This is a genomic window from Streptomyces sp. Edi2 (genome assembly GCF_040253635.1).
Classification (GTDB): domain Bacteria; phylum Actinomycetota; class Actinomycetes; order Streptomycetales; family Streptomycetaceae; genus Streptomyces.
Window position 1 is genome coordinate 4,692,797 of sequence record NZ_JBEJGX010000003.1, and the last position, 54,684, is coordinate 4,747,480.

Below are 54,684 nucleotides of genomic sequence, written 5' to 3' on the forward strand. Positions count from 1 at the left end.
ACCGTGCGGCGGTTCGTGATGGTGGTCGCAGCTGCGCGCTTTCCGTTGAGCCGCGTACTCAACGCTTTCAGCGCGACGCGGATCGTCTCCGAGTCCTCCTCCAGTGCAGGCATGGGGAGGGCTTTGGACGCGATCCACGTGAGAGCCGCGGCCAGAGGTTCGGGCGGCGGCGCACGGTGCTCCGAGAAGTTGAATGCATAGCCGGTCAATGCCCGCCGCAGGACTGCCGGGGCTGGCGCCCCCTTAGTGTCCTTGACCAGAGCGGCGGTGACGGACGCAAGACCGTCTGCGCGCGTGGCCCGGCCCTTCGCTGACGCTGCCTCGTCCCACTTCATCTTGGCGTAGTCCTTGGCGTGGTCGAACCACGTCAACTGGGGCGTGAGAGCGACAAGCTCAGACCTGGGAAGGCCGGTCTCGACATCGAACTGTTCGCCCCTGTGGGCGGCAGTCATGAGTTGGGCCCGGCGACCGTCGGCCAGGGTCTTGGTAGGGAAGCTCTGGGCATGCGGCTTGATCCCGACCTTCCAGCGGACCTGATAGGGCTTCGGATACTGCGGGCGCACACGGATCGCGTACATCTTGAATTCGAAGGTCAGCAAGGTTGGCTCCAGAAATACGAAGCGGGCCCGGCAGGTCGCCGGGCCCGCTGATGAGCGGACAGATCAGGCGGCAAGCTGTTCTTCCTGCTCGGTCAGCCAGTTGTCGAGGTCAGCGCGGCGGATGCGGATCTGGTGATTCGGGAGCTTCACGATCCGGGGCCCCTGGCCCCGGGCGCGCATGCGGTAGAAGGCGGCGCGAGACATGTCGAGTTCGGCGAGGACTTCGGGGAGCTTGAGCATCTTGGGGCGGGCCAGGGTGCGACTCCTTCGAGGCACGGCTCACGGGGCCAAGGGCCCCCTTCTGGGGAATCCGCAACATCCGCCACGCCGCAACATTGCTGGTCAGCGGCTTGAATCTGTGGCGGATGCCGTTTCTGTTGCGGATAGGTGCCGCCGCGCGCAGGGGCCCGGCGGCACCTATCGAGTGGGCGGCGTCAGCCGACGCTGCGGAGGGTGAGTGTGTCGGTTTCCGCGAACATGTGGCGGGTCTCAGAAGGGCCTTCCGCCACAGATTCACCCCCGTTGACCTGCGGTGTTGCGGACGTTGCGGATGTTGCGGATTCCCCGGGGGCAGGGGGGCAGTACCGGGCCCAGGCGTCGCTGAGATCCTCCGCGTAGTAGCCCTTCGGCGTGGTGCTGCCAACGCGGATTCCGCGGGGCTTGATCGGGGTGTTGTCGGGGCGCACGTACTGGCTCAGGAGCTTGGACAGGGCGCGTGCGGTGAGCGGCTTGCTGCTCTGCCCGTCCTCGCTCAGGTCGGACCAGGGAGCGTCGTCGATCCCGAGGAGGACTTCGAGGATGGCGGCGGTGGGCATCCGGTCCACGCCGCAGAACACGCGGTCCCGCAGGTCGGTGAGCAGCTTGACGCCGAGGGAGGCTTGGTCGCCTTCGGATGCGGCCTTGATGAGCGCGACGCAGGCGGCGCGCGCTCGCTCGGGCCAGTGCCCGCCGGCCGCATCTGCGACCGCGAGCAGAGGCTCCCATACGTCGGCCGGCCGGTCGGTGACACCTTCGGGCATCTCCGGCCACGCCTCGGCGATCTGCTCACTGATGGTGGCGGTCCACTCAGCGAGGCGGTCCCGCAGGACATTGCCCTGCTTCTCGTGGACACGGCGCCGGTAGGGCTCGCACGTCTCGTTGGGAGCCTTCTTGCGCATGCGGATGATGACCGACCTGGTCAGGATCGTGTCGGGCAGCGAGCCCAGGCCGGCCATGGCGACCGCGCAGAACGAGTCGAACCAGCCGGCCTTCTGCTCGGAGCCTTCTCCGACGCAGCGCAGGGATTTGGCGCCGCGCCGGTAGCCGGAGTTGAGAAACCCGCGGACCTCTTCGTTTCCGCCGGCCTTGGGCCCGAAGACGGTGTCGATCTCGTCGAACAGCAGCGTCGGCGTTCCCGCGTCGGCCGCCACCAGCCGGAACAGGGCGTTGGCGGAAGCGTTGACGGTGGTCGCGGAGCGTGGGGTCAGGGTCTCGATGATCTCCAGCGCGCGGGACTTCCCTGAGCCCGGCTCAGGGCTCAGGAAGGCGATGCGAGCGGTGCCGTCCAGTGCGTCGATCAGGTGGGCATGCGCGTCCCACAGCGCGACGGCGACGTAGGCGTGTTCGGTGGGGAAGACGTTGAAGCGGCGGTGGAAGTGCTCGACTTCGTCCAGCAGGGCGGCGCCGTCGATTGTCTCGGTCATGCGGCTTTCCTCTTTTCGGCGTCGCCGGAGCGGCGGAAGGGGCAGGTGGTGCGGTGGGTGTGGTGGTCGTCGATCAGGGCGAGGACTTTGCGGTGGCCGACGGCGCTGCGGTCGTGTCCGCACAGGCACTTCGAGGTGGCGGTGGGGATGGCGCCGCCGCCGGGTGCGGTGACGTGCAGCCAGGCGATTGGGTAGCGGCCGTCGCCCTGCTGCGAGTCAGGGCGAAGAGCTGAAAGGACGCCTTCGGCGACGACCTTCGGCGCGCCACTGCCGGACGGGGTGCGGGCAGGTTCGGCGGAGCTGGAGCGGTCTGTGGTGGCGGTGAGGCTCTTAATGAGGGGAGGTTCGGGGCGGGTCATGCGGTCCGCCGCCCGGTGTTGTGGGCGATGGACCAGTTCAGGGCGCTGGTGAGGGCCGAGGTGCACTCGCGTTCTCGCAGGCCGGCCGAGATCCCCGCCCAATTAAGAGCCTCCTCAACCCGTGTGCGGTCGAGGTCGCCGGACGCGATCAGCCGCCCCAGAGCCCGCGCGGCCCGCACGAGAGCCGCGTTCCGGCCCCCTTCCGGTGCTCGTTCGACGTTCGCGGTCTCGTTGCGCAATGCGGCTTCCGCGTACGCCGACCCGTGCCCCGGCTGCGGGGCGGAGGCCGGACGCTGCGGCTTGGGCGAGGTGGTCAGAGCCTGTGTCAGCCACCGGGGCAGGGGAAGGGCGGGCGCGAAGTTGCCCTGGTAGATGCTGCCGGTAATGACGCTGCCTTCGGCGACGACGTAACCGCCCCAGGCACGGGTGTCGATGAGCGGTCCGAGCTTGCCCGCCGTGTTGCCCAGCCGCACACCGGCCGGGGCGGTGAAGTACAGGTGCCATCCGCCGCTCGCGGTCCGGATGGTGTAGGTGGACGGGACGGGCTGCCCGGCGCGCTCGCAGAGCGCCTGGAAGGTCGCCATGCCGTCAGGCATGTCGCTCTTGCTGTGGTCCTTGGGCATGTCGAGGTCGACGACGACGAGCCCGGAGGGGCCGGTGGCGATCCCGATGTTGTACTCGGAGCCGTGCTCCCAGGCCCGTTCGAGCTGCAAGGGGTTGTCGGTGGCGCGCTGCTCCCACTTGGCGTGGCCGTCGGAGCAGTCGCCGGTGCGGGGGCAGTGCTGCTCGCCGTGGAGGGCTGGCTGCTTGGCGCCGGGCCGCAGCGGGAAGACGCTCCAGCCGCGGTTGGCGGCGGCGAGGGCCGAACTGTAGAAGGGATTGCCCATACCTTCGACGTAATGCGTCATGCTGGAGACCTCCAAGGGTCTGTAAAGGGACTGGAGAGCAGGGGCGGCCCGTTCATTGGCGTGAGAGGGGCCGCCCCTGGCGTGTCTAGAAGGGCGGTTCGTCGATGGGACCGGGGGTGCCGCGGCGGTAGCGGGTGGTGTCGGCCCACTTGGGGAGCCACACCGTAAGGACGGGCCGGAACGGCGCGCAGGGGCAGTCGACGAAGTCCGGCTCTTCCGAGTGCGATTCGCTGCCGGTCATGACGCAGCCCTCGCCCCCGCAGATGTGGCAGTTCGGGTCAGGGGTGCGGTGCAGGCCGAGCATCGGCCGAGGTCCGATCGACCGGCCGTCGGGGCGATGGGAGTACCAACCGGGGTGGTAGATCAGGGCGAGGCGGGGGCGTCGCATGCGGGGCTCCTTTGTGCTGGGTCAGGCGCTGAGCGGGAACGGGTCGTGCGCGGGCCGATCGCGTTTCGCTTGTGCGGTGGGGGCCTTGGTCGGCTGGTTGGGGGTGTCGTCGTGGAATCGGTGGGTGCCCACGTCCCGGAGGTGTTCGCCGACTTTGATGAGGTAGCGGGGTGCGTCGGCCTGCTCGTTCCAGGTTTCGGCGCACACCTTGTGGACGGGTTCGCGGTCGTGGGAGCGCATCGGGGTGGGCCCGCCGCACAGCACGCACGGCAGGTCTTGGTGGGGGTCGAAGTGCTTGCCGTCGCGCCAGTCGAGCAGTGGCATGCCGGTCTCCGATCAGCCGCAATTCCAGGCCGGAGAGTGGGCGCGGGGAGTCCGTGGCCCCGCGCTGCTGGATGTCTCCTCAGCGGTGGTTGATGGTTCCGTTGGCACGGCCGAGGAAGCCGGTCGCGGTGATGTTCTGAGTGATCTGAGTGGGGATGGGGCGGCGGCAGCGCCGGATCAGGGCTGCTGCCGCGGCGCCGCCGGTCGCGATGAAAGCGACGGCGGCCCACAGGGCTTGGCTCATGGCGATCAGTCCCGGTGCGGCGTAGGAGAGGCCGACTCCGGCGGCGCCGATGCCGAAGCCTGTGGTGGGCACGAGCAGTGCGGTGGTCTTGGCCCAGGCCGGGACCGGCTGGGCGGCCGGAGCTGCGGACATGGGTGGCGGGGTGGGCTGGGTGTAGGCGAGGGTGCGAATGCCGCTGGGGAGGGTGACCAGCTCGACGCCGGGCGGGATCTCGTGGAGCGGCATCGGTGGTGTGGGTCGGTGCTGGAGGTAGGCGGGTGCCTGGTGGGTTTCGGCGGTGGTGATCGTGTACGTGGGTCGGGGGTCCACAAGTCCTCCTCCTGCCGGGGCGGGGGTTAGGCGGTGAGGTGAGTGAGGGCGTCGGCTACGGCCTGGCACAGGTTGTGGATGGGCTCGTAGGCGCCAGTGCCGGCGACGAAGAAGCCGAAGAGGAACAGCACCAGCGCGTTGCTGAAGCTGACGTGTCTGCCGCGCAGCAGAACGACGGCGAGGATGCCGAAGAGGACGGTGGCGGAGAGCGTCAGGGCCACAGGTGTTCTCCTGTCGGTACGACGGTGGGCGGCCCTTCGAGAGGAAGAGCCGCCCACGCGGTCATTACGGTGTGTAGCTGTAGTGGGTAGTGAGTACTGGGTAGTGGGTAGTGGGGCGTCTACTGGGGAGCCCCTGTTGAGAACCCCCAGGTGGGCGGTTGGCGGGGTTAGTGGGTAGTGGGGTGTTGCGCCCCACTACCCACTACCCGGTAACCGATCGTGAGGGTCAGGTGTGGTCGGGGTGGACGTAGACCGAGTGCGGTCCGCGGTCGCGGTAGACCAACTCGCCGCGTTCGGCGGCGGCCTTGAGGGCTTCGCGGACGGTCTTGCGATCCCGGCCCACAAGGTCGGCGATGGCGGCCGGCTTCATGCCCATCGCCCCGGCAGACTCGATCGCGTCGATCGCCGTGGGCAGCCACTCCGGCCCCGCCGGTGCCGCCGGGACGGCCTCTTCGTTCGCAGCGATTTCGGCGGCCTGTTCGGTGATGTGCTCGAACTCCGCCAGGGCCCGCGCGATCGCCGCGGCCACCTGCGGGTCATCCTCACCACCGCCCGATCCTCCGCCGGTGTCGGGCTTAGCGGCGCGTGCCGTCGGCTCCTGCGGCGGCTCGGCCGAGGGGTTCTTGGCCTTGTCGATGTAGTAGTCGAGGGGCTTCATCGGGGTGAGCGTCCCGATGCCCCCCGCCTGCCCCGGTGCGGCGCTGCCGCCCGCGGCGCTGGCCCCGCCCGCCGCGGTGTGGGCGCTGGCGCCGGCCGGGGTGGGCAGGCCCAGGGCGTCCAGCAGCCAGGCGATCCGCTCGGGGTCGGACCAGCGCTCGTGGTAGCCGAACGGCGCGGCGTCCTCCTGAGCGGCCTGGTCGAGGTCGGGGCGAATGTCCCAGCGGGCCGCGGCCAGTTCTTCGATGTCGTGGCGCGGGGTGCCGTCAGCGTGTTCGTCTTCGTCGTTGGCGAAGTAGACCTTGCCGCGCTCCGGGCCGATGCCGCCTTCCTGGGCGCGGGCCTGGTCGAGGATGTAGAGGGCGCCCTTGCCGGGCAGCTTGGCCAGGTCGACTTGCTGGTAGTGGCCGGGGAAGACGAACTGTCCTTCCTGCTTCTTGGCGAAGCGCATGCCGATGGTGATGTCGTACTGCGAATCGACTTCTCCGCCGCCGGTGTTGGGGCCGGTGCCGCGCTGGACGGCGTCGACCACGTCCACGGCGGCCTTCCGGCCCTTCTTCAGCAGCCGGATCTTCGCTTTGAGCGCTTCCGGTGTCCAGGCCATCAGGTCGGAGTTCTCGTCCGAGAGGACGATGACGGCGGGTTCGGTGTCCTTGGGCTGGATCTTGCCGCCCTTCATCCGGCGGGCGCGGCCGTCGGTGATGGCCAGCGCGGCGTTCAGCAGCCGCACCGCCTCGGCCGGGTCGGTGGCCACCCAGTCCAGGATCGGGCGGTCGATCAGGCGGCCGTCGGTGTCCTTCCACTGCTGGGCCCAGGGGCGCAGCCAGCGCTTGGCGGTGTTGCCCTGTGCCATGTCGATCATCCAGATCACCGCGTCGGTGCAGCGGGTCAGCAGGGAGATGATGACGTGGAGGAGCACGCTCTTCCCGGACCCCTTCATGCCCGCGATCATGATGCTGACCTGACGGAACAGGATCTCGATCGGCTCCCCCGACTCCAGCAGGCCCAGGGTGAGCGGTTCGCGGATGGTCAGCGGGTGGTAGTCGTCGGGCAGGTCGATGGTCTCGGCCAGCACGTTGCGGGTGGTGACGTGCAGCATCGCTTCGGAGGCCAGGCCGGATTCGCTGCGGACCAGGCGGAGGGAGCCGGGGCGGATGTCGCCCTTGCGGGTCTCCAGCGCCGGCAGCATGGTGAGCAGCTGCTCGTAGGAGGTGCTGGTCAGTCGGAGTGGCATGGCGTAGCCGCCGCGGGTGCGCTGGCTCTTGCCGACCTCCACGCCCCGCGCCCCGACCTCTTCGAACAGGCGCGCCCATTCGGCACGGTCCCCGTAGCCGGTGCCTGCTTCGGCGGCCCACTGGGCGGCGATCTCCTCCGTTCGTAGCCCCCGGTCGATCGCATAGAACGGGGTGAGGGCAGCGGTAGCGGCGCCGATGACGGTGGCGGAGGCGAGGGTCCAGGGGGTGCCGTGGGCGGTCCAGTTGATCCAGGCGTAGGCGGCGCTGGTCCAGGTGGCGGTGAAGCCGGTGTGGAACCAGCGGCGGAACTTCGACTGGCCGGAGGTGCGGATGAAGCGGGAGGTGGCCGCGGCGGCGATGCCGGTGAGGGAGCCGACGCCGATCCAGCCCAGCGGCAGCGCGTTGCCGGCGTCCGCGGCCAGCCCGAGGCCGAGGCCGCCGGCGTAGACGGTGGCGGCGGTGAACAGCGGGGTGGACACCACACCGTGCCGCCAGGGGATCGGCTCGTGGTTGCTGGGACGGCTCAGCATGTCGGGAGTTCTCCGTTCGGTCGGTCGAGGTGAGCCGGACGCTCGCAGGCCAGGCACCGACGGTCGGTGCCTGGCCTGCGGTGATGACGGGGCAGCGGGTTACTGCCAGTTGGCGGACTGGTCCCACTTGGCGCCCTGGATGGTGGGGTTCTCGATGTTGTCGATCTGCTCGGCGTGGATGATCCGGAACAGTGTCGGGATCGAGTCCAGTCGCCCGGCCAGGGCGTGGGCGTAGACGGCGGTGTCGTCGTACGCCTCGGGGATGGCCGCGTTGACCTTGAAGTTCTCCCGGCTGGAGTGCGCGGCCATGGAGATCACGTCGCCGATGGCGCGCTGGATCTCCGCCAGGCTGTTGATGGTGGCCTCGTAGCCGACCATGTTGCCGGCCGGGTTGAGGACCATCATGGCGCCGGCGGTGCGGACGGCGTCGGCGGCGTACTGCAGCGGCAGAGCCGGTTCGATGGAGGACACAGGAACTCCGTTCGTCGCGGGGGTGGTGATGCGGGTCGGGCTGTGCACCGGCCGGTGCGCTCCGGCCGTCCGGCCGCCGGTCGGCGCCGTGCGGCGGGTCTTGGGCGGGGTGGGGGTGGTGCCGGCGCCGGTGTGCCGGTACATCCAGCGGTTCAACCAGCCCCAGGTCCCGGCCCAGGCAAGGGCGCGGGCGGCGGGGGTGGTCAGGGTGTGGAAGACGCGGGCCAGCGGGCGCAGCCAGTTCGGGCCGACGGTGGAGAAGCGGACCGAGCCCAGGGCCAGATGCCCGTTGAGCAGGGCGCGTGAGCCGTAGCGCCAGGCATGGGCCAGCAGCGGCGTCCCGTGCCGGGCGATGGCGTGGGCGGTGGCGCGGACGGGGGCGGCGGCCTTGCGCAGCCGCTGCCGGGTCAGGGCGCTGGTGTGCTGGCGCAGCTTGCGCCCTACCCAGTACCGGCCTCGCCGCCAGGTGCCCATCGCCGCACTGAATGACCGCTGAGCGCCCTTGGCCCCGGATCCCTGGCCCATGTCACTGCTGCCTTGAGCCTTGTGCGGCTTCTTCGCCTTGGGCTGGGCCTTGAGCTTGCCGGGGTTGGGCTGCTTGCCGGACTGTCCCCGGTTGCGCAGGGCAGCCTGGGTGAGGGCTTTCGCGGCCTTCCGGGCCCGCCCGCCGGCCGATGTGGCGCTCTGCTGCGGGGCGGGCTTGTAACCACCCTTGCTGTTGCCCGGCTGCTGCCGGCCGCTGCTCTTCGGCTGCTTGGCACCACCCGTTCGACGGGCCCCGCCCTGCGGAGTGTTGGCGCCGGCCGCGGTGGTGGGGGACTTGCGGCCGAGCGTCCGGGCCAGCCTTCCCGCGGCGCCGGAGAGCGCCGGGGCGGTGCCGCCCGGCTGCTTGCGGAGCGACGCGCCGCCGGTCGGCTTGGGTGCCGTACGCGGTGCTGCGCCGCCCGGGGTGGTGCGGCGGCCCGGCCCGCCCAGCGCCGCCGCGTTCCGTCCCAGCGAGCCCGGCTGCTGACCGGAAGGATTCGGCGTGGCCGCGCCCAGCGGCTTCGGCTTCGCGGCCAGACCACCCGGCTTCCGCGAGGTGCCACCGGCGCGGCCGACTGCCGACGGCGTGCCGCTGGTCGGCTTGCGCAGCGACGGTCCGGCCCCGGACCGGGCGGCAGGAACCCTCCCACCGCCGCTCGAACCACGTCCCGCCGGGCCGGAGGCAGCCCCGCTGCGGTGGCCGGTGCCCGGTGCGCGCAGCGAGGCACGCCCCAGACGGCCCGAGCCTGCCCGCCGAATGCGCCGCCCGGCCCGCACGGCCAGCGTGGCCGCACAGACCGCGGAGCAGGCGACGACGGCCAGGAGGACGGCGGGCAGGCCGAACTGATGGGAGAGCCAGCAGAACCCGATCAGGCCGGTCAACGCTCCGCCGGGGATCAGGACGCCACCCAGCGTCTGCCCCGGTGCGGAGGCCGGCTCCCTGGTCTGTGCGGCCGGCTTCGGCTGCTGCTTGATGGGTTCGGGGGTGGTGGGGGTGGGTGGTTTGGTCTCGGTTGTGGTTGAGGGCATGGGGGGCCTCCTTCATGCGGCCAGCGCGGGAGCGTCTGCGCAGGGCACACACACGCCGAGTGAGGTGGGGAGGGTGTAGCCCGCGTCCCGCCCGCAGGCGGGACAGGTGCGGCGGGCGGCGTTCGCCTTGGCCAGGGCCGCCCATTTCGCCGGGGTCATGGGCCGGACGGGCTTGGCCTGGTCGATGCGGTAGAGGAAGGCGACCAGCGGCCTGCGACGGCGCCGGGGCCGCTCGATCTGAGCGACCACCGGCTGACCGCCCGGCCGCAGCCCCATCGCGCGGAGCTGTCGGAGTGTGGCCAGACCGTCCGGGGCCAGGCGCCACGGGTAGACGGGGAGCGTGGTCACGGGGTGCTCTCCTCCTGGGCCATCAGCACACCCCAGGCGGCGCGGACACGGTTCTCCGCCCCGACGTAACCGGCGTCTCGGAACGCGGCGGCGGCCTGCCGGTAGGACAGCGGCGGATCGGCCGAGTACCGCAGATACCGCAGCGCCACGACCAGTTGGCCATCGGCGAGCGGTTCGGCGGGCTCGGGAGTCGTCACGCCCGCGACGGCGGCGATGTCCTCCAGCGTGACGGCCACCTCGCCACCGCCGCGCCCCTCCTCCGGCGCACACTCGGCCGGAGGCGTTGCCTCGTCCGGCGTCACGGGTGTGACGGGCTCAGGGGTCACGGCTGTCACGACCGGTGTGACGGGGGCTGTCTCACCGGGGCTGACCTGCGTGTCGTCCTCGTCACGCGAGGACGCTGCGCGCTCCAGCTCCGGCAGCGCCACGGGGCCGACGGCCGTGGCCGCGTCGGGCGTCACGGCGGGCGTGACGGGGCGCGTCACGGTGAACATGTCGGCCAGGGCCGCGTCGGCGCCGTCCGTGACGCGGTCGCGCTGGACGCCCAGCAGCCGCGTCCCCAGCGCCGCATCCCCGACACCGACCCTGCGGGCCAGGCGCCAGGACCGGCGCTCCGAACGCTTCCGCACCGATTTGTCAGGGTGGTTTGCGGAACGTGCCCGGTGATACGCCAGCGCCTGCACGATGGACGCCGCCTTGCGCTCGGCTTCAGCGTCCCGGCCGTCGGTGTGGACCACGATCCGACGGGCCAGGAAAGCCATGCCCTCCGCCGACACACACATGCCCATGGGAGTCACGGCGTAGATGACGGTGCGGCCCGGATCGTCCCCGGCCATGGCCGCCATCACCGACGCGGCAGTCGGCAGAGCCCACAGCCCGGCCCGGATCACCAGCGGCGACGACTGCCCCAGCAGCGTCAGGCCCAGCAGGACCAGCGCCAGAACTGCGGTAGCGCCCTCACCGGCCGCGACCGCGCCCAGCGCGGTGCCCTTGCCGTAAGCGCGACTGATGTTGGTGAACGTCCCCACCCCACCAGCCACGCCCGTGGCGAGCATCGGCACGAACGCCGCACGCAGGACCCTCTTCTGCACCGGGGTCAAGGACTGCCGAACGGCGGTCACGAGGCACCACCCCACGCGATCACCGCAGCGACCACCAGCAGCCCACCGGCAACGCAGGTGAGGTCGATCGCGCGCTGAAGGCGGGCGAACTTGGCGACGGCGATGCGGGACAGGGTGGCGATGTGCGCGGGCCGGTCGTCCTCGCTCAGCGCGTCACGGATCTCGTCGGGGGTGAGCGTGGCCCACTTCGGGAAGCCCTGGGGGCGAGTCCCGCCGAGGTTCGGGCGGACCGTCCGCAGCAGATACGTGGCCGCGCCCAGCAGCATGGCCACCCCGGCGGCCCCGAACGCCATGGCGGCCGGGGGCAGGTGGACGCTGGTGGCGACCGTCCAGGCGCCGGCCAGCATGGCGCCGGTGAACGCCAGCAGTAGACCGGCCTTGGTGTCGGTGCGGGCCAGCTCGGCCTTGACCTCCGCGTGCGCCGCGGTCAGTGCAGTGTCCTGGTAGCTCATGCCTCGGTCTCCTCGGGCTCGTAGACCATGCCCAGGTGCCACAGGTGACCGCTGGCCTCCTGGAGGTAGCCGAGCAGGGCGGCCAGGGCGACGCCTGCATCCAGCAGCGCCAGATCCGCGCCATAGCCGTGTTCCTCGGGCGGAGTCCCGTCATCAGGGGCGAGCCTTCCGGCCGCCAGGTCTTGGCGCACACGGTCTCCCATGTGGTCGATCGCCTGCTGCGCCCGCGCGAACATCTCCACCATGGCGACGGCAGAGCGGCTGACCTCAGGCGTGCTGCCGTACCCGCTGGCCATGGCGGCGTGGTTGTGCTGGCGCACCGCTTCGGATGCGGCCTGGATGTGCGTGGCGGGGGTCAAGGACTTGCTCATGCCCCCACCTCCGGCACGAACGCCGCGGCGGACAGGTTGGCCAGGTCCCGGCGGGCCGCCAGCACCCGGCGGCGAGCCCGGCGGATGCGCTGCTCGTCGACCTCGGACGGCGTGCGGTCGAGGATCATGATCTGCGCGTCCAGCAGCTCAACCTCCGCCGAGATGACCGGCATCTCCGCCTCGATCGCCTCCAGCTCAGCGGCAGTGGGGCCGCCGACGGGCGGATTGGCGGTAACGAGCGCCTGAAGTGCAGCGATGTTCTTCATTGGGTCGTGTTCTCCTTCGACGGTGGACGGCCCGAAGGCACCCCTCGGAGCGGCTACTCCGGGGGGTGCAGGCCGTTGTGGGGTGGTGGGTCAGGGACGGGACATGGCGCGTGTCGCTGCGCCGGTCAGGGCGTCGGCCGCGTCTACGGCGGACTCACGCCGGGACGTCAGGGCGACAGCGTTCACGGCGCCGCGCATGTCGTACGCGGCGCGGACAGCGGCGTCCACATCGGCACGGACCTGCGGAAGCAGCGCCGTCAGGGCGACCTGCGGGGCGGTGACGGCGGACCGGGTGACGTGGCTGGCTTCGCAGGCGGCAGCAACATCAGCAGGCGCCGCGCCGGACAGCCGCAGGTCTTCGCGCACCCACATCGCGCGGCGATGATCGGCCAGCGCGGTGCTCAGCTCGGTCAGGGCCTTCAAGGCCTGGTCCCGCAGAGCCTCACGGCGCTGCGACCGAGCCGCGTAATACTGCTGGACACCGACGACACCAGCACCCAGCACGGTGCCGATGACCGCGACAACGGCGGCAGCGATCTCCATCAAATCCCCCTCTCGGGGCCGGACTTTCCGGCTCCCCTCAGCCCCGCCCGTACAGCGCAAAACTCGCTGGACGGGCGGAGGAGGCAACCGGCCGCCACGCTCAAGGCGTTGCGGCGACGGAGTAGGGCCGCGCCTAGACGCTGGATCCCGCGACGAGGGCGGGGCGCGGCGGCGCGGTGCAGTGATCTACAGGCCCACGTCGTGGGCAGTGCGAGCTTGCGAGGGACATACCAGGGGCTCAGCCGGGCCCATGCGGAAATCCCGGCTTCGATCACTGCTGCAACTGTTCAGTTCTCAAACAACGAGCGCTTCCTTCCACCCCCTGTCACCGGGGTGTCCGGGCGCCTCACCAAAGGAGCGGCACAGGAGGCCCGCCCCTTTGTGCACCGTGAATCGGAGGCGACTCCATCATCTGGTGCGCACCAGAAGGTTGGCATCTGGTGCGCACCAGAGTCAAGGCTCTTCGCCCATTCGAGCGACGGTTGTCCTCCTCGGCGCATCTCTAGAAGACCCGTCGGGGCAGGGGTGTCGGTAGCCAACAGGGCTTAACTCGGGGACTGTTAACCCCTGTTGACCTGCGGCGTTGTAAGGCATGCTGAGAACGTCAGCGAGTGGACCTATCGCCGGGCGGTGGCCTGTGAGTTCAGGACTTCGGAGTGCGCGAACGGCGCATGGCTGGTCTCAGGAACGACTGGTTCGCGAGATTGAGCAGTACGCCCGACGGCACGTCACCGACGTCGCCTCGACCGCGAGTTTGCGCGTGTACGTGTCTGAGTGGGAGAACGGCAAGCGCACCATCTCGGACCGTTACGCGGCGATCCTGCGGCAGCTTCTCGGCGTCACGGACGCGGAGTTGAGGGGTGCGCAACTCACCGTGGCGCCACCGGTGGCCGATGGGTACGACGAACTCCTGAGCAGGATCGACTCAGCCAGCAGCGTCAGTGAATCCCTGGTGAAGGCGTTCAACGACCAGACCGAATTGCTACGCACCATGGACCGCCAGATGGGCGCGGCCGGTCTCGTGGACCAGATGACTGGGCACATCTCTGCGCTTGAAGATGCACTGAACTTCGCGGTGCTCCCTAGCGCACGCCGACCGGTGGCGCTCGCACTGGCGGGAGCCTCGACCCTTGCCGCGTGGCAAGCGATCGATTCAGGGGCAGTCGAGCGGGCTTGGCGGCATTATGAGCTTGCTAAGCGGGCCGCGCGCGACGCGGAAGCCCCGATGTACCTAGCCCATGCGATGGGCGAACAGGCATACGTACTCTGCGAGGCTGGCCGACCGTCTCTCGGCCTTGACCTGGTCCGCGATGCTCAGCGTGTCCTCGGCAAAGCCGGATCGCCCCGCCTGCGGGCATGGCTATACGCGACTGAAGCGGAGTTGTGCGCCCACACGGGAATGCCTGATGACTGCCGGCGGGCGCTCGATGCGGCAGCGGCGAGCATCCCGCCGGGCCCCGAGGATCGAGACCCTGACATGCTGAGCATCTTCCTGAATGGCGGGCACTTCGCCCGGTGGCGCGGCAACGTCCTTGGCCTGCTGGGCGACGGCGACGCGGTAACCAGCCTGTACGGGGCCCTGGAGATGGTGGACCCAACGTTTGTCCGTGCTCAGGCCGGACTCCACACCGATCTCGCGCAAGCTCATCTCGCGCGCGCCGAGTACGACGACGCAAACACCCACTTGAGGCAGGCGCGGCTCTTGGCGAGCCGCACCGGTTCCGTACGTCAGCGGCGCCGTGTTGACCTTCTCAGCGCGCGGTTGTGACCCCCTGCTTGCCGCGGTTCGCCAGGATGTGCAGCAACCCGACGAGAGTGCCAGACCCCATAAGCTCACCGCGTGCCATGAGCCCTGGAATGTCGGCCAACGGCACCCACTCGATATGCCCTGCTTCTTCGAGGTCCGTTGGTGCACCGACTTGTTCGGCCCCGTCCGCCACGAAGATCTCGTGAGGCGAATCGACCATGCCGACCATGGGCTGATAGGTGACCACGTGTTCCACTGACGTAGGCCGCCACCCGGTCTCTTCCACGACTTCCCGCAGTGCCGTCTCTGAGGGGTCCTCGCCCTCGTCAACGATGCCGCCAGGAAGTTCCCACCCCCACTGCTGTGGGACGAAGCGGTATCGCCACATCATCAGGACGCGATCCTGATCGTCCAGAACTGCGGTGACGGCGACGTGGTGAAGCTTCACGACGTGATGCTCGAAGCGCTCTACCCCCGGTGGCTCCACGTCCCAGAGCTGGAGTTTGACCCATCGGCTGTCGTAGAGGTCCCGCTCGCCGTGGATGCGCCAGGGCTCCAGCCCTTCGGGCGTCTTGACGCTCACAGCCCCGGGCACCCGGTACGAACTCCGGCCTCGCACCTCCAGGGCGCCTTCGGCTACGAGCCGGGCCAGTACTTGCCGCAGTGCGGTGCGGCCAATGCCGAGTTCCTCTACGAGTGTCCGTTCTGAGGGGAATTTGGCGCCGGGAGCGTACTCGCCAGCAGCGAGCCGATCACGAATCGTCTCGTAGACCTTCGTCGTCTTCGGTCCCATCCGTGGAGCACTCTCCGTTCTGAGGTGGTGCATACCAGCGTAATAGGCAAGGGACATGCTGCCTCCAGTCTGGGGGAAGGACCACGCCCGAGCGGTCGCGGGCGTGGGTGGGTAGCCCATCGTCTTCGGGTCCTGTGGACGAGGCGTGGACGAGCCAGCGCCAAAACCCACCGTTCGCGCCTCGCGAAGCAGGTCAGGGGCCATGACGCGGCATCCACGGGCCTTGTCTTGAAAACTGTCGTGGCGGCAACGTCACCGTGGGTTCAAATCCCACAGCCTCCGCAGCGGTAGAAGAACATGCAGGTCGGAGCGGGTTCCGGAGTCATCCGGGCTCGCTCCGACTGCGTTAGGTGTCTCACCTCATGCGCCCGGATCTCAGTCGTGACCAGGGCGTGTGGCCAGGCTGTGGCAAGGGTTCGGCCGTCTGCGCGTCCTCGACGCTGAACATCGGCGGGAGCCGCAGCGGGGCGCCCAGGGTGCTCAAGGTCGGTGTGCCCATGCGGCACCACCCGGCAGCGCCGCCGTGGCGCGGTGGGTCAGGTCGCTGCGGGCGGCCAGGACCCGGTTGCGGGCCCGGCGGATGGGCCGCTCGTCCAACTGCCCCGGCCGCCTCAGCCGGCTCCTCAGTTCGGCGGCAGGCCGGCCGCGGTGCAGTGCAGTCTTGACGCTGACGCAGCGGCAACTTGGACGATGACGGCGTACGGCAAACACCGTCATTCCACCGGAGGCATTCGTCATGTTGCGCGGCAAGGGCGTCCATTACGACACCGGCACCTTTCCCAACGGCGACACGTCGCGCCCCGTCTTCGACGTCCGGGACGTCGAACGGGACATGCGTGTCCTCGCGGAGGACCTGCACTGCACCGCTGTCCGTATCACCGGGGGCGGTCCGGACCGTATCGAAACCACGGCGCGGTACGCGGCGGAGGCGGGCCTGGAGATCTGGTTCTCGCCGTTCCCCTGCGAGCTGTCGAACGCCGAGATGCTGCCGCTGTTCACCGACTGCGCCGAGCGGGCGGAGCGACTGCGGCGTGACGGCGCCGAGGTCGTCCTCGTCACCGGCTGCGAACTCAGCGTGTTCGCCCGCGGATACCTGCCGGGGGACATACTGAACGAGCGCATTCCGGTCCTGGCGGGCCCCGGCCGCGACGCCGCGCTCCAGGGCATCCCCGACAAGGTCAACGCCTACCTGGGGGAGGTCGTCGACGCCGTGCGGCCCCTCTTCGGCGGTCGCGTGAGCTACGCCTCCTGCCCTCTGGACGGCGTGGACTGGGCCCCGTTCGACATCGTCGGCCTGGACGCCTTCCGTAGCCTGCGCAATGCGGCCACCTACCGCACCGACCTGCGCAAGGAATGCGGTCAAGGCAAGCCCGTCGCCATCATGGAGGCCGGCTGCTGCACCTACCGGGGAGCGGGAGAGCACGGCGGCGCCGGCTGGTACATGGCGAGGGAGGCCGACGGCGTCACCCTCAAATCCGGCCTGGTGCGCGACGAGGGCGAGCAGGTCCGCTACCTCGACGATCTCATGACCGTCTTCGAGGGGGAGGGCGTCGATTCCGTCTTCTGGTTCAGCTTCGCCGGTTTCAGCACACCCCACCGGACATCCGGACCGGACGAGGACCTCGCCTCCTACGGCATCGTCAAAGTCCTGGACGAGCACAGCGGCTATCCCGCCGACGAGCGCGCCTACCCCGACATGCCCTGGGAACCGAAGCAAGCGTTCCACGCACTCGCCACCCGCTACAGGGCCCGCTGATCTTCTTCGGAGTGCTCACCGATCGGGCGCGTGACACGGGTCCGTGACGAGCGAGGACTCCGGCCGGGTTGAGCGAGATACCTGAAGTCTCAGATCGCCTCGCTGAAAGCGACGAAGGGGCCGCGTACGCCGGACAGTAGGCGCGCGGCCCCTTCGGGCTCTGGAAGGGGGAGGCTTCAGGCAGGCGGCTGCGGCCTGATGTCTGATCAGTCGTCGTGGCCGTCGTGGCCGTCGTGGCCGTTGTTGTCGTCCTGGTCGACGTGCTGGTCCAGGACCTTGCCGCCGGCCGCGTCGATGGTGACGTCGTGGCTTTTGTGGTCCTTGCCGAGGACATCGACCTCCCAGACGGTGGAACCGTTGCGGTCGTTGTCGTCGAGGCTGTAGGAGACGACGGTGCCGGGGACGGCCTTCAGGGCCTTGTCGGTGGCCTTTTCGTGGCCGATCTTGTCGGACTTGACCAGGGCCTGGGTTTCGGCGGCGTCCTGGGCGGCGTCGTCGTCGCGGTCGGTGTGCTTGTTGAGGACCTTGCCGTTGCCGGCGTCGATGGTGACGTCGTGGTTCTTGTGGTCCTTGCCGAGGACGTCGACCTCCCAGATGAGGGAGCCGTTGCGGTCTGCGTTGTCGAGTTCGGCGGAGGTCGCGGTGCCGGGGACGGCCTGGAGAGCCTTGGCGGTGGCCTCGGACTGGCTGATCTTGTCGGCCTTGACCTGCGCGCGGTCCTTGGCGGTGTCGTCCAGGTGGCGCTCGTTCTGGGCGAGCTGGACGGAGGACTGCGGGGCCGGGCCCTCGTTGTCCGCGAAGGCGGTCGCGGCACCCGTGCTGCCGATCAGTGCGACGGCGGCGGCCGTGGCGAGGACGACGGCGCGGGGGGTGAGCGTGCGCTTGGCGGTGGCCTTCATGGGGACGTTCCTCCGGATGGTGTCGCGTCTGTTCCGTCGGCGGGCCCTGTTGCGCCCTTCCGACATTCATCACGGTGCCGAACCGAACCTGAACGCAGCCTGAAGTCCTGAAGCGCCCTGCAGGTTCCGGTCCCGGAACGGGCGAGGGGGCCATGGGGAGCTGTCTGCTGCCGCGATGTGGCCGAGCCCGTCATGGGCGCTCCGCTCACTGACCCAACGTCGCGGCCCCAACCCAGGCAGGGCGCCGGCCAATGCCCCGCAATCGAGAATCGACCTTACGCGGCCGCCCTTACGCTGAGGCCATGGTCAGGGAAGAACCGCACGTCGTTTGGTCGTTGGACGGTTTCAGCAAGCAGGACGAGTTCTTGCGTATGCAGCGCGCCATCAGCCGGGAGCAGACCATCAAGCTTCGCGAGGTGATCAGCCCGGATGCCGACGACCCCTGGATGACCTACTGCTACGACGTACCTCTCGATGCCTGGACCGCAGTGGAAGAGATCCTGCAATGCGGCCCGCTTGATCCATGCCTTGATTACCAGATCTCTGCCGGCGCCGGCGATTGATCGACGGATTTCAGTGGTCACCGTGCCCTGCCGTGCACGAACTACCGGGAAACGACGGGGAGTACCGCACGATCACGGTGCACGGAGCGTGCACCGGTGCCGATGGACTCCGTAGGGTTTCGACCATGGTGACTGCGACTGTTCGCGAGTGGCGTGACGAGGAAGGCTGGGGCGTGCTCGACTCCTCTGAGACACCCGGCGGCTGCTTTGGGCACTTCTCCGACATCCAGATGGCCGGCTTCCGCACGCTGACGCCCGGACAACAAGTCGACCTCACTTGGGAAGCCCCCGGCTTCAAGCAGGATGGGTACGACTACCGCGCGCTGGCCATCGTGCCTCGGCTGGCCTGACATCTGCACCTGATCTCTGCACCTGATCTCTGCACCTGACGCCAACGGCGGGGCATGTCCACGCTCCTCCGCAGCCCGCTGGGACCTCGCGTCCTGCACCGTCGAATGCAGCGGCGCTTAGTTGATCGAACTTCTCAAGTGGTGCGCACCGCACCAGCTGGGGCTCACTCAGGCTGGGCGGGTTGTCAGGTAGGCGTCGTTCAGGACGTGTGCGATGGGTCAGGCCCTGAAGCCTGCAACCCGGTTGCTCGGCGGATCGCCGTATGGTGAAGATCGTTTGCGTGACGACGACTCCGCACAGCAGGCGGCCCGGAAGAGGCGCCTCTTCCTCATGAAGGAGCTTCGATGAGCGATAGGAACACCCCCTCACCTGTGGGCCCCAGGACTCCGGAGGAGGCCGTGGAGATGGCTCGCCCCCACTACGGCTGGCGTCGGCCCGACGGCAGTGCCGGGCAGCTGATCGCCCGGGAATTCAGCCACGGGTACATCATCCTGCCGGACCAGTTCCCGCCTGCCGCCTCGCCGTCGCAGCCGCCGCCCGCGGTGGGATGCGCTGTCATCGACAAGGAGGACGGGAGGATCACACACCTCCCGTACATGGGAGTGGAGGGAACCGCCCAGTTCTACCTGCAGCAGCGCGGACCACGGGGCTGACGAACCGGGTGGAGCGAGCTCGCCACCCAGGAAAGAAGATTGATGAAGAAGCCTCTGAGGCCGGCCGTGCTCGTGGGTGACGATGTCGCCCTGGCATTCGCTTCCGTCGCAGTCTCCGCACCGATGGCCTCAGCTGTCGGCTCGTCGGCCTGTACAAGTGAAGAAGCAGGGGAAAGCCGCCCCATGGTTTCAGCCAGCGGACAAGACGATCTGACGTCTAGCGCTATGGGGGCTTGTCGGTGAGGCGTCCGATCCAACATGCGGTCGTCGGGGCTGCTCTGGTGCTTGCGTGCGTTGCGTGTGCATCGGGGGAGGGCGAAGGCAAGCGTTCCGACCTTCCCTCGTCCGCCTCGGTCGAACCTTCGCGGCTATTGCGGCTTCCGGTGGTTGATCTGCCGGACGATCCGCTATCCGAGCAGGACGGATTGAACGGACCGGAGAAGCGGAGGGTGATCGGGGAAGTCCGCAATGGGGCCGACCGGATCATCGTTTACGTCACGGGGCAGAAATGCGGTCTGGCGACGACTCGTGAGGGCGACCAGGAGAATCTTTCCCTTCACGTGCTTGGCGCTTGGCCGGAAGATGGTACTCAAGGTGCTGTCGCCCTTCCCTACGGTCCCTACTCGCATACGTCGGCTAATGGGTCGGGCGGCACCTGGGCATCTCTTTCCTGTGGGAAGGATGCAATGGTGGTGAAGTTCTCCTCCCCGAACGTATCCAAGACTTTGAAACATCGGGGTTCGCTTGATGTCGTCAAGTCGGCGAGCGCGGAGCGTTCTGTGTCCATTGTCGTAGGGACGGGAGCGATCAGGGAGAGGGTCAGGGCTGCTCTGCAGGACCATTCCTGAGTCGGCGGATACTCGGTGGACGCCGCCTGCTTCCCCTGGCCGGCTCATGCGCGCGACTTCGGTCGTAGGATCGAGGGGAGCACCGTCTTTCCCGGGAACCTTTCGATGTCTGATCCGCTGCCTCGCTCGCTTGATCAACGGCTGGACGCCCTTGCGCGGCATCCGTTTCGTGCGAAGTTTCATCTGCGCGGTCGCGAGCGGGCCACTGCCGAGTTGAGCGGACCGTCCACGATGCGGTGGCACGCCTACGACCTCATTGCCAAGCGGCTGGCGCCGGCCGAGCCGTACAAGGACGGCAAGCAGACCCCTTACCGCGGCCACCCGGTATTCGTCGCTCAACATGCGACTGCGACGTGTTGTCGTAGTTGCCTCCAGCGCTGGCACCAGATTCCCAAGGGACGGGAGCTGAGTCGCTCGGAGCGTGCGTATGTGGTGGGCGTGATCTGTCGCTGGATCGAGCGCGAGGTGGCGGGCGAGGGCTCCTCGGGGGCGGCGATTCCTGACGGTCATTCCTGACGCACTGCTGGTGCATTCCCGGTGCATTCCCGGTGCATTCCTGAATTCCTTCTGATGCTGATGGTCTCCTCTCGGAAGTGGGGGAATGGCGAAAATTTGGCGGTAGGGGTTTTCTCGTGCCGTAGAGTGGTGGCGGGGAATTGGATTTGACTGTCGTTGAGATGTGGGAAGTGGGCAGAGTCGCCGTGGGTGCGCGTAGGGCGGGGGCGGTAGGTGGGGTGGGGCCGGGGCACGTGGTGATCCGGCGGGCCGAGGAGCGGGATGCGGGGCGGCTCACGCGGCTGGTGCGGAGATCTCGGGCCTATGAGGGGCGCTATTCCGCGATGGTCGAGGGGTATCGCGTGGGGCCCGATTACCTCGTGGCGCATCGGGTCTTTGTTGCCGTGGAGGAGTTGGCCGGTGAGGAGGGCGGCGGTGAGCGGGTGCTGGGGTTCTATTCGCTGATGGTGGAGCCGGCCGAGCTGGACTTGATGTTTGTGTCGGACCAGGCGCAGGGGTACGGAATCGGGCGCCGGCTGGTGGAGCACATGCGGGGGGAGGCGCGGAGCGCAGGGCTCGGCAAGGTGCGGGTGGTTTCGCATCCGCCTGCCGAGGGCTTTTATCGCAGTGTGGGTGCCAGGTTGGTCGGAACGGTGCCCGCGAATCCGCCGGCGGTGAGGTGGGATCGGCCGGAGTTCGAATTCGTGGTGGTCGATTAGGAGGAGAAGGCGGGGAGGGGAAGGGGGAGGGGGAGGGGGCGAGGAAGCGGGCGTCGGGCCGGGGGAGTAAATCGGTGGCCAGGCGGTTTCCTTGCAGCGAGTGTGGAGGGATGACGCGATCTTTTGAGGAGCTGGTGGCCGAAGCCGATGCCGTATCGGTTGAGGGGTGGGATTTCTCGTGGCTGGCGGGGCGGGCCACGGAGGAGCGGCCCTCGTGGGGCTATCAGCGGGCGATGAGCGAGCGGTTGGCGCGGGCGTCGGCGGCGCTGGACATCCAGACGGGCGGCGGGGAAGTGCTCGCCGGGGCGGCGAAGCTACCGCCGGTGATGGTGGCGACGGAGTCCTGGCCACCGAATGTCGCCAAGGCCACGGAGCTGTTGCATCCGCTCGGCGGGGTCGTGGTGGCCGACGCGGATGAGCCGCCGCTGCCGTTCGCTGATGCGGCCTTCGACCTGGTGACGAGTCGCCATCCGGTGACCGTGTGGTGGGAGGAGGTCGCCCGCGTGCTGCGGCCCGGGGGTACGTACTTCTCCCAACAGGTCGGACCGGCGAGCGTGTTCGAGCTGGTCGAGTACTTTCTGGGGCCACAGCCGGAGCACGTCCGGCGGGCCCGGCACCCCGAGGATGCGCGCCGGGCGGCGGAGTCGGCCGGCCTGGAAGTGGTCGATCTGCGTGCGGAGTCGCTGCGGACCGAGTTCTTCGACATCGGGGCGGTCATCTACTTCTTGCGCAAGGTGGTGTGGATGGTCCCCGGGTTCACTGTGGCGCAATACCGGGAGCGCTTGCGGGAGTTGGATCAGGTGATCCGTGCGGAGGGGGCGTTCGTGGCGCATACGACCCGGTTTTTGATTGAGGCGCGTCTGGGCTGATTGTGCGTTTTTCCCTCCCTCTGCCTCTGCCCCCTCCCCATCCCCCTTCCTCTTCCCTTCCTCTATCGCCCCTCCGCCGTTTTTCCCTAAGGGCTCCCGTGCTTGCTTCCCCTACGGGTTCCTGCGGCCGGCTTCCCCTACGGGTGCTGGGCCCCGCTTCTTCCCCTACGGGATCCCGCGCTCGGCTCTCCCCTGGCGCTCGCCGCCCACCTGCCGGTGGCGGGCCGCCGAGGCGATTGTGGCGCGTGCCTCCTGTGCTGACAGGCCGGTGTGGCGGGCGGCTTCCATCAGTCGGGCGCTGAGTTCCTGGCCGAGGCCGGACTCGTCGGCGCGGCAGGCGGCCCAGAAGAGGCGGGCATTGCGCTGGCCGGCGGGGGAGGCGCGGACGAAGCGTACGAGCGCCGCGGCGTGCTGGGGCGGGACGCCGGGCGGGGGCTCGCGGCGGGCGGACGGGGGCGGAGCCGTGAGGAGTGCGAGCAGGGCGTCCGGTACGGGGGCGGGTCGCTGCGGTGCGTCCGGCGCCAGGGCGTAGTGCCCGTGGACGGTGAGCGAGCCGGGGCCCACGAGATAGCCGCCCGCGCCGCGAATATCGATGCCGGGCGCGAGCCGGCCGGCCGAATTCGCGATGACGGGGGATGGCGGGCCGGTGAGCCAGAGGTGGCGGCCGCCGCTGGGGGTGAGCACCGTGACCGTGGGCGGGATCGGGAAGCCGTGCTGTTCGGCGAGGAAGCGGAGGGCGGTCAGGCCGTCGGCGCCGTGTTTGGTGTCGAGGTCGATGCCGATGAGGTGGTGCGGGGGCCGTCCGCAGGCGAGGCCGTAACCGGTGGCCCAAGGGGCGGCGGCGAACATACGGCGGACGGTGAGCGGGTCGGTGCTCGCGTCGTGCACACCGTGCCCGAGCCGGCCGCACTCGCCGCGGCAGGGCGGGACCTCGGGATGCCCGCGGTGTGGTGACCGGAGGGCCGGAAGTTTGTTGCGGGTCAGTGGGAAGACCGGGTAGCCGCGTTCGGCGGCAAGGAGGGCGTGGTCGAGCGCCGCGGCGCGCGGATCCGTGGGGTCAGTGGCTGGGGTGGGTCTGGTGGCTCCGGTGGGTCGGGTGGATTCGGTGGGGCGGAGGGCGAGGTGCGGCGGCTCGGGTCGGTCCTCTGGTGACGCCTCGGGGTGGTTCCCCGGCGGCACCTCGGGTCGGTCCTCCGTCGGCCGGCCGGGGCGGCCCTCCACCGGCGGGCCGGTCGGCCTCTCGGTATTCGGTGTGCCGACCGGTGTGTCGGCGTTCGGTGGCTCGGTCGGAGTGCCGGTGTTTGGCGTGCGGTCCGGTGTCCCGGCGTACGGCGGCCCGGCGGGTGTCCCGGCGGGTGTCCCGGCGGGTGTGCAGGCCGGTGTTCCGGGGGCTGGTGAGGCGGCCGGTCTGCCGGTCGGGGTTCCGGTGGGGCGTCCATGGCGGCGGTGCAAGGCCATGGATCTATTTTCGTACGAATGTTCGATGAAGGGAAGGGGGGCGCGTGTGAACCGGCCCGTGCGCCGGTTGTGGCGGCCGGGCGTGCGGGGCGCGCGGACGCGTGGAGGGCGGGTCGTGGTGGGGTGCGGTGCCGCCGAGAGGCTGCCGACGGGGAGGTCGTGTGGTGGCCGGGGTTTACCCGGGGTTCCTCATGCTTGCGAGGGAATCGGGTCTTCGTGGCGGGTCCGCCGGGGATTGATGGGCAAGCCTGAGTGCGCGACGTCGAAGTAAGCATCGTGGCGGTCGGCCAACTGCCCGGTGAACAAGCCGGAGTTCGAGTTCCACCGATCCAAGCAGGCGAGAAGCGCGAACGATCCAAGCAGCACAAGGGATCCAAGCGGCACAAGGGATCCAAACAGTACATAGGAATCCAGCAGCCCAAGCGATCCACAAGCAGCCCGAACGATCCAAGTGATCCAAACGACCGAGCGATCCGAGTGGTCCGCACGATCCAGGCAACCCGACCGATCCAAGCGATCAAAGCGACCCAAGTGATCCAGCAGTCGTGTTCCGTAGGAGGAAGAGACATGGCAAGTACCCGTACCGCCCGCGTCATCGCCGTTGCTGCCGCACTGCCTTTCGCGGCCGCACTCTTCACGGGCGTGGCGCAGGCCGACAACGGCGGCTTTGCGACGGGTGGGTCGAGCTCGGCGGCGACGAGCCAGACGGGAACCGGTGTCGGGGGCAGTAACTTCGGTAACTCCACCACCGGTCAGCAGGTCGCCAACGGCGCCGGCGCCTCCAATCAGAACAACACCGCAAGCGTGAACGGCTCCGGCCCCACGCGTATCGACCAGACCAACGCCACCGTCAACTTCACCAACCTCTGGTGACACGGCCCGCCGCAAGGGGAGGCGGCGGCTGACCGAGGGGTGATACGTCAGGGGCGGTACGGAGAGAATGGGGCTTCTCCGGGGTTCACGGCGCCGACCTTGACAGCGAGCGGGTTTCTGACGGACAGTCAGAAACCCGCTCGCTCGTTCGTGCGCCAAGACCCTGTGTTCGTCCGCCGGGGACCTGTGCACCGGACGTACGGCCACCAGAAGGGGAGCCGCCGACGTGCACCTCGCCCCCACCGCGCGCCAGGAGCAATTGCGCGCCGAACTCCGCTCGTACTTCCGTGAGGCGCTGCCGGACGGGCCGGTCGAGGACCCCGTCCGGCAGCGGGCGGTGCTCCGCCGGATCGGCGCCGACGGCATGCTGGGGCTGGGCTGGCCGACCGAGTACGGGGGGCAGGGCCGCGGGCCCGACGAACAGTTCGTCTTCTTCGACGAGGCGTACCGCGCGGGCGCTCCGGTCTCGATGGTCACCCTCAACACCGTTGGTCCGACCCTGATGAAATACGGCACCCGGCGCCAGAAGGACTACTTCCTGCCGCGGATCCTCAGCGGTGAGCTCGTCTTCGCGATCGGCTATACGGAACCCGAGGCCGGCACCGACCTCGCCGCGCTCCGCACCCGCGCGACGAGAACGAGCGGGGGCGCGACGAGCGGCACGACCAGTGGCGCGGCAAGCGGGGCGGCAGGCGGGGCGACCGGAGAGTCAGGCGACGGCGACGGCCACTGGCTGATCAACGGCGCCAAGAGTTTCACCAGCAACGCCCACCGGGCCGACTGGATCTGGCTCGCCTGCCGCACCGACCCCGACGCCCCGCAGCACCAGGGCATCTCGATCATCCTGGTGCCCACCGACGCCCCCGGTTTCTCCTGGACGCCGATCGAGACGGTCGGCGGGCTGACGACCACCGCCACCTACTACGACCACATCCGCGTCCCGGCCGGGAACCTCGTAGGGGAGGAGAACGCGGGCTGGCAGCTGATCACGCACCAGCTCAACCATGAGCGCGTGGCGTTGGCGGCGATCGGTATGCAGGCCGAGGATGCCTTCGAGGCGGCGCTGGCTCATGCCCGTACGCCGGATGCGGAGACCGGTGAGCGGCCCGCCGACCGTCCATGGGTGCGGTCCCGGCTCGCCGAGGCGCACGCCCGGCTGGCCGCCACCCGGCTGCTGAACTGGCGGTTGGTCGACGACGTGGGCGCCGGGACGCTCGGGCCCGGTGACGCCGCCGGCGTCAAGTTCGCCGGGACGGAGAGCGCCGTCGAGGTCTACCGGATGTGCCAGGAGGTGGTGGGCGACGCCGCCCTGGTGCGGGCCGGTTCGCCGGGCGCGTTCCGGGGCGGCGAGCTGGAGCGGATGAACCGCGCGGCGCAGATCAACACCTTCGGGGGCGGAGTGAGCGAAGTCCAGCGGGAGATCGTCGCGTCGATGCGGCTGGGGATGCGGCTGGGGAAGCGGAGGGGGCGGCGATGAGTCAGGTGCAGCTCACCCACGAGCAGCTCAGGGCCTACGAGGGCCGGCTGACCGGGACCGCCGGCGTGGGAAAGGACCTGGTCAACGAGCCGATGATCCGGCACTGGTGCGAGGCCGTGGGAGACACCAATCCCGCCTATCAGGGGCGGGACGCCGTCGCTCCGCCGACCATGCTGCAGGCCTGGACGATGGGCGGCCTCTCCGGCCACACCGACCGCTCGGGGGCGTACGGCGAACTGTCCGCGCTGCTGGACGACGCCGGGTACACCTCCATCGTCGCCACCGACTGCGAGCAGGAGTATCTGCGGCCGCTGCGCCCCGGTGACCGGATCACCTTCGACGCGGTGATCGAGTCGGTGTCGGAGCGCAAGACCACGAAGCTGGGGACCGGGCACTTCATCACGACGCGGATGGACATCCGCGCGAACGGCGAGCCGGCCGGCACGCATCGCTTCCGGGTCCTCAAGTACGCCCCGGCGGTACGGGATGCCAAGACGGACGAGCGGGAGGGGGCACAATCACGGGCACGGGCACCTGAGCAGGCACAGGCGCACCGGCATGCGCAAGCACCTCAACAGTCGCAAGCACCTCAACAGGCACAGGCACCTCAGCAGCAGCATGCGCTTCAGCAGTCGGATGCACCTCAGCAGCCCCGGCCCCGACGGCCCCGCCCCGTCGTCAACCGTGACAACGCCGGCTTCTGGGAGGGCGTCGCGGGGCACCGGCTGCTGATCCAGCGCTGCACGGAATGCCGGACGCTGCGTTTTCCCTGGTTGCCGGGGTGCAACGCCTGCGGGTCAGCGGAGTGGGACACCGTCGAGGCGAGCGGCGCGGGAACGGTTTTCTCCTACGTCGTGATGCATCACCCGTCCTTCCCGGCATTCACGGTGCCTGCTTTCACGGCGCCCGAGTTCACGGTCCCCGAGCACGGCGCGGACGGGCCCGGCCCCCAGGCGGATGCCCCCGGTGGCCCCCACACAGAAGCCCCCGGCCCCTACGCAGTCGGGCTGATCGAGCTCGCGGAGGGGGTGCGGATCGTCAGCAATGTCGTGGGCGTCCCCGCCGACAAGGTGCGGATCGGGATGCCCGTGCGGCTCGTTTACCTGCGCGTCGACGAGGAGTTGGAGCTTCCGGTCTTCCGCGCGGACGAGGGAGGTGAGGGGTGACATGGACTTCACTCCCACGCCGGAGCAGGCGGCGGCCCGCGAGCTGGCGGCGCGGATATTCGGTGACCTGTCCACGCCGGAGCGCCTTGCCGTCTGTGGCGGCGGCACGGACGCCGCGCTGTGGAAGGCGCTGTGCGCGGCGGGTCTGCCGGGCGCGGTGGAGGAGACCGGCCTGCTCGGGCTCGTGCTGATGCTGGAGGAGCAGGGGCGTACGACGGCGCAGGTGCCGTTCGCGGCGACCTGTGTGTACGGGCTGCTGGCGATCGGCGCGCACGGTGGCCCGGAACAGCGGGCGCGGCTGCTGCCCGCCCTGCGGGACGGCGACGCGATCGCCACCGGGGCGTTTCCGGCGCGGCGCGGCGGCGTACGGGCCGAGCGCACGGCGGACGGTACGGGGCGGCTGACCGGCACCGTCCCCGTGGTGCCGTGGCTGCGCGAGGCCACCCATGTACTGGTGCCCGACGGGACGGCGCGGACGCTGTGGCTCGTACGCACCGACGACGCCGGGGTGCGGCGGGACCCGGTCGAGACCACCGCCCCGTGGTCGGCGGGCCGGCTCACCCTGGACGACGCCCCCGCCGAAGCCCTGAACGGGCGGGACGCTTCCCACCGGCCGGAGGCCACGTACACCGACACCCCCGCCGCCCCCGAGTCCGACCCGGAGGCCGCCCCCGAGGCCGCCCCCGAGTCCGACCCCGAGCCCGCCCCGGATTCCGCTCCCCAACCCGCTCCCCACCCCACCCCCTACGCCGACATCCTCGCCCTGGCCCGCACCGCCTTCGCCGGCCTCCAGGCCGGGGTCTGCGCCGGTTCCCTGGCCCGGGCGGTGTCCCACACCACCACCCGCGAGCAGTTCGGCCGCCCGCTCGCCACGAACCAGGGGGTGCAGCTCCGTGCCGCCGACGCCTGTATGGACACCGAGGCCATCCGCGTCACCGCCTACGAGGCGGCCTGGCGCCGGGACGCGGGTCTGGACGCCGGGCCGCATGCGCTGACCGCCGCCTGGTGGGCCTCCGAGGCCGGCACCCGCGTGGTGCACACCGGCCAGCATCTGCACGGCGGCATCGGCGCCGACGTCGACCACCCCGTCCACCGGCACTTCCTGTGGGGCAGACAGCTGGCCGCGTATCTGGGCCCTGGGGCAGAAATCCTGGACGAATTGGGGGAGTTGCTGACGTCACCACCTAGGGGCGTCGCAGAGCCACAGGCGAAGACGACCGGAAGGAGACCGGATGAAGGCCGGTGACGAACTGCCGACGCTCACCATCCCCCTCACCCGCACCCTGATCGTCGCCGGGGCGATCGCCTCCCGCGACTACCAGGACGTGCACCACGACACCGAGGCGGCCCGGGATAAGGGCTCCCCGGAGATCTTCATGAACATCCTGACCACCAACGGACTCGTCGGCCGCTACATCACCGACCACTTCGGGCCGCGCTGCACCCTGCGCAAGGTCGCCATCCGCCTTGGCGCCCCCAACTACCCCGGAGACATCATGGTGTTGAGCGGCACCGTCACCGAGGTGACGGACGGTACGGCAGTGGTGCGGATCGTCGGCGAGAACGGCATCGGCCACCACGTCACCGGCACGGTGACCGTCAGCCTCCCGGAGGGCACGGCATGAGCGTCCACCGCCCCGACTCCCTCGGCGGCCGGGCCGCCATCGCCGGGATCGGCGCGACCGAGTTCTCCAAGGACTCCGGCCGCAGCGAACTGAAGCTCGCCGTCGAAGCCGTACGCGCCGCGCTCGACGACGCCGGGCTGACCCCCGCGGACGTCGACGGCCTGGTCACCTTCACCATGGACACCAACCCTGAGATCACCGTCGCGCAGGCGGCCGGGATCGGCGAGCTGTCCTTCTTCTCCCGGGTCCACTACGGGGGCGGCGCGGCCTGTGCCACCGTCCAGCAGGCGGCCCTGGCGGTCGCCACCGGCCTCGCCGAAGTCGTCGTCTGCTACCGCGCGTTCAACGAGCGCTCGGGCCGCCGCTTCGGCTCCGGCGTACAGCAGCGGGAGCCCACCGCGGAGGGCGCGGCGCTCGGCTGGAACCTCCCCTTCGGCCTGCTCACCCCCGCCTCCTGGGTCGCCATGGCCGCCCAGCGCTACCTCCACACCTACGGGCTGACCCCGGACGCCTTCGGCCCGGTCGCGGTCACCGACCGGCGCCACGCCGCCCGCAACCCGGCCGCGTACTTCTACAACAAGCCCATCACCCTCGCCGACCACGCCGCCTCCCGCTGGATCGTGGAGCCGCTACGGCTGCTGGACTGCTGCCAGGAGACGGACGGCGCCCAGGCGATCGTGGTGACCTCGCCCGAGCGGGCCCGTGCGCTGCCCCACCCGCCGGCGCTGATCAGGGCCGCGGCGCAGGGCGCGGGCCGCGCCCAGGAGCAGATGACCAGCTTCTACCGCGACGACCTGACCGGCCTCCCCGAGATGAACGTGGTCGCCCGCCAGCTCTGGCGCACCGCCGCGCTCACCCCCGCCGATATCGACGTCGCGATCCTCTACGACCACTTCAGCCCCTTCGTGCTGATGCAGCTGGAGGAGTTCGGCTTCTGCGCCCCGGGCGAGGCCTCGGACTTCGTCGCCGCGGACACCCTCCCCCTGAACACCCACGGCGGCCAGCTCGGCGAGGCCTATCTGCACGGCATGAACGGCATCGCCGAGGCCGTCCGGCAGCTCCGCGGCACCTCCGTCAACCAGGCCGGCGGCCCCGCCCATGTCCTGGTCACGGCCGGGACCGGAGTCCCGACCTCGGGGCTGATCCTGGGCGCGGACGGCTGAACGGCCCCTCGGCGACGGGGCCGTGTCCGGGACGGGAGTCCACGGGGAGGGCCGTGTCCGGGGCCGAGGCCGGTCACCCGTAGGGGCCGCGTCCGGGACAGAGGCCCGTCACCAGTACGGCCGTGTCCGGGGCCGCGTCCGACGCCGTGCCGGAGCCGGGGCCCGTCACCGAACCCCCTCCGGGGCCGGCGCGCGCCCTGATCCCGGACCCCAAGAGCTGTCCCATAATGAGCAATCCGCCGGGTTACTGGCAGGCATCGAGAACGGATTCCGCGACGGCGGTGCGTGCGTAGAGCACCGAGCGGCCGAAGCGGTGGGCGCTGACCAGGCCCGCGTCGCGCAGCGCGGTCAGGTTCTGGGAGATACCTGCCTGGGAGAGGCCGGTGCGGCGGGCCAGTTCGGTGGTGGAGGCCGGGTGGCCCAGCTCGGTCAGCAGAAGGGTTCGGGTGCGACCGAGCACGGTGGCGAGGGCGGCGGTCCCCGCGGTGGACCGCTGCTCCCACAGGGAGCCGATGCCGCGTGCGGGATAGGCGAGTTGCAGCGGGTCCGCCGGTGCCACCCGGGTGAACGGGGCCGGCCCGGTGAAGACCGAGGGGATCAGCAGCAGCCCCTGGCCGGCCGTGTGCCGGGAGAGGGCCTTGGGCCGGCGGAGCAGCCGTAGCGTGTCGTCGTCCCAGCGGACCGAGGTGTGCAGGTCGTTGAGGAGGTGGGCGGTGCCGCGTTCGGCGACCTGCCGGGCCCGGTGGGAGACGTCGGCGTCGAGCACGGCCCGGATGCGCGCCCAGTACGGGGCGAGCGCGATCTGCCAGTAGTGCTGGATCTCTTCCGTGACCTTGGCCAGGTGGGTCTGCGGCTCGGTGTGCAGGGCTTGTGCGCGGGGGCCGAGACCACCCTGCTCGAAGCGGAGGTGTTCGAGGTCGTGGCGTACCTGCTCGGTGCGGGCGGCCAGGATGCGGTCCAGCTCGGCCGCCAGCGTGGGGGCCGGACCGGAGGGTGTCGGATTGAGGAAGTCGGGGACGTAGCCCGACGGGGGGACCAGCTCGGCCAGCCATCCCCGGTCCAGCCCGGCGGCCGCCAGCCGCGGCCGTACCTGCTCGGTCCAGGGCCGGTGCACGGGATGCACGGATCCGGAGCTCAGCAGGCGGAAGCTGGGGCCGACTTCCCACATGGGAGACACGGCGAAGCGCATCTGCGCCAGATCCCGTACGGAGAACACCAGCTCCGCCACCACGCCCCCAGGATTCACTCATCTCCGAATCAATGGCGGCCACCATACGGTGGTGCGGATCATTCCGGCATGACCCCACGGACGATAACCGCAGCGGCAGCAGGCACCTGGAAGCTGGGAGACCTCGTGGTCAACCGGATGGGCTTCGGCGCGATGCGTCTGCCGCAGACCGGCGAGGCGCTCGTCGCCGACGCCCTCCCGCGCGACCGCGACCAGGCGATCAGCGTGCTGCGCCGCGCGGTCGAGCTCGGCGTGAACCACATCGACACCGCCGCCTTCTACTTCTCCCCCCTGCGGTCCGCCAACGAGCTGATCAACCGGGCTTTGTCCCCCTATCCGGCCGACCTCGTCATCACCACCAAGATCGGGCAGCCACGCGACCCGTCGGGCACGTGGCTGCCCCATGCCACGCCGGAGCAGTTGCGCGGACTGGTCGAGGAGAACCTGCGCCAGCTCGGCCGTGATCACCTGGACGTGGTGAACCTGCGCATCGTCGGGACCGACTCGATCGCCGAGCGCTTCGGCGCGCTGGCCGAGTTGCGCGAGGCCGGACTCATCCGCCACCTGGGCATCTCCAACGTCCATCCTCATCACCTCGTCGAGGCCCAGGCCATCGCGCCAGTGGTGTGTGTGCAGAACATGTACGGCCTCGGAGTGCGGCCCGACCAGGACGCGTTCGTTGGGACCTGCGGTGAGCAGGGCGTCGCCTTCGTGCCGTTCTACGCGATCGCCGCCTCCGGACGCCAAGCCGGGGCGAGCGACAGCGACCACCCGGAGATCCTGGCCGTCGCCCGGGCACATGGGGCCGAGCCCGCCCAGGTCCGGATCGCCTGGACACTGCACCGCGGCCCGCACGTACTGGCCATCCCCGGCACCGGCGACCCGGACCACCTGGCAGCCAACGTGGCCGCCGGCGCCCTTCGGCTCACCGAGGACGAGCTTGCCGTACTTGACTCCCTGCACCACCGGAGTGGCTGAGTGGGTCTCAGGGGCTCTTCGACTTCTCGGCCACGGGGTGATCGCGGGTGGGAACCACTGTGCCGTCCGCTATGCGCACGGTGTCCGTACGGTAGCGGGGCGGCCCGGTCCTCCGGTGACAGGCCCTAGGGGTCCGCCGGCCCCCGTCCCCCTGGAGTAGGTGGAGCCGGCTCCACCCCTACAACTTGAGAGGGATGGCGCTTCGGCACCCTGGGGCGATCCGCTCGCCCACCCCTCGCTTCTAGCGTGGTTCCCATGACCACGCCAGTGTGCACCAGCGCTTCGACCGTCGCTGTGTTCCCGACGTTTTCGTCCTATGTACGGGCCCGGGGGCCGGTCCTGCTGCGCACCGCGCGGTCGCTGTCCACCAACCCGAACGACGCCGAGGACCTTCTCCAGACCGCCCTGACCAAGACCTTCGTGGCCTGGGACCGGATAGAGGACCACCGCGCCCTGGACGGCTATGTCCGCCGCGCGCTGATCAACACCCGCACCTCCCAGTGGCGCAAGCGCAAGGTCGACGAATTCGCCGTCGACGAGATGCCGGAGCCGGACCCGCTGCCCGCCCCCGACCCGGCCGAGCTCCAGGGCCTGCGCGACGCGATGTGGCGCGCGGTGATGCGACTGCCCGCCCGCCAGCGCGCCATGGTCGTCCTCAGGTATTACGAGGACCTGAGCGAGGCCCAGACCGCCGAGGTCATGGAGGTCTCGATCGGCACGGTCAAGAGCGCCGTCTCCCGCGCCCTGGCCAAGCTCCGGGAAGACCCGGAGCTGGCCATGATCTCGGCCTGAGGCCTGGCCTCGGGGGAGCGCGGCCACCTACTACCTCTGGGCCGCTGGGATGCCGTGCCCGATCATGAGTGGATGACTGCCTTCTACCATGTGTGCTTCGTCGTCCCGGACATCGAACAGGCAATGCAAGACTTTCAGCGTTCGGCCGGGGTCGAGTGGAGCGACCCTGTGTCCGACCGACTCGGCGAGTGGGACTACCGCATCGTCTTCACCGCAGGCGGGCCGCCGTTCATCGAGCTGATTCAAGGGCCGTCAGGCAGCCCCTGGGATGCGTCCGGGGGAGCCAGGTTCGATCACCTCGGCTTCTGGACCAGCGATGTGCAGCAGGGTTCTCGGCGTTTGGAAGAAGAGGGCATGCCCCTGGACTTCTCCGGCTGTCCCTATGGCCGGCCGTTTGTCTATCACCGGATGGACAGCATCGGTGCACGGATCGAACTCGTTGACGTCGGCCGGCAGGCCGGCTTTCTCAGCGGGTGGCATCCGGGTGGGGAGCCGATGCCCGCCATCGACGAGACGTCCAGAAGCTGAGCTCACATCGCGCGGAGAAGCCTCGAACGCCGCCCCTGGGAGAAGCCGGCAGAGCCCGGGACAGTGGCGAAGGCACCGGTTCAGCCACTGATCGACGGCGCGCCTTCCGGGGTGCTCAGCATGGCCTGCGGAAGGTAGGCAGACCGGACGTGCAAGTCCCAGCGGTGTACTTGGACTGCCAGTGCGGCCAGGGCGATGGTCTTGTGCGGCAGGAGGCTGCGGGGCGCCGCATCGGAGGGTGCGTTCTCCCGGTGCTGGACGAGGCGATGCTCCAGGGCCTGCTCGAAGGCCGGCTGGTCATCCTCCAAGAGCACGCGCAGCAGGCGCTGATCCGGCGTCAACGCATCGAGGGTATCCAGTTGCCGCTGTGCTTCGGCGCGTTCGTCGGCGGTCGGCTTGCACAGCGTTACCGACGGCCAGTGCCGGGGCAGATGTCCTTCGGCCTGGGCGAGGTAGCCGCACAGGGCGTCCATCTCCGCCAGCTCGCCCGGGTCGGACGCCGATTGCAGCTTCGAGTGCGGCAGCCCGTTGTGGATGTCAGGCGCATAGTCGCCGCGCAGCAGCAGCCCGATGACCAGGTCCTTTTCCCAGATCATGCCGCTGATCACCGACAGAGCGAACGCGTCCAGCCAGGTCCTCGCGGTCGCTGCCAGCTCCACAACGGCCTCGAAGTCCGTGTCCTCGCTGCTGAGCTTCTCGCCGACGAGGGTGAAGGAGATCTCTTGATCACCGTTGGGGTAGCAGCCCAGACTCATGAGCCCCAGGGCGCACTCGGCCGCCGTGCGCAACACGATGCGCGACGGGGCGGTGCCGGGCTCGGGGCCCGCGACCGTGCGGGCCGCTATGTGGTCGAGGAGGTCGTCCCGCATTGCCTGCAGCTCCTCGTCGGAGTAGCAGTCGTATTGCATCGTGTGCCAGCGGTGGCGGGCCCGCCGCTCGATGTCGTCCAGTGCCTGCGCAATCCGCTGCTCACTCACGTCATGCCAGGCTACATCCTTGATCGTCATGAGCGTCATCCTGGCAGCCGGCACTGACACCGCAGGCCGGCGTTCCGCACAAAGGCCGAGCACTTCCTCGCCTTCACCAGCAGCTGCCTCCACCAGCATTGCCTGCACCTTCCTCTGCTGCCGCAGGCTCGGTGGCGGCCTTCAGGACGGGGGCCGCCGTAGCCCGGCCGCGTAGCGGGCTGGTGTCGTGCCCACATGGCGGGTGAAGTGCCGGTGCAGATGGGCTTGGTCATGGAAGCCCACGGCGGCCGCGACCATCGCCGGACGCCTGCCGTCGAGCAGCAGCCCGCGGGCCCGCTCGATGCGCTTGCCGGTCAGGTAGGCGTGCGGTGGCAGGCCGTAGGTCTGCTTGAAGCAGCGGATCAAATGGGTGGGGTGGGCGTGCAGGACGGTCGCGGCCTCCTGCAGGGACAGGCCGGTCGGCAGACGGGCATCCAGCAGCTCCCGTAAGGCGGCAGCCAGCCGGTTCGCCTCGCGGCCCGGTCTGCGAGGGGTCCGCAGCGCGTCCAGGTGGGAGCGCAGCCGTTCCCGTATGAAGGACAGCCGGGACTCGGCCTCGAACGCGTCGCCCGGGTGGCCGAGGGACCCGTGCAGCAGGTGGATGCGATGGCGCAGCACCTCATCGCCGAAGACCGGGCCGTCCACGGCGCGGCCGGTCAGTCCCTCGGGCAGTACGGTCGCGTCGAGATAGAGCACCCGCTTGCGGAAGCCCGCCGCCGTGACCGTCCTGCCGTCATGGGCGACCCCGGGAGGCAGCAGAACGACCGTGTCGGAACCGGTCACGCCATGACGGTGCCAGTCACAGGCGAAGTCGACCGCCCCGTCACTGAGGATCATCAGGGCCCAGGTGTCATGGGTGTGGGACGGGTACGCGTGCTCGGTGAAGTGCGCGTGGAAGACCTCGGCTATGCCCGGGACGGGCGGCCGCCAGGCACTGACCGTCGTACGGGGCGGGCCGTCCGTCGTACGGGACGGGCCGGTCGCAGTACGGGGCGGACCAGTCGCAGTACGGGGCGCACCGTGTGTCATGCCAGGAACGTACAAGACCGCGGCGTGTCGTCGTGTGGCCCATCGGGTGCATTCGGCACATGCGCCCTTCTCTACCTCTCAGGCCGGCCATACGCTTTCCGTAGCTCTGATCTGTCGGGCGAAGGGAGTCGAAGTGGGCAAGCATCGCAGCCCGATCGGAGATGACGGACAGCAGCCGGGACGACCGATCCCACCAGCTCCTGAGCCGACTCCGCCGCCGCAGCCGAAGCAGGCTCATTGACCTCGCATCCGACGCCCGACGAACCTGTCGGCGATCTGCTGGATCAGATCGCCGGCCAGCTCGGTTCTCCCGTCCCCCCTCACCTGCGAACTGCCCTGTGTGCCATACCTCGCCATCTCTTCCTGCCGCCCACCCTGTGGTTGCGCGACGGGAACGGCGGCCACGAGCCGTGCGATCGCGAGACGGCACCTGACCGCTGGAGGCGCGCGGCATACAGTGACGTCCCGCTCGTCACCCAATTCGCGGAAAGTCCCAACGGCAGCCGTGTCCCGTCCTCCTCCGCGTCGATGCCCAGCGTGGTCGTGCGGATGCTGATGGCGCTCAACGCGAGGGCTGAGCACTCTGTGCTGGAGATCGGCACCGGCACGGGATTCAACGCGGCCCTGCTCTCCTTCATCTGTGGCGCGGAGCAGGTGACATCGCTCGACGTTGACCCCGACCTGACGCGTCGAGCGCAGGACGCGCTGAAGGCAAGCGGGCAGCAGCCGGAGGTGGTCTGTGCGGACGGCGCGGGAGGCTGGCGGCCGAACGCTCCCTACGACCGGATCATCTCCACCTGCGCGGTCAGAACCGTGCCGCTCCCTTGGCTGGAGCAGACCGTGACCGGCGGGCTCATCGTCACCCCGTGGGACACCCCCTGGTGCAACTTCGGGACTCTCATCGCCACAAAGCAGGCCGACGGAACCGCCGAGGGCTCGCTCGCTCCGTACGGTTCGTTCATGCTCATGCGCGCCCAGCAGGTCGACGCCGAGCTACGAGCCGAAATTCCTCAAGAGGGACAAGAGCCCGAGCGGTCCAGGACGGTCTTCTCTCCCTGGTCTGTTGCCGGGAACGACCTCGATGCGCAGATGTATATCGGCCTCCGGGTGCCGGAGGTCTGGCATGTGTGGGACACCGAGGTGGAAGACGCCCATACACGGCTGTGGTTGGCCGACGGTAAGGCGAATAGCTGGGCCTGTGTGGACTACGACGGACAGCAGACGTCGACGTTCGCGGTGGCCCAGTACGGCGCCAGGAAGCTGTGGGACGAGGTGGCCCAGGCGTACGAGGAGTACGTGGCCGCCGGCCGCCCGGGCGTGCAGAGGCACAGGCTGCGCATTACCCCCGACGGCCGGAGCGCGCGCCACGAGGTGAGTGTCCTGGCCTGAAGCGGTGGACGGGGCCGCCGTCCGTCGTACGGGGACGTGCTGTTCGCCGTACGGGGCGGTCCGCTCGCCGTACGGGGCGGACCGTCTGTCATGCCAGGAACGTACAAGACCGCCGGAGCACGGGCACGGCAGTCTCAAGGCATGACCAACACTCCTGTCCCCATCAATCTCACCGACAAGCTCTCGCAGTTCAGCGACCTGTGGTCGCAGAAGAAGATCGCCGACGTCAACGACTACGAGGTCAAACTCGCCAAGCTGGAGGGGGAGTTCGTCTGGCACACGCACCAGGACACCGACGAACTGATCCTGGTCCTCAGCGGCCGGCTCACCCTCCAGCTCAGGGACGGCGATGTGGTGCTCGGCCCCGGCGAGCTGTTCGTGGTCCCCCGGGGCGTCGAACACTGCCCGGTGGCGGAGGAAGGGACCGCCATCCTCCTCCTCGAACCGGCCGGCACGCTCAACACGGGCGATGCGGGCGGGCCCAGGAGCAAAGCCCCCGAGGCTCTTTGACGCGCGTCAGCGCCCCGCCGCGGCGTACGCAACGAAGTCGGCCCAGGCGGCCGGGCGAAGGCGGAGCTGTGGGCCGTGGGGGTTCTTGGAGTCGCGGATGTGGATGGTGTCGGGGGTGGTGGCGACTTCGAGGCACTCATTGCTGTTGCTGTCGCCGCTGTAGCTGCTCTTCTGCCAGGCGACTTCGACGCAGTCGTGGCCGTTGCTGCTGTCGCTGTAGCTGCTCTTGTGCCATGACAGCTTGGGGACGGTCCCGGTGGAGGGCTTGAGGGTCATGTCTCTCCCAGCGCTTTCTCGATGAAGGCCAGTGACTCCCGGGGCGTGAGAGCCTGGGCCCGGATGATGCCATAGCGCAGCTCAAGGACTCGGATCTCTTTCGGGTCCGTCAAGGGACGGCTGGTGACCTGGCCTTCGTCCCGTCCCACCGATGAGCCATTTCTGAACTTCAGAACCTGGATCCGACCGCCCATTCCGGCGTGGTCGTCGCAGTCGGTCGGCATCACCTGGATTTCGACGTTCCGCAACTGTCCTACTTCCAACAGACGTTCGAGCTGTCGGCGTAGAACCATTCTGCCCCCTACGGGGCGACGAAGGGTCACTTCTTCCTGAACGAACGTGAGCGATGGTGCCGGTGAGCGCTCGAAGATGGACTGTCGTGCCATGCGCGCGGCTACCATCCGTTCCACTTCGTCTTGCGAGTAAGCAGGACGCCACGTTTGGATCAGCGCCCGCGCGTATTCCTTCGTCTGCAGTAGTCCATGCAGATTGTGGTTGCCGTACGCGCCGAGTTCGACTGCCTGCGCCTCCAGCTTGGCCAGGTCCCGGACCTTCTTGGGGTAACTGGCCTGCTCCACGTCCTTCTTCATCGCGGCGATCTTGCCGCCTGCCCCCAGCACTTCATCCGCCTTGTCGAGGAACTCCGGGCGGGGGATACGAGCACCCCGCTCGATTTTGTAGATCAGGTTCTCCCCGTAGCCCAGGGCGGCGCCGAACTCCGCCGCGCGCAGGCCCGCTGACTCCCGCCAGAGTTTCAGCTGACGGCCGACCGCCTCGACGAGGGCTTGTGTCTCGTCCTCCGGGTCGACGTCCCAACCCGCCTCTTCCGCTCCGTCAACATTCATCCGCTCCCACCTCCTGGACAGCGGGGACACTCCTGGACAACGCCAGGACAGTCACCGTGCGTACCGGCCGAATCACTATTCAGCGTAAGCACGCTCGACCACGCTGAGTGACATGAATCAGGAAATCGCCGAGTACAAGCTCCAGTTCAAGGTTCAGCTCTCCGCCACCCGCCGGGGCGCGCGCCTCGCGCGGCTGCTGGCCACCGAACAACTCCGCGCCTGGGGTGTGCCGTTCGAAACCCCGGCTCAGGTCATCGCCGAGCTGGCCGCGAACGCCGCCACGCATGGGCGCGTACCGGGCCGGGATTTCTGCCTTGCCGTGCTGTCTGACGCGGACACGCTCCGTATCGAGGTGACGGACGCACGCGGTGACCGGCTCCCGGCCCCGCAGGCGTCCGGGCTACGGGACTCGGGTCACGGACTGGTCTTGGTCGAAGCGCTTGCCGACCGCTGGGGTACCTGCCGGGGGCCGTTCCCGTGCAAAACGGTTTGGGCGGAATTCGACCTGCCGATGTGGGGTCGGTGAGACCGGTGAGGCCGGGGGGGGGAGGAGGCGACTGGCGGCCCGTCAACCGGATGCCGGGAAACCGGACGCCGGGAAGCCGGGCGTCGGTGTGCTGAGCGCCGGGGGTTCGGCCCGTAAAAGACCCATCACTCCAGGTAGAGAAACCTCTCCAACCCAGCCCAACCCAGCCCGACCCACCCCGGTGCGCCCTGCCGTCACTCGCTTGGGTGATCCATGACCGGAAGGCTCGTCTCCGCGGCCCTCGCCCGTGCACTCTCGGCAGCAACAACCCCAAAAACTGCACACATGCGACGGCCCCCGGCCGGGACTGGCATCCCGATCGAGGGCCTGACCAACGAGGAAGAAGAGACCTTCCTGATGGCTGAGCAAAAGCTTAATGCGCCTGCGCGCGCCCAGCACGAGATTCGGCGATCCCCGGCCGGCGTCCGCAAAGTCACCGAGTACCAGGCCCCGGGCTACACGATCGTCGGCAATCACCTCACCCAGCACCGCTCCCTGTCCGGCCTCGCGATCGGGCTCGCTGCCCACCTCCAGTCGCTGCCCGAGGGCGCGCCGGTCGACATCCGTACGCTGGCGAGGCGGTTCCCCCAGGGGCGGGCCCGGATCGCCGCCGCCTTACGGGAGTTGGAGGCGTGCGGCTACCTCGAACGGGTCCGGCGGCGCGCCGATGACGGGCGGGTGGTCACGGTCACCATCTCGTACAACGACCCGGAGGCCACCCGCGCCCGTCGCGCCCGAGAGGCCGCCGAGCAGGCCAAACGCCGCGCGTCCGTCGAACCGCCCCCGCCCCCACGCCCGCCTGCGCCGGACCCGGACGTGGACCCCGGCCCGGTCCTGGACCCCGGCCCGGTCCCGGTCCCGATAAGGCAGCCCCCGGACCCGGCCCCAGTACGGCAACCCCCGCAACAGGACCACGCGCCACAGCCTTCCCCCACGCCACGGGCTTCCCCCACACCAGAGCCCTCCGCCGCCCCAGAGCCCTCCGCCGCCCCAGAGCCCTCCGCCGCCCCAGAGCCCTCTTCCGCCCCATGGCCCTCCGCCGCAGAGCCGTCCTCCGCCCCAAAGGCGTCCCTCGCCCCAATACCGTCCCCCGCACCGCAGTTGCCCGAGCCTGCGACCGACGAGTACCACGCCCCGGCCGCCGCCCTCCTGGCGAACCTCCGACGCGACGACCCGCGCCTGCTGCTCTCCGTACGGGACATTCACCGCCTCGCCCCGCCCGTCGCCGCCTGGCTGGAACGCGGCGTCGCCCCGGACGCCGTACGCAGCGCCCTGACCGCGGGCCTCCCACCCACGCTCCGCCACCCGGCGGCCCTGCTCGCCCACCGGCTTGCAGCGCTCCTTCCCCCGCCCTTCCCGGCGGCACCCCCTTCCGCTCCCAAACCCCCGGCGCCACCCCCGCTCCAGACCTGCGACGGCTGCGAACGCGCCTTCCGCGCCCCCACCCCGGGCCTGTGCCGCGACTGCCGTGACTGTCGCGACGGCCGCTGCGGCCGCGACCCGGCCGCAGCGGGACAGAGGGCCGCTTGCTGACTCCGTACGACGCGGTATGCACGGCCGTCGAGCAGGGGGAGGGCCACAGTTGCCGTCGCGTGTCACGGTGCCTGCCGCGCGGGCGGCGGGATGTCGCGGAACCGCGGGGCGCCAGGTTCCGGGGCGAGTCTGGTGGCGCGGGCGGTGAAGCTGATGGCGTGGTACCCGCCGCACAGCATCAGCAGGTCCAGGAGTTGTCCCGATTCCGCCCGTTGCAGCAACGGTGCGACGGCATGTCCTCCAGCGTGCTGCAGCAGCGCCTCACCGAGCTGCAGGAAGCCCGGCTCGTGGCACGCGATGCCGAGGAGGGGTACCGCCTCACGGCGCTCGGCAAGGGCGCGTCCGACGAATTGCGGGGGCTGCACCGGTGGTCCGAACGCTGGGCGGCCGAACTCGATGACGTGTCCGCCGAGGGGGCGAACTCCGAGTGAACTATGCATCGCACGACGGGAGTTGACGGAAGTTGACAGGGGCTGCGTCGCCTTTCGTGACGTTTCCCGCTACTGCGGATAGCCGGACATTGAGTTATCAGTCGGCCGAAACACCGCGATGGACCGTCACGTGCGAGTTTCACAGAATCCGCAAGCTCAAGAAGTATCAAGATCCGCTCAACCGGGTTCCCGGTGGAGATGCGGACTAGTACGTTCGTGGGTGACCAAGAACGGGCGCGGTATCTGACCCATACCGCCCTGTGAGAAAAAGTTGAATGGGGAAATTCAATGAAGAGCCTTGCCGCGGGTGCGGTGTCGGGCGGGGCCGGGGCGCTGGTCGTCGGCCGGTACGTCAGCAAGGGCGTCGCCTCGGACCTCGCGAAGAAGACGGTTGTGGGCGGCGCCGCTGCCTGCCTCTCGCCGCTCGCCTGAAGGCTTAGGAAATCCTGATGGGCAAGATTGTATTTACTGTTCTCTGGGCCGGTGTGCTCCTCGCGGTGGACAGGGTGCTGGAGGGCTTCACCTGGGCTCAGTATCTGGCGATATTCGTCCTGGCGGGAATTTACGCCTTTACTGTGGACAAGGTGCCGGGGCCTCGCGGAAAGAGCCCCCGGGAAGGCTCAAAAATTTAAGTGTGCCGGCGTCAGAGTTCCGGGCCGTGAGGGGTTTCACGTCCCCCGGGTGGCCATCAACCTGCCGACCGCTTCCTCCAGTTCGGCGATGCGGTCGGCAAGACGCTTCTTGTCGGAGCCCTTTGCGTCGCGCAGGAGGAGTTCCACCTCGGCGAGCTGGCCGGCGATTTCCGCAAGGCGGGATGCGTCGCCGGCGGCGGGCGCCGCGGGCGGCGGGGGCGACGGAGGCGGCTCGGGAGACGACGGGGCGCCGGGGCCTTCCGGGGGGATGGGGGGATGCCCGGACGGGTTCGCAGGCGAGGGTGTGGGCCGGGGTGAAGCGGTGCCCGTTCCGGCCGTGTCCCTGCCGGTCGTGGTCGTCGGCGCGGCCGGAGCCGTTGTCGTCGTGGTCGTGGCGGACGGCGGGCCCCCGCCGCCGGGGTGCTCGTCCGATGTCAGCAGACGCTTCAACTGTTCCGCCTGGGCGGCAAGTTGGCGGTTCTTGCGATGGAGGTCCAGGAAGACGTTCACCTTGGTGCGCAGCAGCCAGGGGTCGAAGGGCTTGATGAGGAAGTCGGCGGCGCCGACCGTGTAGCCGCGATAGGCGTAGTTCGGGTCGACCGAGGCCCCCGTGAGGAGAATGATCGGGACGTCCTTGGTCTGGTCCAGTCCCTTGATGTTCGCGGCGGTCTCGAAGCCGTTCATGCCCGGCATCAGCACGTCGATGAGCACGACCGCGAACTCCTCCCGGAGCATGGCCTTCAGGGCCTCTTCGCCGGATCGCGCACGGACCACCTTCTGGGTGAGCGAGCCCAGTACGGCTTCCAGTGCGACGAGGTTTTCCTCCATGTCGTCGACGATGAGGATGCTGGATGAGGTGTCCGGTGCGGTCGTCATGAGGGCTCTCCCGCCGTTCCCGTTCCCTGGCCGTCCTCGGGGGTGCCGTTCTGGGGGTTGTCGTCCTCAGGGCCGGCGAACTCGGGGCTGCCGCCCTCGGAGTTGCCGTCCTCGGGACTGATGACCTCGGCAGCAACGGCCTCGGGACCGACGGCCTCGGGGCTGACGGCCTCCGGATGCGGGGCCGGATCGCCGTTCTGCTGCGGGTCCAGGAGGCCGCAGATCACGGACAGCAGGCGGTCCACATCCACCGGCTTGGGGATGTAGTCATTGGCCCCGCTCTCGATCGCCCTTTCGCGGTCGCCCGGCATGGCCTTCGCGGTGAGCGCGATGACCGGCAGGTCCGCGAATCGAGGCGCATGTCGGATCGCCTTGATCATCTCGTAACCATCCATTTCGGGCATCATGATGTCCATCAGCACCAGCGAGACGTCCGGTGTCCGGTCCAGGACCTCCAGCCCCTCGCGGCCGTTCTCGGCGTATTTGACGCTGATCCCGACCCGGCCCAGTACGTGGGTGAGCGCGAAGACATTGCGGATGTCGTCGTCGACGATGAGGATCCGGCGGTCGGCCAGTACCTCGCCGGGGCGTCCGCTGAGCCAGTCCCTGAGGCGGGTGGTCTCGGGCCAGGTGACATCGCTGCCGTCGGGGGAGGGGGCGCCCAGGTGCGGCGCCTGATCCTGTTCCGACTGGGTGGGGAAGACGTCACTGGCATCGCGGACCTCGCCGGCGTCACCGGCCTCACCGGAAGGGCTGCTCCGCGCGGTGAGGGCGGCCGGTCCTGGCGGCGTGGCCGTGAGCTGTTCAGCCAGGACGGGGCGGGCGGGGCCGGCCAGTGCGGTGCTGTCCGCGGGGCGGGTGGCGGCGGTGGGGCTGGGCGCGGGGAAGGGGCCCGTGTAGCGCGCGGGCACGTACAGGGTGAAGGTCGAGCCGACGCCCGGCTCGCTCTCGGCGATGATCCGGCCGCCGAGCAGCGCGGCCATGTCGCGGCTGATGGACAGGCCGAGGCCGGTGCCGCCGTATTTGCGGTTGGTGGTGCCGTCGGACTGCTGGAACGCCTCGAAGATGCCGTCGAGCTTTTCCGGTGAGATGCCGATGCCGGTGTCCTTGACGGAGAGGGCGATGACGTCGTCGGCGGTGCGGAGGGATTCCTCCTCGAATTCGGTGCCGGGTACGCGCTGGACGATGAGTTCCACGCTGCCGGAGGAGGTGAACTTCACGGCGTTGGACAGGAGGTTGCGCAGGATCTGCTGGAGGCGCTGTTCGTCGGAGAAGAGCTCTTTGGGGACGTTCTCGCCGACCTTGACGTCGAAGGTGAGGCCGCGGTCGACGGTGAGCGGCCGGAAGGTGGCGCGGACGTAGTCGAGCAGTTTGATCAGCGGCAGGGCCTTGGGGTGGACGTCCATCCGGCCGGCCTCGATCTTCGACAGATCGAGGATGTCGTTGATGAGCTGGAGGAGGTCGGAGCCCGCGCGGTGGATGGTGACGGCGAACTCCACCTCCTGGGTGGAGAGCCGGCCGTCGGGGTTGTCGGCGAGGAGCCGGGAGAGCACCAGCAGGGAGTTCAGCGGGGTGCGCAGCTCGTGCGACATATTCGCCAGGAACTCCGACTTGTACTGGGAGGAGGTGGCGAGGAGGGCCGCCTTCTCCTCCAACTCGGCGTTCGTCAGCTGGAGTTCGTCGGAACGCTGGCGCAGCTCGGCGGTCAGGCGCTGGGACTCCGACAGCAGGGACTCCGTACGGGCGTTGGCGATGATGGTGTTGATCGAGACGCCGATGGTGTTCACGAACTGGTCGATGAAGGCGAGGTGGACCTCGCTGAACCGGCTGAAGGAGGCCAGCTCGATCACGCCGAGCACCTGGTCCTCGAAGAGAACCGGGAGGATGACGATGCTGGCCGGTGCCGAGGCGCCGAGCCCGGAGCTGATGGTGATGTAGTCGGGCGGGACGGCGTCGACGACGATGCGCTTCTTCTCCATGGCGGCCTGGGTGATCAGGCCCCAGCCGGGGGTGCCCAGCCGCAGCCGCGGCAGGGAGCGGCGGCCCTCGGGCTGGCCGGTGCCGTAACCGGCGATCAGCTCCAGGCCCTCGCCCGGTTCGGCGCCCGCCTCGGCCAGGAAGAACGCGCCGAACTGCGCGTTCACCAGCGGGGTCAGCTCGCGCAGGATCAGATCGGCGACCTCGACCAGGTCGCGGTGGCCCTGCATCAGGCTGGCGATACGGGCGAGGTTGGACTCCAGCCAGTCCTTGGCGCGGGTGGTCTCGCGGAGGTTGGCGACCATCAGGTTGACGTTGTTCTTCAGGGCGGCGACCTCGCCCTGGGCGTCCACGGTGATCGAGCCGGACATATCGCCCTGGGTGACCGCGCTGGCCACCTCGGCGATCGCCCGGACCTGCGTGGTCAGGTTCAGCGCCAGCTCGTTGACGCTGGTGGTCAGCCGCTTCCAGGTGCCGTAGACGCCCTCGACCCGGGCCTGGCCGCCGAGCTGGCCCTCGCTGCCGACCTCGCGGGCCACACGGGTCACCTCGGAGGAGAACGACGACAGGGTGTCGACCATCGTGTTGATCGTCGACTTCAGCTCCAGGATCTCGCCGCGGGCGTCGACGTCGATCTTCTTGGACAGGTCGCCCTTCGCGACGGCGGTGGCGACCTGGGCGATGTTGCGGACCTGGGACGTCAGGTTGTCGGCCATGGAGTTGACGTTGTCGGTGAGGTTCTTCCACACGCCGGAGACGCCATGGACCTGGGCGCGGCCGCCGAGCCGGCCCTCGGTGCCGACCTCGCGGGCCACCCGCGTGACCTCGTCGGCGAACGCCCGCAGCTGCTGGACCATCGTGTTGACGGTCTCCTTCAGCTCCAGGATCTCGCCGCGGGCGTCGACGTCGATCTTCTTGGACAGGTCTCCGTTGGCCACCGCCGTCGTCACCTGGGCGATGTTGCGGACCTGGGAGGTCAGGTTGAGCGCCATGAAGTTGACGTTGTCGGTGAGGTCCTTCCAGACCCCGGAGACGTCCCTGACCTGGGCCTGACCGCCGAGGTTTCCCTCGGTGCCGACCTCGCGGGCGACGCGGGTGACCTCGTCGGCGAAGGCGGAGAGCTGGTCGACCATGGTGTTGATCGTCGTCTTGAGCTCCAGGATCTCGCCCTTGGCTTCCACGGTGATCGTCTTGCCGAGGTCGCCCTCCGCGACGGCGGTGGCGACCAGAGCGATGTTGCGGACCTGGGAGGTCAGGTTGTCCGCCATGAAGTTGACGCTCTCGGTGAGGTCCCGCCAGACCCCGGACACGCCCCTGACCTGCGCCCGGCCGCCCAGCCGCCCTTCGGTGCCGACCTCGCGGGCCACGCGGGTGACCTCGTCGGCGAAGGCAGAGAGCTGGTCGACCATCGTGTTGATCGTCGACTTCAGTTCGAGGATCTCGCCCCGCGCGTCCACGGTGATCTTCTGGCTCAGATCGCCGTTCGCCACGGCCGTGGTGACCTGGGCGATGTTGCGGACCTGCCAGGTCAGGTTGGACGCCATGAAGTTGACGTTGTCGGTGAGGTCCTTCCAGACCCCGGAGACGCCCCTGACCTGCGCCCGGCCGCCGAGCCGGCCCTCCGTGCCGACCTCGCGGGCGACCCGGGTGACCTCGTCGGCGAACGCCCGCAGTTGGTCCACCATCTTGTTGACGGTGAGCTTCAGCTCCAGCAGCTCACCGGTGGCCTCGACCGTCACCTGCTGGGTCAGGTCGCCGGTGGCCACCGCGGTGGTGACCACGGCGATGTCCCGGACCTGCGCCGTCAGCCGCGACGCCATGGTGTTGACCGCCTCGGTCACATGGAGCCAGTCGCCGGACAGCCCCTGGACCTTCGCCCGGCCGCCGAGCCGGCCCTCGGTGCCGACCTCGCGGGCGACCCGGGTGACCTCGCCGGTGAACAGCGACAGCTGGTCGACCATGCGGTTGACCCCGTTGCCCAGCCGGCGCAGATCGCCGCGGAGGGCGCGGTTGCCGTCGTGCAGATCGACCCGCTGGGTCAGGTCGCCGCCGGCCACCGCGTCCAGCACCCGGGTCGCTTTGGCGAGCGGGACCACCAGCGCCTCCAGCACGGTGTTGGCCGCCTCGATGTTCGTCGTCCAGGTCCCCTGGCCGGGGCTGGCGGAGATCCGCTCGTCCAGCCGGCCCTGCCGGATGACCTCGCTGCGTACGCGTTGCAGCTCGGAGGCGAGATGGGCGTTGCGGGCGGCGATCTGGTTGAGGACGCCCGTCATATCGGCCACCACGCCGTCCGTGGAGAAGCCGTCCTGCGGGATGTCCGCACGGGCGGTGAAATCCCCGTCCCGCAGCGCCATCATCGCCGCGAGGAGAGGCCGTAGCTCACTGGTGCGTACCCACTGCCCGTCGTGCCGGGGAACGGGGGGCTGCGGGGGCTCAGTGGGCTCGGGAGGCTCCGGGGGCGAAGAAGCAGACTCGGGCCGGGCCGGGTCGAGCGCCATGGCACACCATCCCCCCAATGATCGTTGCGGAGAGAGTCGGTCGAGCGGGGTGATCCATTTGGGCAGATATGACATAGTATAAAGCGCTTGTAATGAGTTTTTCCCGGCATATTCAGGGGGCGCAGTGGTAGCGCTGTCCTCCCCGTACACGACGGAATCCGTGTCCCGGAAAGGGCTGCCCGCGAATCAGCTCGCGGCCGCCGGCGCACGTAAATTCGTGCGCGCGCTGCTCACCGAACGGGCGACGGCCCCGCCCGCCACGGCCGGGCCCGGTGCGGCGGCGATCAGCGCCGAGCTCATTCACGATGCCGTGCTGCTCACCAGCGAGCTGGTCACCAATGCCGTGATGTACGCCGGTACCGATATCGATGTGGCCTGCCGCCTGGAGCACGACGGGCCGGGGGCCGCAGGGAGCGACGGGGAGCGCCGCCCGGATGCGGTGGGCGCCGAGAGCGGCGACGGAGAGCGCCGCCGGGCCAAGGTGGGCGTCGTGGTGGAGGTCTCCGACCGCCACCCCGCCCGGGGCGTACGCGGCGGGGTCGACGCCCGCACCGGAGAGCCGGGATTCGGGCTCCAGCTGGTGAGCGCGCTGGCGGAGTCCTGGGGCGTGACCTACCGCCATGCGGTGAAGACCGTCTGGTTCCGCCTGGAGGCCACCGAGGGCGAGCCGTTGCGCGCCCGCGCCGCGCCCGCCGCGCCCCGCCGCCAGTCGCCCGGCCCCGAGCTTCCCGTGCGCCTGGGCCGCCCCGCGCCCCCGCCCGGCCGCCCGCACGGGTTCGCCGCCGAATGGGCCGACCGCGGCGGCCCGTCCTTCCTCGCCGAGACCAGCGAACTGCTGGCCGGGCAGCTCGACCAGGACATGGTCACCGCACTCGCCGCCCAGCTGCTGGTGCCCCGGCTCGCCGACTGGTGCGCCATCTGGCTGACCACGGAGGGCGGCGGGGTGCAGCTGTCGCGGGTCTGGCACGTCGACGAGCGGCGGATCACCCCCCTCCGTGCCGAACTGGAACGGGACCCGCCGTCCGACATCATCCGCACCGCCGGAACCCCCTGGCCCTGGCCGGAATGTGCCGGTGCGGCGCCCTCGGGCGGCTCCGCGCTCGCCTTCCCCCTGGTCGCCCGCGACACCGATCAGGGCATGCTGCTGCTCGGCCGGGCGGGGCACCTCCAGATGACCGACACCGTGGTGCGGATGGTCGAGGACGTGGCGCGCCGGGTCGCACAGGCCGTGTTCACCGCCCGCCAGTACACCCGGCAGACCACGATCAGCCTGGCGCTCCAGCGCCGGCAGCTGCCCGCGACGCTCGCCAGCATCCCGGGCGTCGACACCGCGATCGTCTATGAGCCGCACGGCGAGGGGCAGACCGTCGGCGGCGACTTCTACGACGTCTTCCCGATGGGCGACCGCCGCTGGTGCTTCCTGCTCGGGGACGTCCAGGGCAAGGACCCCGAGGCGATGTCCGTCACCGGACTGGCGCGCCATCTGGTGCGGCTGCTGGCCCGCGAGGGGCATGGCGTCGAGTCGGTGCTCGGCAGGCTGAATCTGGCCATGGCCGAGGAGAGCGCGGAGGCGGTGGAACTGGGCGGCGAGCAGGCCACCTCCCGCTTCCTGAGCCTGCTGTACGGGGAGCTGGAGGTCGATCCGGGCGTCCCCGGGGCCCGCTGTACGGTCGCCAGCGCCGGCCACCCGCCACCGCTGCACATGTTCGTCGACGGCGCCGTGGAGCCGGCCTCCGACCCCCAGATGCTGCTCGGCATCGACGAGGGCACCGAATTCCACGCCAGCTCCTTCGCCCTCCCACCGGGCGAGACGCTGCTGTGCGTCACCGACGGCGTCACCGAACGCCGCTGCGGCAACTGGCAGTTGGACGACAACGACGGCCTGATCGAGGTGATGCGCGACGGCATGGGTCTGGGCGCCAAGGCCCTCGCCGAACACGTACGCCGCGCCGCCCACGACTTCGGCACCGGCCCGGTGGAGGACGACCTGTCAGTGCTGGTCCTCCAGGCGGTGACGCCGGCGGCGGAGCGGAGGCCGTGAGGGGGCGGCGGGCGCGCCGGAGACGGGGCGGCCGGCTCAGGACCGCTGACCGGCGTGGGTGTACACCGGCTTCCCGCCCCCGGAGATCACCCCGCCGCCCATCCCGGCCACCGGATCGAACTGCCCGCCGAACAGCGGCCGCACGAGAGACGGCCCGTCGCCGGAGGCCCGCTGGGCCGGTGCGGCCTGCGACGCCGCCCGGGCGGCACCGGACACTGCGAGCAGCCCGGCACCGCCCAGGGCGACGACGACGAGGAAACGGCGGAGGTGGGGGCGCATATGACGCTCCTTCGGTAGAGGGTTCCGGGTAGCCGGTGGTAACTGGGTGAACGAGCAACCGGGGGGCGGGGTGACCGGGTGACCGGGTGACCGGGTGACCTGGCAGTGTGGTGGCCCTCCGGGATGCGGCCTCCCCACGGACGAGCCCGGTCCCGTCATGAGCACGCTCGCCGCGTACGTCATCGGCATGACCGTCAGTGAGGCCGCCTGGCTGACACCGTCCGCGTTCACCGGCGAGAGCGCGCGGAAGCGGGTAAGAACACACCTCGGAGGGCGTGACATACCAGCCGGTATGCGATGACAATCGCAGCACCACTACCCGCCCGTAACAAAGCGGAGGCACCCGGTGCTCAGCACGATGCAGGACGTACCGCTCACCGTCTCGCGAATCCTGGCCCACGGGGCCACGGTTCACGGCGAGTCGCAGGTCATCACCTGGACCGAGGGAGATCCGCACCGGCGCACCTTCGCCGAGGTCGGCCGCCGGGCCGCACAGCTGGCCCATGCGCTGCGCGAGGAGCTGTCCGTCGCCGACGAGGAACGGGTCGGCACCCTCATGTGGAACAACGCGGAACACCTGGAGGCCTATCTCGCGATCCCCTCCATGGGGGCGGTACTGCACACGCTCAATCTGCGGCTGCCGGCCGAGCAGCTGGTGTGGATCATCAACCACGCCGAGGACCGGGTCGTGCTCGCCAACGGCAGCCTGCTGCCGCTGCTCGCCCCGTTGCTGCCCCAGCTGCCGAACGTCGAGCACATCGTCGTCGTCGGCTTTGGTGACCACTCCCTGGTGGCGGGCGGCCCGGCGCGGGTGCACGACTACGAAGAGCTGATCGCCGGGCGGCCGGAGAGCTACGACTGGCCCTCGATCGATGAGCGGGAGGCCGCGGCCCTGTGCTACACCTCCGGCACCACCGGCGACCCCAAGGGCGTGCTCTACAGCCACCGTTCGCTGTATCTGCACTCGATGCACGTCAACACCGCCGAGGCGTTCGCGCTCAGCTCGCGCGACATCACGCTGCCCGTCGTGCCGATGTTCCACGTCAACGCCTGGGGCCTGCCGCACGCCGCCTTCATGGCCGGTGCCTCGATGCTGATGCCGGACCGCTTCCTGCAGCCCGCGCCGCTCGCCGAGATGATCGAGACCGTACGGCCCACCATCGGCGCCGCCGTGCCCACCATCTGGCAGGGCCTGCTCGCCGAACTCGACGCGACCCAGCGCGATGTGGCCTGTCTGCGGACCGTCGTGATCGGCGGCTCCGCCTGCCCGCCCGCCCTGATGCGCGGCTTCGAGGAGCGGCACGGCATCCGCGTCGTGCACGCCTGGGGCATGACCGAGACCTCCCCGCTGGGCAGCGTCGCCCACCCGCCGGCCGGAGTCAGCGGCGACGACGAGTGGGCCTACCGCGCCACCCAGGGCCGTTTCCCCGCCTCCGTCGAGGCGCGGCTGATCGGCCCCGACGGCGAACAGCTCCCCTGTGACGGCAAGGCCGCGGGCGAACTGGAGGTCCGCGGCCCATGGATCGCCGGCGCCTACTACGGCGGCGCACAGAGCGGACCGCTCCGCCCGGAGGACAAGTTCAGCTCCGACGGCTGGCTGCGCACCGGCGATGTCGGCACCATCACCCCGAACGGCTATCTGACGCTGACCGACCGGGCCAAGGACGTCATCAAGTCCGGCGGCGAATGGATCTCCTCGGTCGAGCTGGAGAACCATCTGATGGCCCATCCGCATGTGGCGGAGGCCGCGGTGGTCGCCGTACCGGACGACAAGTGGGGCGAGCGGCCGCTGGCGACGGTGGTGCTCCACCACGGCGCGACGATCGGGTACGAGGAGCTGAAGGCGTTTCTCGGTGAGCGCATCGCGCGCTGGCAGCTGCCGGAGCGGTGGGCGGTGATTCCGGCGGTGCCCAAGACGAGCGTGGGGAAGTTCGACAAGAAGGTGCTGCGCCGGCAGTACGCGGAGGGGGAGCTGGATGTGACGCTGCTGGCGTGAGCCGGTGGGGGCCGGGCGTACGTCGGTGGTGGGCGGGCGACCGCGGTGGCAGGGTGTCGGTGGCGGGGCGCCCGGCCGGGCCGGTGCCGGGTCGGGCCGTGCGGTGCGGGGAGGGCCGTGCGGTGCCGCGCAGGGCCATCCCGCCGCCCACTGCGCTCAACTCAGTTCAGCTGAGTACAGCTCAGCTGAGTACGGCTCAGCTGAACTCAGCTCAACTCAGTTCGTGCCGATCTTGGCGAGCAGGTCGACGATCCGGGCCTGCACCTCGGCGTTCGTGGAGCGCTCCGCGAGGAAGAGCACCGTCTCGCCGGCCGCCAGCCGCGGCAGCTGCGCCGGGTCCATGTCGGCGGAGGTGTAGACGACCAGCGGCGTGTGGTCGAGCAGGCCGTTGGCGCGCAGCCAGTCGACGATCCCGGCCCGCCGGCGGCGCACCTGCATCAGGTCCATCACGACCAGATTCGGCCGCATCTGCGCGGCGAGGGTGACCGCGTCGGCGTCGCCCCCGGCCCGTGCGACCTGCATCCCGCGCCGCTCCAGCGAGGTGGTGAGGGCGCCCGCGATGGCGTCGTTCTCCTCGATCAGCAGCACCCGTGGCGGGTGGACCTCGCTGTCGCGCGGGGCCAGCGCCTTGAGCAGGACGGCCGGGTCGGCGCCGTATGCCGCCTCCCGGGGGGCCTGTCCCAGACCGGCGGTCACCAGCACCGGGACCTTGGCCGCCCCCGCCGCCTGGCGCAGTGACTGCAGTGCGGTGCGGGTGATCGGCCCGGTCAGCGGGTCGACGAAGAGCGCCGCCGGGTACGCGGCGATCTGGGCGTCCACCTCTTCGCGGGAGTTGACGATGACGGGGCGGTAGCCGCGGTCGCTGAGCGCCTGCTGAGTGGCGACATCCGGCGCCGGCCAGACCAGCAGCCGGCGCGGATTGTCCAGCGGCTCCGGAGGCAACTCGTCATCCATGGGCATGGGCCGACGGTCCATCACCTCTATGGCGCCGTTCGGGCCGTCCAGCGGCTCGGGGCCCTCGCTGCCCTCGTCGGGCGCGGAGATGGCAAAGGCCCGCCCCTCGCCGGCGTCCATCAGGTGCGGATGCGGCTGCGGCGGGGACTGCGGCGGAGCGGGGGCCTGGTTCGGAGCCGGCGGTCTGGGCTGCTGTTGCTGCGGCTGCGGTGCACCGGGGTGTGGACGCGCCTCAGCCGGCATCGACCCCGTCGCCGTGCCCTCCTGCGGCGGCGCGGCGAGCTTACGGCGGCGGCCCGAACCTGCGGACGTACCGCCGGGGGGTGTGCTGCCGGGCGGTGGGGTGCCCGGGGGCGGGGGCACCTGCGGGCGCTGCTGGTCGGCGATCTGCTGGGTGAACGGCACGCCCTGCCCGAGGGTGCGCACGCTGAACGCCCGCCCGTGGGAGTGTCCCGCGGCGTGCGCGTCGTCCTCGGCGGCGGGCGGCAGCGGCTGATGGTGCGGGCCGGCGGCGGGGCCGCCCTGCGGGGGCACGGGCGGCTGCCCAGCGGCCTCTTCGGCGGGGCTGGGGCGACCGCGCCGACGGCCGGTGGGGGCCGGAGCACCGGGCGCCTGGGTGCTCTGGGGGTTCTGGGGGTCTTGGGTGGCGGGTGGTCCGTGGGGTGGCTGGGGCGCGTTGGGCGCCTGGTGCGCACTCGCATCCGGGGCCTGGGCCGGGGCCTGGCCCGCTGTCGGGGCCTGGGGCTGGGCCTGGGCGATCCCGGGCGCCGTGCCGGTGGCCGTACCCGTCGCCTCCGCCGGCTCGGTGTGCTGCGCCACGAGCCCCTCCGGGCCCGCGACGAACGTGCCGGACGACTCGGAATCGGCCATGGCGGCCGCCGCCCGCTCCTCGGCCGCGGCCCGTCTGGCCCGCCGCCGGCCGGTCGGCTCGCCGTCCCACTCGCCGTGCGCCGCACCGGCGTTGACGGCCGCCTCCAGCTCGTATCCCGGCTGTCCGCCGGACGTCGCCTGCTCCGGTCCGTTGGCCACCGGCCGACGCGCCCGACGGCGTCCCGTGCCTGCGGCCTCCTGAGGACCGGCAGCCTCCTGCGGACCGGCCTGCGCGGGCACCTGGTCAGCGGTAGCGGGCAGCGACGACTGCGGGCTCCGGTCCGCCGCGGCGGGCGGCAGCGCAAAGGCGGTACGCGCTCCGGCCTGCTGCTGCCCCCTGGAGGCGGCGGCCGCCGAAGCCGGCTCCCGGTCACCCTGCGCGGACCGCTCGGGTGCCTCGGCCAGCGCCCGGCGCGCCCGCCGACCGCCCGGCTGTACGGGGCCGAGCCCCTGCGGCACGCCCGGAGCCGGCGCCTGCCCCGGAACGTGCGGCTGCCCGGGAGCCGGAGTCTGTCCCGGGACCGAGGCCTGCCCCGACGCCTGCCCCGGCGCCGAGGCCTGCCCGGGAATCTGCGGACGGGCGGGAAGCGGACGTGCAGGAGCCGGAGCCGAGCCCGGCCCAGTCGCCGGAGCGGGGACCGGTGCGGATGCCTGCCCGTTGGCCGACGGCGTCGCCCCGGGGAGCGCCTTGGCACCGGCCGCCGGGCCGCCCTGTGCGCCCGCCACCGGACCGTGCCCGGGCTGCTGTCCCGATCCTGACGTTTGCCCCGATCCTGATGTCTGGCCCGATCCCGAACTCTGGCCCGTTCCGGAGGGGAGCGCGGGCAGCCCGCCGCCCTCCGTGGTGTCCTGCCGTGCCCGGCGCCGTCCGGTCGGCGGTACGGACTCGGCACCCGTCATGCCCGGCGGCAGCCCCGCACCGTCCCCGGGCCGGCCGCCCTGCGTAACCGGCCCGCCGTCACCGTGCGGCGGATGCGCCCCGCGGCCGCCCTCGGCCGCGCCGGGGCCCAGTTCGCCCGTCCCCGTCCGGCCGTCGCCCACGGCACCGTGCGCCGCACCGGCCCCCGGCCCCGCGCCCGGACCGCCCGGGTGCGCGCCGTGATCCGCGCCCTGCTCCGCTCCCGAGTGCCGCGCACGGCGACGGCCGGTCGGCTGTGCCCCGCGCGCCTGCTCCGGCACCACGGCACCGCCATTGCCACCGAGAGGCCCACCGGTCCCACCGGTCCCACCAGACCCGCCCGACCCACCGGGACCACCCGACCCACCGGGCCGGCCCTCGTCGCCGCCCTCGTGGCCTTCGCCGCCCGGCCCCTGATCGCCATGGCCCGAGCCATGACCGGCGCCGTTACCCGAGCCCTCGCCCGTGTCCGCGGCATTGCCCCGGGTGCCCCGCGCATGGGCAGCCGGTACCGGCATCACCGTCGTCTCGTTGCCGGTCGGCCCGTCCGCCCG

Annotated in this window: 58 protein-coding genes (2 of these 58 only partly in view); 27 read left to right on the plus strand and 31 right to left on the minus strand. The window is 70.3% G+C overall.

What is annotated here, in order from left to right; genetic code table 11:
• The 17 genes from ABR737_RS24065 to kilB all read right to left on the minus strand — a co-directional run.
• A protein-coding gene (locus ABR737_RS24065; protein WP_350252179.1) for a tyrosine-type recombinase/integrase crosses the window boundary here: on the minus strand, positions 1–599 show its start. Its footprint begins 787 nt before the window's first position; the window shows 599 of its 1,386 coding nt (coding positions 1–599); the start codon lies at positions 597–599; its stop codon lies off the left edge, out of view.
• 63 nt (positions 600–662) lie between these two features.
• Positions 663–854, minus strand: a complete 192-nt coding sequence (locus tag ABR737_RS24070) for a helix-turn-helix transcriptional regulator (RefSeq protein ID WP_350256904.1) — start codon at positions 852–854, stop codon at positions 663–665.
• Positions 855–1,033: 179 nt separating this feature from the next.
• Complete coding sequence (locus tag ABR737_RS24075; protein WP_350252181.1) at positions 1,034–2,281, minus strand: DUF3631 domain-containing protein; 1,248 nt, start codon at positions 2,279–2,281, stop codon at positions 1,034–1,036.
• The gene (locus ABR737_RS24080) at positions 2,278–2,640 is read right to left on the minus strand and encodes a hypothetical protein (protein WP_350252182.1); all 363 of its coding nucleotides are present in this window, start codon (positions 2,638–2,640) and stop codon (positions 2,278–2,280) included. Before ABR737_RS24080 ends, ABR737_RS24075 begins: the two co-directional genes overlap by 4 nt.
• Complete coding sequence (locus tag ABR737_RS24085; RefSeq protein WP_350252184.1) at positions 2,637–3,548, minus strand: bifunctional DNA primase/polymerase; 912 nt, start codon at positions 3,546–3,548, stop codon at positions 2,637–2,639. The genes ABR737_RS24080 and ABR737_RS24085 overlap by 4 nt, the downstream gene beginning before the upstream one ends.
• Positions 3,549–3,633: 85 nt before the next feature.
• Positions 3,634–3,936 (minus strand): hypothetical protein, encoded by a 303-nt coding sequence (locus tag ABR737_RS24090; protein WP_350252185.1) that lies wholly within the window; start codon positions 3,934–3,936, stop codon positions 3,634–3,636.
• Positions 3,937–3,957: 21 nt separating this feature from the next.
• On the minus strand, positions 3,958–4,260 hold the full coding sequence (locus ABR737_RS24095; RefSeq protein ID WP_350252187.1) for a hypothetical protein: 303 nt from the start codon (positions 4,258–4,260) through the stop codon (positions 3,958–3,960).
• A 79-nt stretch (positions 4,261–4,339) separates the two neighbouring features.
• Complete coding sequence (locus tag ABR737_RS24100) at positions 4,340–4,813, minus strand: hypothetical protein (RefSeq protein ID WP_502964362.1); 474 nt, start codon at positions 4,811–4,813, stop codon at positions 4,340–4,342.
• A gap of 26 nt (positions 4,814–4,839) precedes the next feature.
• Complete coding sequence (locus ABR737_RS24105) at positions 4,840–5,034, minus strand: hypothetical protein (protein WP_350252188.1); 195 nt, start codon at positions 5,032–5,034, stop codon at positions 4,840–4,842.
• 226 nt (positions 5,035–5,260) lie between these two features.
• On the minus strand, positions 5,261–7,456 hold the full coding sequence (locus ABR737_RS24110; protein ID WP_350252190.1) for a hypothetical protein: 2,196 nt from the start codon (positions 7,454–7,456) through the stop codon (positions 5,261–5,263).
• 99 nt (positions 7,457–7,555) lie between these two features.
• Positions 7,556–9,481, minus strand: coding sequence for a YML083C domain-containing protein (locus ABR737_RS24115; protein WP_350252191.1), 1,926 nt, complete (start codon positions 9,479–9,481; stop codon positions 7,556–7,558).
• A 12-nt stretch (positions 9,482–9,493) separates the two neighbouring features.
• Positions 9,494–9,829: an RRQRL motif-containing zinc-binding protein gene (locus tag ABR737_RS24120; RefSeq protein WP_350252192.1), complete on the minus strand. Its 336-nt coding sequence runs from the start codon at positions 9,827–9,829 to the stop codon at positions 9,494–9,496.
• Positions 9,826–10,884 carry a hypothetical protein gene (locus ABR737_RS24125; RefSeq protein WP_502964499.1) on the minus strand — a complete coding sequence of 353 codons (1,059 nt, stop codon included), beginning with the start codon at positions 10,882–10,884 and terminating at the stop codon, positions 9,826–9,828. Before ABR737_RS24125 ends, ABR737_RS24120 begins: the two co-directional genes overlap by 4 nt.
• Positions 10,885–10,946: 62 nt before the next feature.
• A complete protein-coding gene (locus tag ABR737_RS24130; RefSeq protein WP_350252196.1) occupies positions 10,947–11,402 on the minus strand; it encodes a Pycsar system effector family protein in 456 nt (151 codons plus the stop codon).
• Positions 11,399–11,773, minus strand: coding sequence for a hypothetical protein (locus ABR737_RS24135; RefSeq protein ID WP_350252198.1), 375 nt, complete (start codon positions 11,771–11,773; stop codon positions 11,399–11,401). Before ABR737_RS24135 ends, ABR737_RS24130 begins: the two co-directional genes overlap by 4 nt.
• Entirely contained in the window at positions 11,770–12,039 is a 270-nt protein-coding gene (locus ABR737_RS24140; RefSeq protein WP_350252200.1) for a DUF6284 family protein, read from the minus strand. The genes ABR737_RS24135 and ABR737_RS24140 overlap by 4 nt, the downstream gene beginning before the upstream one ends.
• Positions 12,040–12,129: 90 nt before the next feature.
• Positions 12,130–12,582 carry a plasmid transfer protein KilB gene (gene kilB / locus ABR737_RS24145; RefSeq protein WP_350252201.1) on the minus strand — a complete coding sequence of 151 codons (453 nt, stop codon included), beginning with the start codon at positions 12,580–12,582 and terminating at the stop codon, positions 12,130–12,132.
• 760 nt (positions 12,583–13,342) lie between these two features.
• On the opposite strand from kilB, the gene ABR737_RS24150 reads away from it, so the two are divergent.
• The gene (locus tag ABR737_RS24150) at positions 13,343–14,350 is read left to right on the plus strand and encodes an NsdA family TPR-like regulatory protein (protein WP_350252203.1); all 1,008 of its coding nucleotides are present in this window, start codon (positions 13,343–13,345) and stop codon (positions 14,348–14,350) included.
• Here the strand turns inward: ABR737_RS24150 and ABR737_RS24155 are convergent.
• Positions 14,334–15,122, minus strand: a complete 789-nt coding sequence (locus ABR737_RS24155) for an NUDIX domain-containing protein (RefSeq protein ID WP_350256906.1) — start codon at positions 15,120–15,122, stop codon at positions 14,334–14,336. The genes ABR737_RS24150 and ABR737_RS24155 overlap by 17 nt on opposite strands.
• A gap of 480 nt (positions 15,123–15,602) precedes the next feature.
• Complete coding sequence (locus tag ABR737_RS24160; RefSeq protein ID WP_350252204.1) at positions 15,603–15,860, minus strand: DUF6284 family protein; 258 nt, start codon at positions 15,858–15,860, stop codon at positions 15,603–15,605.
• Here ABR737_RS24160 and ABR737_RS24165 point away from each other — a divergent pair.
• Positions 15,859–16,878: a glycoside hydrolase family 113 protein gene (locus ABR737_RS24165; protein WP_350252206.1), complete on the plus strand. Its 1,020-nt coding sequence runs from the start codon at positions 15,859–15,861 to the stop codon at positions 16,876–16,878. The genes ABR737_RS24160 and ABR737_RS24165 overlap by 2 nt on opposite strands.
• A gap of 206 nt (positions 16,879–17,084) precedes the next feature.
• On the opposite strand, the gene ABR737_RS24170 is transcribed toward ABR737_RS24165, so the two are convergent.
• On the minus strand, positions 17,085–17,777 hold the full coding sequence (locus tag ABR737_RS24170; protein ID WP_350252207.1) for a PepSY domain-containing protein: 693 nt from the start codon (positions 17,775–17,777) through the stop codon (positions 17,085–17,087).
• A gap of 302 nt (positions 17,778–18,079) precedes the next feature.
• On the opposite strand from ABR737_RS24170, the gene ABR737_RS24175 reads away from it, so the two are divergent.
• The 7 genes from ABR737_RS24175 to ABR737_RS24205 all read left to right on the plus strand — a co-directional run bounded on the left by ABR737_RS24175 (position 18,080) and on the right by ABR737_RS24205 (position 22,275).
• On the plus strand, positions 18,080–18,340 hold the full coding sequence (locus tag ABR737_RS24175; RefSeq protein ID WP_350252208.1) for a DUF7683 domain-containing protein: 261 nt from the start codon (positions 18,080–18,082) through the stop codon (positions 18,338–18,340).
• A gap of 125 nt (positions 18,341–18,465) precedes the next feature.
• The gene (locus ABR737_RS24180) at positions 18,466–18,690 is read left to right on the plus strand and encodes a cold-shock protein (protein WP_350252210.1); all 225 of its coding nucleotides are present in this window, start codon (positions 18,466–18,468) and stop codon (positions 18,688–18,690) included.
• Between the two features lie 345 nt (positions 18,691–19,035).
• A complete protein-coding gene (locus ABR737_RS24185) occupies positions 19,036–19,344 on the plus strand; it encodes an SUKH-4 family immunity protein (protein WP_350252212.1) in 309 nt (102 codons plus the stop codon).
• A 239-nt stretch (positions 19,345–19,583) separates the two neighbouring features.
• Positions 19,584–20,192 (plus strand): hypothetical protein, encoded by a 609-nt coding sequence (locus ABR737_RS24190; RefSeq protein ID WP_350252213.1) that lies wholly within the window; start codon positions 19,584–19,586, stop codon positions 20,190–20,192.
• A 105-nt stretch (positions 20,193–20,297) separates the two neighbouring features.
• Positions 20,298–20,708, plus strand: a complete 411-nt coding sequence (locus ABR737_RS24195) for a DUF4186 domain-containing protein (RefSeq protein WP_350252215.1) — start codon at positions 20,298–20,300, stop codon at positions 20,706–20,708.
• 233 nt (positions 20,709–20,941) lie between these two features.
• Entirely contained in the window at positions 20,942–21,406 is a 465-nt protein-coding gene (locus ABR737_RS24200) for a GNAT family N-acetyltransferase (protein ID WP_350252216.1), read from the plus strand.
• A 110-nt stretch (positions 21,407–21,516) separates the two neighbouring features.
• Complete coding sequence (locus ABR737_RS24205; RefSeq protein WP_350252218.1) at positions 21,517–22,275, plus strand: class I SAM-dependent methyltransferase; 759 nt, start codon at positions 21,517–21,519, stop codon at positions 22,273–22,275.
• A 165-nt stretch (positions 22,276–22,440) separates the two neighbouring features.
• Here ABR737_RS24205 and ABR737_RS24210 read toward each other — a convergent pair whose 3' ends face one another.
• Positions 22,441–23,454 (minus strand): bifunctional DNA primase/polymerase, encoded by a 1,014-nt coding sequence (locus tag ABR737_RS24210; RefSeq protein ID WP_350252220.1) that lies wholly within the window; start codon positions 23,452–23,454, stop codon positions 22,441–22,443.
• Positions 23,455–24,300: 846 nt separating this feature from the next.
• On the opposite strand from ABR737_RS24210, the gene ABR737_RS24215 reads away from it, so the two are divergent.
• From ABR737_RS24215 to ABR737_RS24240, 6 genes are all read left to right on the plus strand, one after another.
• Positions 24,301–24,606 (plus strand): hypothetical protein, encoded by a 306-nt coding sequence (locus ABR737_RS24215; RefSeq protein ID WP_129295224.1) that lies wholly within the window; start codon positions 24,301–24,303, stop codon positions 24,604–24,606.
• Between the two features lie 226 nt (positions 24,607–24,832).
• Positions 24,833–26,083 carry an acyl-CoA dehydrogenase family protein gene (locus ABR737_RS24220; RefSeq protein ID WP_350252222.1) on the plus strand — a complete coding sequence of 417 codons (1,251 nt, stop codon included), beginning with the start codon at positions 24,833–24,835 and terminating at the stop codon, positions 26,081–26,083.
• The gene (locus tag ABR737_RS24225) at positions 26,080–27,249 is read left to right on the plus strand and encodes a bifunctional MaoC family dehydratase N-terminal/OB-fold nucleic acid binding domain-containing protein (protein WP_350252223.1); all 1,170 of its coding nucleotides are present in this window, start codon (positions 26,080–26,082) and stop codon (positions 27,247–27,249) included. The genes ABR737_RS24220 and ABR737_RS24225 overlap by 4 nt, the downstream gene beginning before the upstream one ends.
• A 1-nt stretch (position 27,250) precedes the next feature.
• The gene (locus tag ABR737_RS24230; protein ID WP_350252225.1) at positions 27,251–28,495 is read left to right on the plus strand and encodes an acyl-CoA dehydrogenase family protein; all 1,245 of its coding nucleotides are present in this window, start codon (positions 27,251–27,253) and stop codon (positions 28,493–28,495) included.
• Positions 28,482–28,874: a MaoC family dehydratase gene (locus tag ABR737_RS24235; protein ID WP_350252227.1), complete on the plus strand. Its 393-nt coding sequence runs from the start codon at positions 28,482–28,484 to the stop codon at positions 28,872–28,874. Before ABR737_RS24230 ends, ABR737_RS24235 begins: the two co-directional genes overlap by 14 nt.
• On the plus strand, positions 28,871–30,037 hold the full coding sequence (locus tag ABR737_RS24240; protein ID WP_350252229.1) for a lipid-transfer protein: 1,167 nt from the start codon (positions 28,871–28,873) through the stop codon (positions 30,035–30,037). Before ABR737_RS24235 ends, ABR737_RS24240 begins: the two co-directional genes overlap by 4 nt.
• A 244-nt stretch (positions 30,038–30,281) precedes the next feature.
• Here the strand turns inward: ABR737_RS24240 and ABR737_RS24245 are convergent, their stop codons facing one another.
• Positions 30,282–31,268, minus strand: coding sequence for an ArsR/SmtB family transcription factor (locus ABR737_RS24245; protein WP_350252230.1), 987 nt, complete (start codon positions 31,266–31,268; stop codon positions 30,282–30,284).
• A 66-nt stretch (positions 31,269–31,334) separates the two neighbouring features.
• Between ABR737_RS24245 and ABR737_RS24250 the strand changes: the two genes are divergently transcribed.
• The 3 genes from ABR737_RS24250 to ABR737_RS24260 all read left to right on the plus strand — a co-directional run bounded on the left by ABR737_RS24250 (position 31,335) and on the right by ABR737_RS24260 (position 33,563).
• Positions 31,335–32,243: an oxidoreductase gene (locus ABR737_RS24250; protein ID WP_350252231.1), complete on the plus strand. Its 909-nt coding sequence runs from the start codon at positions 31,335–31,337 to the stop codon at positions 32,241–32,243.
• Between the two features lie 255 nt (positions 32,244–32,498).
• Positions 32,499–33,035, plus strand: coding sequence for a SigE family RNA polymerase sigma factor (locus ABR737_RS24255; RefSeq protein ID WP_350252233.1), 537 nt, complete (start codon positions 32,499–32,501; stop codon positions 33,033–33,035).
• A 72-nt stretch (positions 33,036–33,107) separates the two neighbouring features.
• Positions 33,108–33,563, plus strand: coding sequence for a VOC family protein (locus ABR737_RS24260; protein ID WP_350252234.1), 456 nt, complete (start codon positions 33,108–33,110; stop codon positions 33,561–33,563).
• A gap of 80 nt (positions 33,564–33,643) precedes the next feature.
• Here the strand turns inward: ABR737_RS24260 and ABR737_RS24265 are convergent, their stop codons facing one another.
• Both ABR737_RS24265 and ABR737_RS24270 read right to left on the minus strand, forming a co-directional pair.
• Entirely contained in the window at positions 33,644–34,570 is a 927-nt protein-coding gene (locus tag ABR737_RS24265; protein WP_350252235.1) for an immunity 49 family protein, read from the minus strand.
• Between the two features lie 141 nt (positions 34,571–34,711).
• A complete protein-coding gene (locus tag ABR737_RS24270; RefSeq protein WP_350252237.1) occupies positions 34,712–35,599 on the minus strand; it encodes a helix-turn-helix domain-containing protein in 888 nt (295 codons plus the stop codon).
• Positions 35,600–35,980: 381 nt separating this feature from the next.
• On the opposite strand from ABR737_RS24270, the gene ABR737_RS24275 reads away from it, so the two are divergent.
• Both ABR737_RS24275 and ABR737_RS24280 read left to right on the plus strand, forming a co-directional pair.
• Positions 35,981–36,988 carry a methyltransferase domain-containing protein gene (locus ABR737_RS24275; protein ID WP_350256907.1) on the plus strand — a complete coding sequence of 336 codons (1,008 nt, stop codon included), beginning with the start codon at positions 35,981–35,983 and terminating at the stop codon, positions 36,986–36,988.
• A 141-nt stretch (positions 36,989–37,129) separates the two neighbouring features.
• On the plus strand, positions 37,130–37,498 hold the full coding sequence (locus ABR737_RS24280; RefSeq protein ID WP_350252239.1) for a cupin domain-containing protein: 369 nt from the start codon (positions 37,130–37,132) through the stop codon (positions 37,496–37,498).
• Positions 37,499–37,504: 6 nt separating this feature from the next.
• Here the strand turns inward: ABR737_RS24280 and ABR737_RS24285 are convergent, their stop codons facing one another.
• The gene (locus tag ABR737_RS24285) at positions 37,505–37,774 is read right to left on the minus strand and encodes a DUF397 domain-containing protein (RefSeq protein WP_350252241.1); all 270 of its coding nucleotides are present in this window, start codon (positions 37,772–37,774) and stop codon (positions 37,505–37,507) included.
• Entirely contained in the window at positions 37,771–38,619 is an 849-nt protein-coding gene (locus ABR737_RS24290; RefSeq protein ID WP_350252242.1) for a helix-turn-helix domain-containing protein, read from the minus strand. Before ABR737_RS24290 ends, ABR737_RS24285 begins: the two co-directional genes overlap by 4 nt.
• Positions 38,620–38,731: 112 nt before the next feature.
• Here ABR737_RS24290 and ABR737_RS24295 point away from each other — a divergent pair, with 112 nt between their 5' ends.
• Together ABR737_RS24295 and ABR737_RS24300 are read left to right on the plus strand one after the other, a co-directional pair.
• Positions 38,732–39,145, plus strand: coding sequence for an ATP-binding protein (locus ABR737_RS24295; protein WP_350252244.1), 414 nt, complete (start codon positions 38,732–38,734; stop codon positions 39,143–39,145).
• Between the two features lie 285 nt (positions 39,146–39,430).
• Positions 39,431–40,678, plus strand: a complete 1,248-nt coding sequence (locus ABR737_RS24300; protein WP_350252246.1) for a hypothetical protein — start codon at positions 39,431–39,433, stop codon at positions 40,676–40,678.
• Between the two features lie 62 nt (positions 40,679–40,740).
• Here ABR737_RS24300 and ABR737_RS24305 read toward each other — a convergent pair whose 3' ends face one another.
• Positions 40,741–40,899 (minus strand): hypothetical protein, encoded by a 159-nt coding sequence (locus ABR737_RS24305; RefSeq protein ID WP_350252248.1) that lies wholly within the window; start codon positions 40,897–40,899, stop codon positions 40,741–40,743.
• A gap of 12 nt (positions 40,900–40,911) precedes the next feature.
• Here ABR737_RS24305 and ABR737_RS24310 point away from each other — a divergent pair, with 12 nt between their 5' ends.
• The 3 genes from ABR737_RS24310 (at position 40,912) to ABR737_RS24320 (ending at position 41,741) form a co-directional block, all read left to right on the plus strand.
• Positions 40,912–41,109 carry a winged helix-turn-helix transcriptional regulator gene (locus ABR737_RS24310; protein ID WP_350252250.1) on the plus strand — a complete coding sequence of 66 codons (198 nt, stop codon included), beginning with the start codon at positions 40,912–40,914 and terminating at the stop codon, positions 41,107–41,109.
• Between the two features lie 288 nt (positions 41,110–41,397).
• Entirely contained in the window at positions 41,398–41,541 is a 144-nt protein-coding gene (locus ABR737_RS24315) for a hypothetical protein (protein ID WP_350252252.1), read from the plus strand.
• 17 nt (positions 41,542–41,558) lie between these two features.
• Positions 41,559–41,741, plus strand: a complete 183-nt coding sequence (locus ABR737_RS24320) for a hypothetical protein (protein ID WP_350252254.1) — start codon at positions 41,559–41,561, stop codon at positions 41,739–41,741.
• 36 nt (positions 41,742–41,777) lie between these two features.
• Here ABR737_RS24320 and ABR737_RS24325 read toward each other — a convergent pair whose 3' ends face one another.
• Positions 41,778–42,617, minus strand: coding sequence for a response regulator (locus tag ABR737_RS24325; protein ID WP_350252255.1), 840 nt, complete (start codon positions 42,615–42,617; stop codon positions 41,778–41,780).
• Positions 42,614–47,092, minus strand: a complete 4,479-nt coding sequence (locus ABR737_RS24330; protein WP_502964363.1) for a HAMP domain-containing protein — start codon at positions 47,090–47,092, stop codon at positions 42,614–42,616. The genes ABR737_RS24325 and ABR737_RS24330 overlap by 4 nt, the downstream gene beginning before the upstream one ends.
• A gap of 160 nt (positions 47,093–47,252) precedes the next feature.
• Here ABR737_RS24330 and ABR737_RS24335 point away from each other — a divergent pair, with 160 nt between their 5' ends.
• A complete protein-coding gene (locus ABR737_RS24335) occupies positions 47,253–49,133 on the plus strand; it encodes a SpoIIE family protein phosphatase (RefSeq protein ID WP_350252256.1) in 1,881 nt (626 codons plus the stop codon).
• 36 nt (positions 49,134–49,169) lie between these two features.
• On the opposite strand, the gene ABR737_RS24340 is transcribed toward ABR737_RS24335, so the two are convergent.
• Positions 49,170–49,412, minus strand: coding sequence for a hypothetical protein (locus tag ABR737_RS24340; RefSeq protein WP_350252258.1), 243 nt, complete (start codon positions 49,410–49,412; stop codon positions 49,170–49,172).
• A gap of 346 nt (positions 49,413–49,758) precedes the next feature.
• On the opposite strand from ABR737_RS24340, the gene ABR737_RS24345 reads away from it, so the two are divergent.
• Positions 49,759–51,408 carry a long-chain fatty acid--CoA ligase gene (locus ABR737_RS24345; RefSeq protein ID WP_350252260.1) on the plus strand — a complete coding sequence of 550 codons (1,650 nt, stop codon included), beginning with the start codon at positions 49,759–49,761 and terminating at the stop codon, positions 51,406–51,408.
• A 216-nt stretch (positions 51,409–51,624) separates the two neighbouring features.
• Here ABR737_RS24345 and ABR737_RS24350 read toward each other — a convergent pair whose 3' ends face one another.
• Positions 51,625–54,684: the 3' portion of a response regulator gene (locus tag ABR737_RS24350; protein ID WP_350252262.1), read on the minus strand. It continues 1,554 nt past the right edge of the window; 3,060 of the gene's 4,614 nt are visible here — the last part of the coding sequence; the start codon falls outside the window, past its right edge; its stop codon occupies positions 51,625–51,627.

What these genes read in the sequence shown, in the direction of transcription:
- ABR737_RS24205 (WP_350252218.1), top strand. Translation starts at nt 21,517, where the DNA reads ATGACGCGATCTTTTGAGGAGCTGGTGGCCGAAGCCGATGCCGTATCG.
- ABR737_RS24175 (WP_350252208.1), top strand. Translation starts at nt 18,080, where the DNA reads ATGGTCAGGGAAGAACCGCACGTCGTTTGGTCGTTGGACGGTTTCAGC.
- ABR737_RS24330 (WP_502964363.1), bottom strand. Translation starts at nt 47,092, where the DNA reads ATGGCGCTCGACCCGGCCCGGCCCGAGTCTGCTTCTTCGCCCCCGGAG.
- ABR737_RS24300 (WP_350252246.1), top strand. Translation starts at nt 39,431, where the DNA reads ATGCGACGGCCCCCGGCCGGGACTGGCATCCCGATCGAGGGCCTGACC.
- ABR737_RS24325 (WP_350252255.1), bottom strand. Translation starts at nt 42,617, where the DNA reads ATGACGACCGCACCGGACACCTCATCCAGCATCCTCATCGTCGACGAC.
- ABR737_RS24315 (WP_350252252.1), top strand. Translation starts at nt 41,398, where the DNA reads ATGAAGAGCCTTGCCGCGGGTGCGGTGTCGGGCGGGGCCGGGGCGCTG.
- ABR737_RS24270 (WP_350252237.1), bottom strand. Translation starts at nt 35,599, where the DNA reads ATGACACACGGTGCGCCCCGTACTGCGACTGGTCCGCCCCGTACTGCG.
- ABR737_RS24280 (WP_350252239.1), top strand. Translation starts at nt 37,130, where the DNA reads ATGACCAACACTCCTGTCCCCATCAATCTCACCGACAAGCTCTCGCAG.
- ABR737_RS24160 (WP_350252204.1), bottom strand. Translation starts at nt 15,860, where the DNA reads ATGACGAATGCCTCCGGTGGAATGACGGTGTTTGCCGTACGCCGTCAT.
- ABR737_RS24165 (WP_350252206.1), top strand. Translation starts at nt 15,859, where the DNA reads ATGTTGCGCGGCAAGGGCGTCCATTACGACACCGGCACCTTTCCCAAC.
- ABR737_RS24170 (WP_350252207.1), bottom strand. Translation starts at nt 17,777, where the DNA reads ATGAAGGCCACCGCCAAGCGCACGCTCACCCCCCGCGCCGTCGTCCTC.
- ABR737_RS24290 (WP_350252242.1), bottom strand. Translation starts at nt 38,619, where the DNA reads ATGAATGTTGACGGAGCGGAAGAGGCGGGTTGGGACGTCGACCCGGAG.
- ABR737_RS24230 (WP_350252225.1), top strand. Translation starts at nt 27,251, where the DNA reads ATGGACTTCACTCCCACGCCGGAGCAGGCGGCGGCCCGCGAGCTGGCG.
- kilB (WP_350252201.1), bottom strand. Translation starts at nt 12,582, where the DNA reads ATGGAGATCGCTGCCGCCGTTGTCGCGGTCATCGGCACCGTGCTGGGT.
- ABR737_RS24075 (WP_350252181.1), bottom strand. Translation starts at nt 2,281, where the DNA reads ATGACCGAGACAATCGACGGCGCCGCCCTGCTGGACGAAGTCGAGCAC.
- ABR737_RS24125 (WP_502964499.1), bottom strand. Translation starts at nt 10,884, where the DNA reads ATGCTCGCCACGGGCGTGGCTGGTGGGGTGGGGACGTTCACCAACATC.
- ABR737_RS24140 (WP_350252200.1), bottom strand. Translation starts at nt 12,039, where the DNA reads ATGAAGAACATCGCTGCACTTCAGGCGCTCGTTACCGCCAATCCGCCC.
- ABR737_RS24320 (WP_350252254.1), top strand. Translation starts at nt 41,559, where the DNA reads ATGGGCAAGATTGTATTTACTGTTCTCTGGGCCGGTGTGCTCCTCGCG.
- ABR737_RS24180 (WP_350252210.1), top strand. Translation starts at nt 18,466, where the DNA reads ATGGTGACTGCGACTGTTCGCGAGTGGCGTGACGAGGAAGGCTGGGGC.
- ABR737_RS24085 (WP_350252184.1), bottom strand. Translation starts at nt 3,548, where the DNA reads ATGACGCATTACGTCGAAGGTATGGGCAATCCCTTCTACAGTTCGGCC.
- ABR737_RS24260 (WP_350252234.1), top strand. Translation starts at nt 33,108, where the DNA reads ATGACTGCCTTCTACCATGTGTGCTTCGTCGTCCCGGACATCGAACAG.
- ABR737_RS24090 (WP_350252185.1), bottom strand. Translation starts at nt 3,936, where the DNA reads ATGCGACGCCCCCGCCTCGCCCTGATCTACCACCCCGGTTGGTACTCC.
- ABR737_RS24080 (WP_350252182.1), bottom strand. Translation starts at nt 2,640, where the DNA reads ATGACCCGCCCCGAACCTCCCCTCATTAAGAGCCTCACCGCCACCACA.
- ABR737_RS24095 (WP_350252187.1), bottom strand. Translation starts at nt 4,260, where the DNA reads ATGCCACTGCTCGACTGGCGCGACGGCAAGCACTTCGACCCCCACCAA.
- ABR737_RS24250 (WP_350252231.1), top strand. Translation starts at nt 31,335, where the DNA reads ATGACCCCACGGACGATAACCGCAGCGGCAGCAGGCACCTGGAAGCTG.
- ABR737_RS24255 (WP_350252233.1), top strand. Translation starts at nt 32,499, where the DNA reads ATGACCACGCCAGTGTGCACCAGCGCTTCGACCGTCGCTGTGTTCCCG.
- ABR737_RS24225 (WP_350252223.1), top strand. Translation starts at nt 26,080, where the DNA reads ATGAGTCAGGTGCAGCTCACCCACGAGCAGCTCAGGGCCTACGAGGGC.
- ABR737_RS24195 (WP_350252215.1), top strand. Translation starts at nt 20,298, where the DNA reads ATGTCTGATCCGCTGCCTCGCTCGCTTGATCAACGGCTGGACGCCCTT.
- ABR737_RS24215 (WP_129295224.1), top strand. Translation starts at nt 24,301, where the DNA reads ATGGCAAGTACCCGTACCGCCCGCGTCATCGCCGTTGCTGCCGCACTG.
- ABR737_RS24295 (WP_350252244.1), top strand. Translation starts at nt 38,732, where the DNA reads ATGAATCAGGAAATCGCCGAGTACAAGCTCCAGTTCAAGGTTCAGCTC.
- ABR737_RS24185 (WP_350252212.1), top strand. Translation starts at nt 19,036, where the DNA reads ATGAGCGATAGGAACACCCCCTCACCTGTGGGCCCCAGGACTCCGGAG.
- ABR737_RS24115 (WP_350252191.1), bottom strand. Translation starts at nt 9,481, where the DNA reads ATGCCCTCAACCACAACCGAGACCAAACCACCCACCCCCACCACCCCC.
- ABR737_RS24340 (WP_350252258.1), bottom strand. Translation starts at nt 49,412, where the DNA reads ATGCGCCCCCACCTCCGCCGTTTCCTCGTCGTCGTCGCCCTGGGCGGT.
- ABR737_RS24130 (WP_350252196.1), bottom strand. Translation starts at nt 11,402, where the DNA reads ATGAGCTACCAGGACACTGCACTGACCGCGGCGCACGCGGAGGTCAAG.
- ABR737_RS24110 (WP_350252190.1), bottom strand. Translation starts at nt 7,456, where the DNA reads ATGCTGAGCCGTCCCAGCAACCACGAGCCGATCCCCTGGCGGCACGGT.
- ABR737_RS24155 (WP_350256906.1), bottom strand. Translation starts at nt 15,122, where the DNA reads ATGGGACCGAAGACGACGAAGGTCTACGAGACGATTCGTGATCGGCTC.
- ABR737_RS24240 (WP_350252229.1), top strand. Translation starts at nt 28,871, where the DNA reads ATGAGCGTCCACCGCCCCGACTCCCTCGGCGGCCGGGCCGCCATCGCC.
- ABR737_RS24235 (WP_350252227.1), top strand. Translation starts at nt 28,482, where the DNA reads ATGAAGGCCGGTGACGAACTGCCGACGCTCACCATCCCCCTCACCCGC.
- ABR737_RS24135 (WP_350252198.1), bottom strand. Translation starts at nt 11,773, where the DNA reads ATGAGCAAGTCCTTGACCCCCGCCACGCACATCCAGGCCGCATCCGAA.
- ABR737_RS24310 (WP_350252250.1), top strand. Translation starts at nt 40,912, where the DNA reads ATGTCCTCCAGCGTGCTGCAGCAGCGCCTCACCGAGCTGCAGGAAGCC.
- ABR737_RS24285 (WP_350252241.1), bottom strand. Translation starts at nt 37,774, where the DNA reads ATGACCCTCAAGCCCTCCACCGGGACCGTCCCCAAGCTGTCATGGCAC.
- ABR737_RS24265 (WP_350252235.1), bottom strand. Translation starts at nt 34,570, where the DNA reads ATGACGATCAAGGATGTAGCCTGGCATGACGTGAGTGAGCAGCGGATT.